Annotated in this window: 50 protein-coding genes (2 of these 50 only partly in view); 20 read left to right on the forward strand and 30 right to left on the reverse strand. The window is 65.4% G+C overall.

The features are described 5' to 3' along the window. Positions 1-184: the 3' portion of a DUF3551 domain-containing protein gene (locus ACQR1L_RS08165; protein ID WP_434857443.1), read on the forward strand. It extends 44 nt beyond the left edge of the window; only the last 184 of its 228 coding nucleotides appear in the window; its start codon lies beyond the left edge, outside the window; the stop codon is at positions 182-184. Between the two features lie 362 nt (positions 185-546). Here ACQR1L_RS08165 and ACQR1L_RS08170 read toward each other — a convergent pair whose 3' ends face one another. From ACQR1L_RS08170 to poxB, 7 genes are all read right to left on the reverse strand, one after another. After that, positions 547-1,215, reverse strand: coding sequence for a sensor histidine kinase (locus ACQR1L_RS08170; protein WP_434857444.1), 669 nt, complete (start codon positions 1,213-1,215; stop codon positions 547-549). A gap of 133 nt (positions 1,216-1,348) precedes the next feature. Next, on the reverse strand, positions 1,349-2,206 hold the full coding sequence (locus ACQR1L_RS08175) for a helix-turn-helix domain-containing protein (RefSeq protein WP_434857445.1): 858 nt from the start codon (positions 2,204-2,206) through the stop codon (positions 1,349-1,351). 94 nt (positions 2,207-2,300) lie between these two features. Next, positions 2,301-2,672, reverse strand: coding sequence for a hypothetical protein (locus ACQR1L_RS08180; protein WP_434857446.1), 372 nt, complete (start codon positions 2,670-2,672; stop codon positions 2,301-2,303). 174 nt (positions 2,673-2,846) lie between these two features. Next, positions 2,847-3,872 carry a cytochrome d ubiquinol oxidase subunit II gene (locus tag ACQR1L_RS08185; protein ID WP_434857447.1) on the reverse strand — a complete coding sequence of 342 codons (1,026 nt, stop codon included), beginning with the start codon at positions 3,870-3,872 and terminating at the stop codon, positions 2,847-2,849. Then, positions 3,869-5,266, reverse strand: coding sequence for a cytochrome ubiquinol oxidase subunit I (locus ACQR1L_RS08190; protein WP_434857448.1), 1,398 nt, complete (start codon positions 5,264-5,266; stop codon positions 3,869-3,871). The genes ACQR1L_RS08185 and ACQR1L_RS08190 overlap by 4 nt, the downstream gene beginning before the upstream one ends. Positions 5,267-5,323: 57 nt before the next feature. Next, a complete protein-coding gene (locus ACQR1L_RS08195) occupies positions 5,324-7,678 on the reverse strand; it encodes an FdhF/YdeP family oxidoreductase (protein ID WP_434857449.1) in 2,355 nt (784 codons plus the stop codon). A gap of 274 nt (positions 7,679-7,952) precedes the next feature. Further along, complete coding sequence (poxB, locus tag ACQR1L_RS08200) at positions 7,953-9,683, reverse strand: ubiquinone-dependent pyruvate dehydrogenase (protein ID WP_434857450.1); 1,731 nt, start codon at positions 9,681-9,683, stop codon at positions 7,953-7,955. A 271-nt stretch (positions 9,684-9,954) separates the two neighbouring features. Here poxB and ACQR1L_RS08205 point away from each other — a divergent pair, with 271 nt between their 5' ends. The 8 genes from ACQR1L_RS08205 to ACQR1L_RS08240 all read left to right on the forward strand — a co-directional run bounded on the left by ACQR1L_RS08205 (position 9,955) and on the right by ACQR1L_RS08240 (position 19,670). Beyond that, positions 9,955-11,130, forward strand: a complete 1,176-nt coding sequence (locus ACQR1L_RS08205; protein ID WP_434857451.1) for an efflux RND transporter periplasmic adaptor subunit — start codon at positions 9,955-9,957, stop codon at positions 11,128-11,130. Then, complete coding sequence (locus tag ACQR1L_RS08210) at positions 11,127-14,312, forward strand: efflux RND transporter permease subunit (protein ID WP_434857452.1); 3,186 nt, start codon at positions 11,127-11,129, stop codon at positions 14,310-14,312. Before ACQR1L_RS08205 ends, ACQR1L_RS08210 begins: the two co-directional genes overlap by 4 nt. A gap of 48 nt (positions 14,313-14,360) precedes the next feature. Next, positions 14,361-14,762, forward strand: a complete 402-nt coding sequence (gene crcB, locus ACQR1L_RS08215) for a fluoride efflux transporter CrcB (RefSeq protein WP_434857801.1) — start codon at positions 14,361-14,363, stop codon at positions 14,760-14,762. Positions 14,763-14,764: 2 nt separating this feature from the next. Next, positions 14,765-15,205 carry a fluoride efflux transporter FluC gene (locus ACQR1L_RS08220; RefSeq protein WP_434857453.1) on the forward strand — a complete coding sequence of 147 codons (441 nt, stop codon included), beginning with the start codon at positions 14,765-14,767 and terminating at the stop codon, positions 15,203-15,205. Between the two features lie 174 nt (positions 15,206-15,379). Further along, positions 15,380-16,516, forward strand: a complete 1,137-nt coding sequence (locus tag ACQR1L_RS08225; RefSeq protein WP_434857454.1) for an oxalate decarboxylase family bicupin — start codon at positions 15,380-15,382, stop codon at positions 16,514-16,516. Positions 16,517-16,759: 243 nt separating this feature from the next. Then, the gene (locus ACQR1L_RS08230) at positions 16,760-17,746 is read left to right on the forward strand and encodes an RNA polymerase factor sigma-32 (protein ID WP_434857455.1); all 987 of its coding nucleotides are present in this window, start codon (positions 16,760-16,762) and stop codon (positions 17,744-17,746) included. 37 nt (positions 17,747-17,783) lie between these two features. Continuing rightward, positions 17,784-18,692, forward strand: coding sequence for a helix-turn-helix domain-containing protein (locus ACQR1L_RS08235; protein WP_434857456.1), 909 nt, complete (start codon positions 17,784-17,786; stop codon positions 18,690-18,692). A 147-nt stretch (positions 18,693-18,839) separates the two neighbouring features. Next, entirely contained in the window at positions 18,840-19,670 is an 831-nt protein-coding gene (locus ACQR1L_RS08240; protein ID WP_434857457.1) for a sensor histidine kinase, read from the forward strand. Between the two features lie 44 nt (positions 19,671-19,714). Here the strand turns inward: ACQR1L_RS08240 and ACQR1L_RS08245 are convergent, their stop codons facing one another. The 3 genes from ACQR1L_RS08245 to ACQR1L_RS08255 all read right to left on the reverse strand — a co-directional run bounded on the left by ACQR1L_RS08245 (position 19,715) and on the right by ACQR1L_RS08255 (position 21,442). Next, a complete protein-coding gene (locus tag ACQR1L_RS08245) occupies positions 19,715-20,230 on the reverse strand; it encodes a Dps family protein (RefSeq protein WP_434857458.1) in 516 nt (171 codons plus the stop codon). A 154-nt stretch (positions 20,231-20,384) separates the two neighbouring features. After that, positions 20,385-21,032 carry a response regulator transcription factor gene (locus ACQR1L_RS08250; protein ID WP_434857459.1) on the reverse strand — a complete coding sequence of 216 codons (648 nt, stop codon included), beginning with the start codon at positions 21,030-21,032 and terminating at the stop codon, positions 20,385-20,387. Continuing rightward, entirely contained in the window at positions 21,029-21,442 is a 414-nt protein-coding gene (locus tag ACQR1L_RS08255; RefSeq protein ID WP_434857460.1) for a response regulator transcription factor, read from the reverse strand. The genes ACQR1L_RS08250 and ACQR1L_RS08255 overlap by 4 nt, the downstream gene beginning before the upstream one ends. 887 nt (positions 21,443-22,329) lie before the next feature. On the opposite strand from ACQR1L_RS08255, the gene ACQR1L_RS08260 reads away from it, so the two are divergent. Continuing rightward, a complete protein-coding gene (locus ACQR1L_RS08260; RefSeq protein WP_434857461.1) occupies positions 22,330-22,584 on the forward strand; it encodes a hypothetical protein in 255 nt (84 codons plus the stop codon). Between the two features lie 38 nt (positions 22,585-22,622). Here ACQR1L_RS08260 and ACQR1L_RS08265 read toward each other — a convergent pair whose 3' ends face one another. From ACQR1L_RS08265 to ACQR1L_RS08280, 4 genes are all read right to left on the reverse strand, one after another. After that, on the reverse strand, positions 22,623-27,197 hold the full coding sequence (locus ACQR1L_RS08265; RefSeq protein WP_434857462.1) for an autotransporter domain-containing protein: 4,575 nt from the start codon (positions 27,195-27,197) through the stop codon (positions 22,623-22,625). 1,334 nt (positions 27,198-28,531) lie between these two features. Next, positions 28,532-28,963: a type II toxin-antitoxin system VapC family toxin gene (locus ACQR1L_RS08270; RefSeq protein WP_434857463.1), complete on the reverse strand. Its 432-nt coding sequence runs from the start codon at positions 28,961-28,963 to the stop codon at positions 28,532-28,534. Between the two features lie 4 nt (positions 28,964-28,967). After that, positions 28,968-29,210 carry a type II toxin-antitoxin system Phd/YefM family antitoxin gene (locus ACQR1L_RS08275; RefSeq protein WP_434857464.1) on the reverse strand — a complete coding sequence of 81 codons (243 nt, stop codon included), beginning with the start codon at positions 29,208-29,210 and terminating at the stop codon, positions 28,968-28,970. A gap of 278 nt (positions 29,211-29,488) precedes the next feature. Continuing rightward, complete coding sequence (locus tag ACQR1L_RS08280; protein WP_434857465.1) at positions 29,489-30,409, reverse strand: LysR family transcriptional regulator; 921 nt, start codon at positions 30,407-30,409, stop codon at positions 29,489-29,491. Positions 30,410-30,522: 113 nt separating this feature from the next. Between ACQR1L_RS08280 and ACQR1L_RS08285 the strand changes: the two genes are divergently transcribed. Together ACQR1L_RS08285 and ACQR1L_RS08290 are read left to right on the forward strand one after the other, a co-directional pair. Beyond that, positions 30,523-31,074 (forward strand): carboxymuconolactone decarboxylase family protein, encoded by a 552-nt coding sequence (locus ACQR1L_RS08285; protein WP_434857466.1) that lies wholly within the window; start codon positions 30,523-30,525, stop codon positions 31,072-31,074. A gap of 87 nt (positions 31,075-31,161) precedes the next feature. After that, positions 31,162-32,013, forward strand: coding sequence for an alpha/beta fold hydrolase (locus ACQR1L_RS08290; protein WP_434857467.1), 852 nt, complete (start codon positions 31,162-31,164; stop codon positions 32,011-32,013). 116 nt (positions 32,014-32,129) lie between these two features. On the opposite strand, the gene ACQR1L_RS08295 is transcribed toward ACQR1L_RS08290, so the two are convergent. Next, a complete protein-coding gene (locus ACQR1L_RS08295) occupies positions 32,130-33,335 on the reverse strand; it encodes an MFS transporter (protein ID WP_434857802.1) in 1,206 nt (401 codons plus the stop codon). A 113-nt stretch (positions 33,336-33,448) separates the two neighbouring features. Continuing rightward, positions 33,449-33,931, reverse strand: a complete 483-nt coding sequence (locus ACQR1L_RS08300) for a cupin domain-containing protein (protein WP_434857468.1) — start codon at positions 33,929-33,931, stop codon at positions 33,449-33,451. Positions 33,932-34,226: 295 nt separating this feature from the next. Between ACQR1L_RS08300 and ACQR1L_RS08305 the strand changes: the two genes are divergently transcribed. Beyond that, on the forward strand, positions 34,227-34,934 hold the full coding sequence (locus ACQR1L_RS08305; protein ID WP_434857469.1) for a peroxiredoxin-like family protein: 708 nt from the start codon (positions 34,227-34,229) through the stop codon (positions 34,932-34,934). A 9-nt stretch (positions 34,935-34,943) separates the two neighbouring features. Here ACQR1L_RS08305 and ACQR1L_RS08310 read toward each other — a convergent pair whose 3' ends face one another. Next, positions 34,944-35,831: a LysR family transcriptional regulator gene (locus ACQR1L_RS08310; RefSeq protein WP_434857470.1), complete on the reverse strand. Its 888-nt coding sequence runs from the start codon at positions 35,829-35,831 to the stop codon at positions 34,944-34,946. A gap of 178 nt (positions 35,832-36,009) precedes the next feature. On the opposite strand from ACQR1L_RS08310, the gene ACQR1L_RS08315 reads away from it, so the two are divergent. Both ACQR1L_RS08315 and ACQR1L_RS08320 read left to right on the forward strand, forming a co-directional pair. Then, positions 36,010-36,834, forward strand: coding sequence for a 3-hydroxybutyrate dehydrogenase (locus tag ACQR1L_RS08315; protein ID WP_434857471.1), 825 nt, complete (start codon positions 36,010-36,012; stop codon positions 36,832-36,834). A 50-nt stretch (positions 36,835-36,884) separates the two neighbouring features. Beyond that, the gene (locus ACQR1L_RS08320; protein WP_434857472.1) at positions 36,885-38,027 is read left to right on the forward strand and encodes a patatin-like phospholipase family protein; all 1,143 of its coding nucleotides are present in this window, start codon (positions 36,885-36,887) and stop codon (positions 38,025-38,027) included. 51 nt (positions 38,028-38,078) lie between these two features. Here the strand turns inward: ACQR1L_RS08320 and ACQR1L_RS08325 are convergent, their stop codons facing one another. The 4 genes from ACQR1L_RS08325 to ACQR1L_RS08340 are packed head-to-tail and all read right to left on the reverse strand — an operon-like array spanning position 38,079 to position 40,597. Further along, positions 38,079-38,585: a DoxX family protein gene (locus ACQR1L_RS08325; RefSeq protein WP_434857803.1), complete on the reverse strand. Its 507-nt coding sequence runs from the start codon at positions 38,583-38,585 to the stop codon at positions 38,079-38,081. Beyond that, a complete protein-coding gene (locus ACQR1L_RS08330; RefSeq protein WP_434857473.1) occupies positions 38,585-39,364 on the reverse strand; it encodes an HvfC/BufC N-terminal domain-containing protein in 780 nt (259 codons plus the stop codon). Before ACQR1L_RS08330 ends, ACQR1L_RS08325 begins: the two co-directional genes overlap by 1 nt. After that, positions 39,354-40,259: an MNIO family bufferin maturase gene (gene bufB / locus ACQR1L_RS08335; protein WP_434857474.1), complete on the reverse strand. Its 906-nt coding sequence runs from the start codon at positions 40,257-40,259 to the stop codon at positions 39,354-39,356. Before bufB ends, ACQR1L_RS08330 begins: the two co-directional genes overlap by 11 nt. Before the next feature lie 32 nt (positions 40,260-40,291). Further along, complete coding sequence (locus tag ACQR1L_RS08340) at positions 40,292-40,597, reverse strand: BufA1 family periplasmic bufferin-type metallophore (protein WP_434831343.1); 306 nt, start codon at positions 40,595-40,597, stop codon at positions 40,292-40,294. Between the two features lie 391 nt (positions 40,598-40,988). Between ACQR1L_RS08340 and ACQR1L_RS08345 the strand changes: the two genes are divergently transcribed. Next, a complete protein-coding gene (locus tag ACQR1L_RS08345) occupies positions 40,989-43,010 on the forward strand; it encodes an adenylate/guanylate cyclase domain-containing protein (RefSeq protein ID WP_434857804.1) in 2,022 nt (673 codons plus the stop codon). 759 nt (positions 43,011-43,769) lie between these two features. On the opposite strand, the gene ACQR1L_RS08350 is transcribed toward ACQR1L_RS08345, so the two are convergent. Then, a complete protein-coding gene (locus ACQR1L_RS08350; RefSeq protein ID WP_434857475.1) occupies positions 43,770-44,081 on the reverse strand; it encodes a type II toxin-antitoxin system RelE/ParE family toxin in 312 nt (103 codons plus the stop codon). Next, positions 44,071-44,361, reverse strand: a complete 291-nt coding sequence (locus ACQR1L_RS08355) for a ribbon-helix-helix domain-containing protein (RefSeq protein WP_434857476.1) — start codon at positions 44,359-44,361, stop codon at positions 44,071-44,073. The genes ACQR1L_RS08350 and ACQR1L_RS08355 overlap by 11 nt, the downstream gene beginning before the upstream one ends. Before the next feature lie 112 nt (positions 44,362-44,473). Here ACQR1L_RS08355 and ACQR1L_RS08360 point away from each other — a divergent pair, with 112 nt between their 5' ends. Beyond that, positions 44,474-45,799 (forward strand): ParA family protein, encoded by a 1,326-nt coding sequence (locus ACQR1L_RS08360; RefSeq protein ID WP_434857477.1) that lies wholly within the window; start codon positions 44,474-44,476, stop codon positions 45,797-45,799. 10 nt (positions 45,800-45,809) lie between these two features. Then, on the forward strand, positions 45,810-46,712 hold the full coding sequence (locus tag ACQR1L_RS08365) for an SIR2 family protein (protein ID WP_434857478.1): 903 nt from the start codon (positions 45,810-45,812) through the stop codon (positions 46,710-46,712). A gap of 150 nt (positions 46,713-46,862) precedes the next feature. On the opposite strand, the gene guaA is transcribed toward ACQR1L_RS08365, so the two are convergent. From guaA to ACQR1L_RS08395, 6 genes are all read right to left on the reverse strand, one after another. Continuing rightward, the gene (guaA, locus tag ACQR1L_RS08370; protein WP_434857479.1) at positions 46,863-48,470 is read right to left on the reverse strand and encodes a glutamine-hydrolyzing GMP synthase; all 1,608 of its coding nucleotides are present in this window, start codon (positions 48,468-48,470) and stop codon (positions 46,863-46,865) included. A 454-nt stretch (positions 48,471-48,924) separates the two neighbouring features. After that, positions 48,925-50,223 (reverse strand): RsmB/NOP family class I SAM-dependent RNA methyltransferase, encoded by a 1,299-nt coding sequence (locus ACQR1L_RS08375; protein ID WP_434857480.1) that lies wholly within the window; start codon positions 50,221-50,223, stop codon positions 48,925-48,927. A gap of 13 nt (positions 50,224-50,236) precedes the next feature. Continuing rightward, positions 50,237-50,569 (reverse strand): MAPEG family protein, encoded by a 333-nt coding sequence (locus ACQR1L_RS08380; RefSeq protein WP_434857481.1) that lies wholly within the window; start codon positions 50,567-50,569, stop codon positions 50,237-50,239. Between the two features lie 155 nt (positions 50,570-50,724). Then, positions 50,725-51,747, reverse strand: coding sequence for an NADP-dependent oxidoreductase (locus ACQR1L_RS08385; RefSeq protein ID WP_434857482.1), 1,023 nt, complete (start codon positions 51,745-51,747; stop codon positions 50,725-50,727). 196 nt (positions 51,748-51,943) lie between these two features. Then, positions 51,944-53,431, reverse strand: coding sequence for an IMP dehydrogenase (guaB, locus tag ACQR1L_RS08390; protein WP_434857483.1), 1,488 nt, complete (start codon positions 53,429-53,431; stop codon positions 51,944-51,946). Between the two features lie 251 nt (positions 53,432-53,682). After that, a complete protein-coding gene (locus ACQR1L_RS08395; protein WP_009030401.1) occupies positions 53,683-53,931 on the reverse strand; it encodes a hypothetical protein in 249 nt (82 codons plus the stop codon). Positions 53,932-54,071: 140 nt separating this feature from the next. On the opposite strand from ACQR1L_RS08395, the gene ACQR1L_RS08400 reads away from it, so the two are divergent. Continuing rightward, a complete protein-coding gene (locus ACQR1L_RS08400; RefSeq protein WP_434857484.1) occupies positions 54,072-55,559 on the forward strand; it encodes a DHA2 family efflux MFS transporter permease subunit in 1,488 nt (495 codons plus the stop codon). 10 nt (positions 55,560-55,569) lie between these two features. Here ACQR1L_RS08400 and ACQR1L_RS08405 read toward each other — a convergent pair whose 3' ends face one another. Continuing rightward, entirely contained in the window at positions 55,570-56,742 is a 1,173-nt protein-coding gene (locus tag ACQR1L_RS08405) for a sialate O-acetylesterase (RefSeq protein ID WP_434857485.1), read from the reverse strand. Positions 56,743-57,044: 302 nt separating this feature from the next. Between ACQR1L_RS08405 and ACQR1L_RS08410 the strand changes: the two genes are divergently transcribed. After that, on the forward strand, positions 57,045-57,671 hold the 5' portion of the coding sequence (locus ACQR1L_RS08410; RefSeq protein WP_434857486.1) for an O-antigen ligase family protein. Its footprint extends 798 nt past the window's final position; 627 of the gene's 1,425 nt are visible here — the first part of the coding sequence; its start codon is at positions 57,045-57,047; the stop codon falls past the right edge of the window.

A 57,671-nucleotide genomic window follows, 5' to 3' on the forward strand; every position in this document is an offset into this window, starting at 1 on the left:
GACGGCGACTGCGGCCTCCGCTGCGTCCAACAAATGGTGCGTCGACTACGGTTCGGCGAACAGCCTCGAGTGCGAGTACCAGACGCTGGCGCAGTGCCGGGCGAGCGCGTCGGGCGCCGGTGGAGAATGCACCGCCAATCCGGATCTGCTGTTCACCAAGGCCCATCCGGCGACGGCGCACTGAGCCACTCGAGACGCATCCGGGACGCGCCGAGCTCATCGGCGCTCCCGCTTTCCTTGTATGCCCGAGCCCAATCCGGGCGATTGTCAAATCAGCCGAGCTGATCTCAGCAATGGCTCATTTGCCGCGGCGCCGAAGCCGTCTCGATTATTCCGGCGAGCCGCCAGACATGCGCAATGCCTGATCCTGGTTCAGCAACGTCGCTCGACTGCTTCCCGGCCTGCACTTTTGTTTTCCGAAGCAAACCTCGGCCTCAGCGCAGCGCCCGGGCCCGCACATCGACGCCGGTTCGCATATCTCCAAACACCTGCCTCTCGGACTGATCCGCCGCGCCGCGTCGTAGGGTCTCACCACCGCGGCGAAGGTCAGATGGGAGGATGAGCCGGAAACTGGACAACGAGCCGTGTTCCAGGCCGATTGTCCTCATAACAGATGCTGGCACCGATCCGCTCCGCCGCTAGGTCGATCACCCGGCCGCCAAAGCCGGAGGTCAACGCGCGAGCGCCGGCCGGCATGCCACGCCCAGTATCGCTGATCGACAAGCGGCCGTGATCGGCCGTCGCGCGGGTGACCTGAATCACGATATCGCCCCGTCGGCCGTCACTGTAGGCGTACTTGCAGGCATTCACGACAGCCTCGGCAACGATGAGGCCAAGGCTCGTCGCCGTTTCCGGTCTGACTGTCACGGGACGCAGATCGGCGACCAGCTTCCCCGAATTCAGAGACGGCAGACAGAGAGGCCCGAGCTCCTCGGTTAAGGACGTCAGGTAGCTGGCGAGGTCGAGGCAGTCGACTTCGGGGGCGGAATAGAGCCTGCGATGCACGCCTGCGATGGCCTGGATTCTCACGCCCGCCATCTTCAAGCTCTGCCGCGCCCGGTCATCATGGATCTGCGTGCTCTCCAGCGAGATCATGGACGCCACCAGCTGAAGACTGTTGGCGATGCGGTGATGACTTTCGGCGTTCGCTTCGGAAGCGAACAGAGGCATCGGGAGCTTCGACATGCAATTGTCGACCGGACGCTCGTAGATCATTTGCCTATCTCCACATGGGTGGCACGACTATGCCAATCCGATCCGGCGACCGACACTGTACTCTGGTGTTAAATCAGCCCCCTTCACTCGCACGCTGGCCGACGCCGCTTGCAGCTTGCCGGCAGAGACAGGCTCAGCTCCCCAAGCTGTTCTCAACAGGCGCAGCGACCCGCTCATCCCCCAAGCCATGCAGCGTCACGGCGTCCCGCCATTTTGCCGGTGTCGCGCCCGTGACCTTCTTGAACACGGTGGTGAAGTGCGCCTGCGTCTGGAAGCCGACTTGGATCGCGACCTGGACGATCGGCAGCTCTGTCTCCTTGAGAAGGTCCTTTGCCGCAGCAATGCGCCGCTGCAAGAGATATTGATGCGGTCGCATGCCGGTCGACTTGAGGAACAGCGCAGCGAAATGCATCCTGCTCAATCGCGCCGCAGCCGCCATGTCGGCCAATGTCACTTTCTCTCCGAGATGCGCGGTAATGTAGTCGCAGACCCGCCTGAGGCGCCATTTCGGAAGCCCGGCGCTCCCCGGCGGCCGCAGCTGCTGGATCGGCTCGACTTGCCCGTCGATGCTGAGGAGACGGACCATGGCGACGAGCCGAAGCGCGTCGGCATAGAGCGCAGAGAACTCCGAGGGGTCGCGCTCCGCGGCCGCGAGCGCCTCCGAGAGTCTGGTCACGACCGGATCTTGATCGGCGGAGACGCGGTGGCCGTCCTGGGAGGATCGATGCGCGACATCCGGAAAGCTCAAGAGAGTCTCTTGGCCGCCGTTCGCAGCACGGTGTCGCCATCCCTGCGGAGCCGCCGTGCCTGCGGCATCTACGCCGGTGACGATACTGATCGATGCGGCGATGCTCTTGAAATCGAACTTCTGAGACGGCGCGGATGCCCGCTCATGGTCCGGCTGATCAGGGGCTTCGGCTCGATGCTGGACGCAACCCGCCCTGCCGGGACCTGATTCGTCGGCGACCTGCCAAGACGGATACGACAACACTGACCTCCACATTGACGGTCACACGTCGCACGTGCGTATCCGTCCTATATGGAGAACAAGGCCGAGCCGACATCATACGCAGGTATGCGAAGGCTTACCGGCTCGAGCCCGCGGTCGGCATGTCGACATTGTGCCGCAGGGCTGCACTCACGCTCGCGATCTCGCGATTGCATCGATTGATGTCGCCGGCACGATCGGCATCGCGCGCGCGATTTAGCGCGCCGAGCGCCTGCACCAGTCCAGGATCGTCTTCTGCAACGGCCAGAGACCGTGGCGTCGGCTGATGGCCGCGCAGGGCCGACAGGCTCTCCGGTCGCCACGGCTGCGTCAGCGAGCGCGCCTCGATGGCCGCGTCGATGTTCGACTGCAGCATCGCAATCGAGCCGGCACATTGGCTGGCCGGCGCCGGACCAGATTCGGCGATGGACACGATCAGAATTGCAGCGATGGTCACTGTCCGGGTCACAGCGAGACTCCTTGTTTGGCTAAAGACGGGGCCGCGGCCGCTGGCCGGGTGCCTCCCTTGAGTGGGTGTTGGCACGGCCGTTCGCGCGTGTCGTGATCAAGACGATCAGTCAGTTCGACGAGAACCGACCGATCGTCTTCGGCGAACGTATTGAATTTCGACGTCAGCACGCTCTCAATTCTGCGGGAATTCCGGCGTCGGCTTGCTCTTGCCGCGGAACAGCCAATAACCGTAGCCGATATAGGCCAGGATGACCGGCAGGATCACGACGATGGCGCCCGCGACGATGTGTTGCGTCCGTTGCATCGATGACGCCTGCCAGATCGTCATCACGCCCGGGATGGCCTCCGGCCACACGCTGGCGCCGAGCCCGGCCAGCGAGGTGACGAACAGCAGCAGCGACAGCGCCAGCGGCGCCCATTCGCGCTCGCTCCAGCGCGTCAGCAGGACGCCGAACCAGGCAACCACCGCAATGATCGGCAGCGGCGCCAGCCACAAAAAGTCCGGCCACGCAAACCAGCGCTCGGCAATCTCTGGCTTCGCGAACGGCGTCCAGAGGCTGATGAGCAGAATGGCGGCGCCGGAGCCGACCAGCGTCGGCAGAATCAATTCCCGGCCGAAATTCTGCGTCGATCCGCCGGTCTTCCAGACCAGCCAGCAGGCGCCGAGCAGGCCGTAGGCAGCGACGACGCCCAGTCCGGTCGCGATCGAAAACAGCCCGAGCCAGTCGAACGGGCCGCCCGCGAACGCGCCATTCGACACCGTGATGCTGCGTCCGACGAAGGCGCCGAGCACGGCTCCCTGGCAGAACGCGGCGATGAACGAGCCGACCGCGAAGGTCGCCGACCAGACGACTTCCAGCCGGCCACCCTGAGAGCGGAATTCGAACGCGACGCCGCGGATCACCAGCCCGAACAGCATCAGGCACAGCGGCACGTAGAACGCCGGCAGCAGGATCGCGAACGCCAGGGGAAATGCAGCCAGCAGCACCATCCCGCCGAGCACCAGCCAGGTCTCGTTGCCGTCCCAGAACGGTTCGAGCGTCGACATCATCACGTCGCGATCGGAGGCGCGCGGCGCAAAGGGAAACAGGATGCCGACGCCGAGGTCGACGCCATCCAGCACCACGTAGAGGCCGATCACGACCGCTGCGCTGACCGCGAAGAACGCGGCAAAGTCGAAGTTGGAGAGCATGCTCATTTCGCACCTTCAGCGGTTCGAGGAATCTGTCCGAGCGCCGCGGCCACCGTCGCCAATGGCACGGCCGGATGTGTCGGCAGTCCGCTCATCGGGCCCCGCCAGGCCAGCCGGCCCGCGTACCAGAAGAAGCCGAGCAGCAGCAGGTTGTAGAGGACAAAGGCGATCGCCATCGAGCTTGCGACCGCGCCGGTCGCGATCGGCGACACCGCCTGTGCCGTGCGGAACTGCCCGTAGATCACATAGGGCTGCCGTCCGACCTCCGTGACCACCCAGCCCGCGAGCGTGGCGATGAAACCGAGCGGAATGCAGCCCATGCAGACATATTGGTACCAACGCGCGGTGAACAGCCGTCCGCGCCAGCGCAGATAGAGTCCGGTGAAGGCGACGGCGAGCAGCAGCATGCCGCAGCCGACCATGACCCGGAACGCGAGAAACACGGGAAGCACGGGCGGGCGCTCCGATGCCGGCACCTCCTTCAATCCCTTGACCTCGCCATCCAGCGAATGCGTCAGGATGAGACTACCGAGCAGCGGAATCTCGAGCGCGTATTCGTTGCGTTCGGCCTTCTCATCCGGCCAGGCGATGACGTTGATCGGGACGCGTCGCGCCGTCTCCCAGCGCGCCTCGATCGCGGCGAGCTTCATCGGCTGATACTTGCGGGTGTTCAGGCCGTGCTGGTCGCCGATCAGCATCTGCGCGGGAACGAGCACCGCCATCAGGCCGAGGCACACCGAAAAGGCCTTGCGAGCCGCCGGCTGATCGGCGGGACGCCCCCGCCAGAGCCAGAACGCGGATACGCCGACCACGACGAAACCGCCGGTAATGAAGCTTGCCGTCAGCATATGCGCCAGCCGGTAAGGCATCGACGGGTTCAGCACCACGCCCCAGAAGTCGGTCGCGACGAAGCGGCCGTCGGAGGCGATCGTGAAGGCGGTCGGCGTCTGCATCCAGGAATTGGCCGACACGATCCAGAATGCTGAAATCACCGTGCCGATCGCGACGATCAGGCAGGCCGCGAAGTGCAGCTTCTCCCCGACCTTCTCCTCGCCATAGAGCATCACGCCGATGAATCCGGCTTCGAGGAAGAAGGCCGTGAGCACCTCCAGCACGAACAGCGGCCCGATCACGTCGGCCGTCGCCCGCGCGTAGCCGGACCAGTTCAGCCCGAGCTGATAGGAGATGACGACGCCGGTGACCACGCCCATGCCGAAGGCGAGCGCGAACACCTTGGTCCAGAACCGCACCAGATGCCGATAGACGGGATTGTGCGTGCGCAGCCACAGCGCGCTCAAGACGACGATGAACCACGCGATCCCGATCGTAAAGGCCGGCCACAGGATGTGATAGCCGATCGTGAATGCGAACTGCAGCCGTGAGAGAAGCAACTGATCCATGTTTGATCCTGTTCAGTTCATGCGAGACGGAGGGGGTTGAGCGCGGGCGCCGCGCCCTCATGAGTTGGGAAGGCGGCCGACGATGCCGTCGCGCGTCACGGCGCGATCTCCTGCCAGCGGCGCCTGGGCCCTCATGATCTTGACGGGGATCGATTTGTAGGACGGCGTCAGGCAGTCGGGATCGCGGAATTCGAGCGCGACCAGTGGCTGGATCTCGGGGTAATAGGACGCGCAGCACCCGTCGGGCAGATTGTGGCTGACGAGGGTCAATCCCTGCACGATGCGATCGGACCGTGCGAAGTCGAGTGCGGTGACGACGTCGACCACATCGCCCTCCACAAAGCCGAGCCGCTCCAGTTCCCGCGGGTTCACCAACAGCACATCGCGACGGCCGAACACGCCGCGGTAGCGGTCGTTGAGGCCATAGATGGTCGTGTTGTACTGATCGTGCGCACGCAGCGAGGTGAGCCGCAGGACCTCGGGGTCCACGCTGGTCGGATCCTCCTCGACACCGGCGAAGATCGCGAAATTTGCCTTTCCGTTGGGCGTCTTCCAGATCCGCATCGCCGCTGCATTCGGCAGCTGAAATCCCCCAGGCCTGCGGATTCGGTCGTTGTAGGCCTCGAACTCCGGGAAGACCTGCTCGATCGCATCGCGGATCAGATCGTAGTTGCCGGCGAGCGCCTCCCAGTCGACGCGCGACCTGCCGGCGAGCGTTGCTTTGGCGATGCCGGCAAGGATCGCCGGTTCGGAGCGCACCTGGTCGCTGGGCGGCGTGAGAAAGCCGCGGGAGGCGTGGACCATCGACATCGAGTCCTCGACGGTGAGCGCCTGGCGGCCGGAGACCTGCACGTCGCTGTCGGTGCGGCCGAGCACCGGGAACAGATAGGTCGCCCTCGCGGCCAGCAGATGCGTGCGATTGAGCTTGGTCGCGAGGTGCACCGCGAGGTCGAGCTGACGGAATCCCTTGAAGCAGGCCTGCGGGTCGGATGCGGCCATTGCCAGATTACCCCCCAGACAGATCACCGCCTTGGCGCGGCCCTCGCGCATCGCGGCGATGCTGTCGACCACCGAATGGCCGAAGGCGCGCGGCGGCTCGAAGCCGAACACGTCCCGGAGGCGATCGAGGAATTCGGTCGAAGGCCGCTCGGTGATGCCGACGGTGCGATCGCCCTGGACGTTGGAATGTCCGCGCAGCGGACAGATCCCCGCACCCGGCTTGCCGATATTGCCCTTCAGCAGCAGCAGATTGGCGATCTGCTGCACGTTGGCAGTACCGGTGACGTGCTGGGTGATTCCCATGCCGTAGCAGACGATCGTGCTGTTCGAGGCGGCGTAGTCGTCCGCGATCGCCTCGAGATCGGCGCGTGACAATCCGCTGGCGCGCTCGATCGCGCCCCAGCTGCAACTTGCGAGATCGGCGGAGAACGCCTCGAACCTGGCGGTGTGGCCGGCGATGAACGGGTGATCGAGCAACGACGCCCGATCCGCGGCGCGTGCCGCCTCGTCCTTGGCGACCAGCGCCTTGCAAATCCCCTTCAGGGCAGCGGCGTCGCCTCCGACCTTGACTTGGAAATAGCGCGAGGCGATCGGCGTCGACGAGGTCGTTGCCATCTCGATCGGCGCCTGCGGCGCCTCGAAGCGCTCCAGCGCCCGTTCGCGCAACGGATTGAGTACGATGATCTTGGCGCCGCGACGCGACGCGTTACGCAGCGGCGTCATCATCCGCGGATGATTGGTGCCGGGATTGTGCCCGATCGAGATGATGAGCTCGGCCTTGTCGAAGTCGTCGAGGGTGACCGTGCCCTTGCCGACACCGATCGAGCGCGGAAGGCCGACCGAGGTCGGCTCATGGCACATGTTCGAACAATCCGGAAAGTTGTTGGTCCCGAACTGCCGGCCGAACAGCTGGAACAGGAAGGCCGCCTCGTTCGAGGCCCGCCCCGACGTATAGAGCTCGAGCTGGTCGGGATGGTCGAGCGAATTGAGCCTGCCGGCGATATCGTCGAACGCGGCCTGCCACGCGACCGGTTCGTAGCGATCCGTCGCGGCGTCGTAGCGCAGCGGATGCGTCAGCCGCCCCTGGTCCTCGAGCCAGAAGTCCGAGCGGGTCCACAGCGACGCAAGCGTATGCTGCGCAAAAAAGTCGGGGCCCGCGCGCTTGGGCGTGGACTCCCAGGTCACCGCCTTGGCGCCGTTCTCGCAGAACTCGAACGCAGAGGTGTGCTTCGGATCCGGCCAGGCACAGCCGGGACAGTCGAAGCCGCCCGGCTGGTTCTGCTTCAGGAGCGTCGGAATGCCCTCGACGAGAAGCTGCTGCTGCTTGAGAGCCGAGGCCAGCGCCTTCAGTGCGCCCCATCCTCCCGCGGGATCCTCGTAGTCGCGAATTCCATCCGGGCGCTGCTTCGTCATGGTCGGCCTCCGCACATTTGTCGACTGGCCGGCGAGCGCATGACGGCTGCGCCATCATTTCGTTCGCCGGACTGGATACCTCGCCATCGCGGGCGCTTCCACGCGTTGCCCGCCTCTCGTCAGATGGAGATCTCGCGGCGGATGCGTTTTCATTTCGCATGATGTCTTGCGAACCGCTTGTCCGAGCATCGCATCGGCCCGAGGCTCGAGCCCCGGACAGACGAAGACGCGCCGCTCGAACGATGGCGCGTCCTCCTCGTGCGGACGTAGCCGTCTAGCGGGGCAACAGGTTCTGCTTGGCGAGATCGATCACCTCGTCGCCGCGCCCGCTCATCACCGCACGGATCAGCCACAGGCTGAAGCCCTTGACCTGCTCGGCACCGATGGTCGGAGGCATCGACAGCTCCTGCTTCGCCGTGACGACGTCCAGGACCGCGGGACCGTCATGCGCAAGGACCTCGGCGAGACAGGCTGGCAGCTCGCCGGGATCCTCGACCCGCACGCCATGAATTCCCATCGCGCGCGCCATCGCCGCGAAGTCGGGATTTTCCAGATCCGTGCCGAGCTCGACGAAGCCCGCAGCCTTCATTTCCAGCGCGACGAAGCCGAGGACGCCGTTGTTGAAGATGATGACCTTCACCGGCAGCTTCATCTGCTTCAGCGTGATCAGGTCTCCCATCAGCATGGTGAAACCGCCGTCGCCGGACAGCGAGATCACCTGGCGATCCGGCTGAGCCGCCTGCACGCCGATCGCCTGCGGCAGCGCATTGGCCATCGAGCCATGCACGAGTGAGCCGACCAGGCGGCGGCGGGCATTCATCTTCAGGTAACGCGCCGCCCAGATCGTCGGCGTTCCCACGTCGAAGCTGAACACTGCATCCTCGGCGGCGGTGTCGCTGATCAGCTTCGCGAGATATTGCGGATGGATCGGCCTGCGGCCGGGTGTCCCCTTCGCCAACTCGTCGAGGCCTTTTCGGGAGGCAACGTAGTGGGCGACGCTATGGTCGAGGTGACCGCGGTCGGTCTTCGTCACCAGCTTCGGTAACAGGGCCTCGATGGTCTCGCGGACACCGCCGACCAGGCCGAGCTCCAGCTTGCAGCGACGGCCGAGGTTTTCGGCGCGGATGTCGACCTGCGCGATGCGCACGTGGCTCGGCAGGAACTGCTTGTAGGGAAAGTCCGTTCCCAGCATCAGCAGCACGTCGCAGGCATGCATCGCTTGATAGCCCGAGGGGAAGCCGATGAACCCGGTCATACCGACGTCGTAGGGGTTGTCGTATTCGACATAGTCCTTGCCGCCGAGCGCGTGCACGATCGGGCTCTTGAGGGCTTCGGCCAGCGCCATCAACGGAGCATGCGCGCCGGCGCAGCCGCGGCCGCAGAACAGCGTGACCTTGCCGGCGTCGTTCAGCAGCGTGGCGAGCGCGTCGAGCTCCTGCTCGGCGGGCGTCACCAGCGGCGCCGGCGGCAGCAGGCCCGCAGCCGGCGACACGCGCCGCTTGGACGCTTCACGCAACGCGACATCGCCCGGTATGACCACGACGGCGACGCCGCGGCGACCCACCGCCGCGCGGATCGCGTTCTCCATGACGTAGTCGAACTGCCCGGGGTCGGACACCAGCTCGCAGTACACGCTGCATTCGCGAAACAGGTTCTGCGGATGCGTCTCCTGGAAGTAGCCGCCGCCGATCTCCGCCGAAGGGATCTGCGCCGCGATGGCCAGCACCGGCGTCCGTGTCCGCTGCGCATCGTAGAGGCCGTTGATCAGGTGCAGATTCCCCGGGCCGCAGGAGCCCGCGCAGACGGCGAGCTCTCCGGTGACCTGGGATTCACCGGCCGCAGCGAAGGCCGCAACCTCTTCGTGGCGGACATGCACCCATTGGATTCCGCCGTGCTCGCGCAGCGCTTCCGTCAGCCCGTTGAGGCTGTCTCCGACCACGCCGAAGATGCGCCGGACTCCGGCCGTGTGAAGAGTTTCGACAATACGATCCGCAACATTGGGCATGCGCCCTGCTCCTTCGACTGGTCATGACGTGCTTGGCCTTCGGCGGCATCGCCTGGGGCCGAACCTGTCGGCAGGTGGAAAGTCCGTCGCGATTTCCCAAGCCCTCTTTCTCGGCGTTCGAACCGGCTGCACCTCTTCGAAGACCTGATCCCCCCTTCAACGTGCGATTTCGAAACGTCGCCTGACGCCCCCTCTTCACCTCTCGATCCAGCTCTCACGCATAGGAAAAGGCGGCGATAGCCGGCTTCTCGCTCGCAAGGACATCCTGACCATGCGCAACATGATCATCATCGCCGCGATGCTCGCCACCTCGGCAACGGCTGGAGGCCTGTGGTACGCGAGTTCCGGCGGTTCACTCGCTGCAGCCGCTGTTGTCGCCGTGCCACCCGCGCCGGTGCCGGTGATCGCAGCCAAGGTCGCCCGCAGCGACGTGCCGATCTATCTGAAGGGCATCGGGACCGTGGTCGCGGACAACACGGATGTGGTCCGCAGCCAGATCCAGGGCCAGCTCACCGAGATCAGCTTCACCGAGGGACAATTCGTCAAGGCCGGCGAGTTGCTGGCGCAGATCGATCCGCGTCCCTATCAGGCGGAGATCGCGCAGCTCAGCGCCAATCGCGACCGCGACACTGCGCAGCTCAGCAACGCCTTGGCCAATCTCAAGCGCGACACCCAGCTCGGCGACAAGGGCTTCGCCACGGCACAGCTGATCGAAAATCAACAGGCGCAGGTCACGCAGCTACAGGCGACGGTGAAGGCGGACCAGGCGCTCATCGACCAGGCCAGCATTCAGCTCGGCTATACGCGTCTGACATCGGCAATCCCCGGCATCACCGGCCTGCGGCAGATCGACGTCGGCAACATCATTCATCCAGCTGATCCCAACGGACTGGTCGTCGTGACCCAGATCGAGCCGATCTCGGTCACGTTCGCGCTGCCCGAGACTGATCTGCCGCAGATCCAGGATCAGATGGCCCAGGGTCCGCTGAAGGTCATCGCCTACAGCCAGGACGGCAAGACCAGGCTCGATGAGGGAAAGCTGCTCGTGGTGAACAACCAGATCGTGCAGGGGACCGGCACCGTGGAGCTGAAGGCGGAGTTTCCAAATGCGCAGCACCGGCTGTGGCCCGGCCAACTCATCACCGTCAATCTGCTGCTGACGACGCGGAAGAATGGCCTCACCGTCGCCGGCTCCGCCGTTCAGCAAGGTCCAAGCGGCTCCTACGTCTATGTCGTCACCCCCTCGGGCACGGCTCAATTGCGCCCCGTCACGGTCGCCCAGATCAGCCAGGGACAGGCGCTGGTCGACAGCGGCCTTTCCGGCGATGAGACGGTCGTCGTTGACGGCCAGTACCGTCTCAAGGACGGGAGCATGGTGCAGCCTTTGCACGGCAAGGCCGCACGGGAAGCCGAGTTGCAGAGCGCCGTCCAGGATGCCCTGCCATGAACCTCTCAGCCCCGTTCATCAGCCGGCCGATCGCGACCTCGCTGTTGATGCTGGGCCTGCTGCTGTGCGGGCTGGCGACCTACAGTCTGCTGCCGGTCGGCGCGCTGCCGAATGTCAACTACCCGACCATCCAGATCTCGGCGCAGCTCCCGGGCGCCGATCCGCAGACGATCGCCTCGTCGATCGCCACGCCGCTGGAGCAGCAACTCAGCCAGATCCCGGGCGTTGTTCAACTGACGTCGTCGAGCGCGCTCGGCGTGGCCCAGCTGATCGTGCAGTTCGACCTCTCGCGCACCGTGGACAGCGCCGCGGTGGACGTGCTGGCGGCCATCAATGCCGCAAGTCCATTCCTGCCGCAGAACATTCCCTACCCGCCCACGATCCGGAAGGTGAACCCGGCGGAGACGCCGGTCATGCTGCTCGCGCTGACGTCGGACTCGTTGCCGCTCACCACCATCGATGCCTATGCCGAGAACATCCTGCTGCCGAAGATCTCGCAAATCCCGGGCGTCGGTCTGGTCGGCATCGGTGGGCAGCAGAAGCCGGCCATCCGCATCCAGGTCAATCCGGAAGCGCTGGCGGCCCGCGGTATCGGCCTCGAAGACGTTCGCAGCGTTATCGCCGGCGCCAATGTCGACCTGCCGAAGGGCACCCTCAACAGCCCCCGCGTCTCCTATACGCTCAACACCAACGACCAGCTGCTCAAGCCGGAGCAGTATGACTCGCTGATCATCGCCTATCGCAACGGCGCGCCGGTGCGGATCCGCGACATCGGCCAGGCCGTCGCAGGGCCCGAGAACGATCTGCTGGCCGGCTGGTACAACAAGGACCGCGCGATCATCCTCGCCATTCAGCGCGTGCCGGGCGCCAACGTGATCGAGACCGTCGACCGGATAAAGGCGCTGTTGCCGCAGCTTCAGGCCTCGCTGCCTCCGGCCATCAAGGTCTCGGTCGCGGCCGACCGGACGCTGACGATCCGCGCGGCGGTCTCGGACGTGCAGCATACGCTGCTGCTGACCATCGGCCTCGTCGTCATGGTCATCTTCCTGTTCCTGCGCAACCTCTGGGCCACCGTCATTCCCGCGGTGACCGTGCCGCTGTCGTTGGTCGGCACGTTCGCGATCCTCTATGTGCTCGGCTACAGCCTCGACAATCTCTCGCTGATGGCACTATCGATCGCGGTGGGCTTCGTCGTGGACGATGCCGTCGTGGTCATCGAGAACATCGTCCGCCATATCGAGAACGGTCTTTCTCCGATGGAGGCGGCCGTCAAGGGATCGGGCGAAATCGGCTTCACCATCATCTCCATCACGCTGTCTCTGATCGCCGTTTTCATTCCGTTGTTTCTGATGGGCGGCTATGTCGGCAAGCTGTTCCAGGAGTTCGCCCTCACCATCACCGCCTCGCTGATCCTGTCGCTCGTCATCTCCCTGACGCTGACCCCGATGATGTGCGCGCGCCTGTTGAAGGATGAGAGCCGCACGCGGCACGGACGGCTCTATCTGCTGTCCGAGCGGGCGTTCGATTCTCTCCTGGCGCTGTACGCGCGCGGCTTGAATGTGGTGCTCCGGCATCGTCTCTCGACGCTGCTGGTGATGCTCTCGACCATCGCGCTGACTTTTTATCTCTACACCGCGATCCCGAAGGGCTTCTTTCCGCAGGAAGACACCGGACAGATCGTCGGCATCACCGAAGCTTCTCAGGACATCTCGTTTCCGGCCATGTCGGAGCGCCAGCAGGCGATCGCCGGCGTGCTGTTGAAGGATCCGGCGGTGCAATCGGTCGCGAGCTACATCGGTCCGGGAGGACCGACCGCAACCCTGAACCAGGGCCGCATCTTCGTGATCCTGAAACCGCGCGCCGAGCGCGGCGTCAGCGTCGACCAGATCATCGCCCGGCTCAAGCCGGAGCTCGCCCGCATCCAGGGCATCGCGCTCTACATGCAGTCGGCGCAGGACATCACCATCGGCGCGCGGCTCTCCAAGACGCAATATCAGTACACCCTCACCGATGCGGACTCGGCCGAGCTGGCCCATTGGGCGTCGATCTATCTCGACCGACTGAAGCAGATCCCGGGGATCACCGACGTCGCCAGCGATCAGGCCAATGCCGGGCCGCGTCTGGACATCACCGTCGACCGCGAGGTGGCGTCGAGCTACGGCATCCTGCCGTCGACGATCGACAACACCCTCAACGACGCTTTCGGCCAGCGTATCGTCTCGACCATGTTCACATCGCTGAACCAGTATCACGTGATCCTGGAGGTCGATCCGCGCTTCCAATATGGCCCAGACGCGCTGAATCAGATCTATCTGCCGTCGTCCGGCGGACAGCAGGTGCCGCTCGGCACCTTGGTCCAGAGCAAGATCGTGCCGTCTGCGATCCTCGTCAATCACCAGAGCATGTTCCCCTCGGTCACGCTTTCCTTCAATCTGAAACCGGGTGTGGCGCTCGGCGACGCGGTCGCGGCGATCAAGGCGTTCGAGCAGGCGTCGGGAAAGCCAAAGTCGCTGGCGACCTCATTCCAGGGCAATGCCCAGGCGTTTCAGACCTCGCTGTCCGGCACGCCGCTGCTGATCGGCGTCGCGCTGATCGTCATCTACATCATCCTCGGCGTGCTCTATGAGAGTCTGATTCACCCGATCACCATTCTCTCGACCTTGCCGTCGGCGGGCATCGGCGCGCTGCTGCTGCTGATGGCGGTGAAGATGGACCTCAGCGTGATCGCCTTGATCGGCATCATCCTGCTGATCGGAATCGTCAAGAAGAACGGCATCATGCTGGTCGACTTCGCGCTCGATGTCCGGCGCACCCAGGGACTGTCGGCACCGGACGCGATCTATCAGGCCTGCACCTTGCGCTTCCGGCCGATCCTGATGACGACGACGGCGGCGCTGCTCGGTGGCCTGCCCTTGATGCTCGGGACCGGGACCGGATCGGAGCTGCGTCAGCCGCTGGGCTATACCATCGTCGGCGGCCTCCTGCTGTCGCAGATCCTGACGCTGTACACGACGCCGGTGGTCTACCTTTATCTCGATGCCCTCGGCGATTGGCTAAGCCGGCTGCGCCCATCGACGCCAAGCCGGCCCGATGCCGGCGCAGAGTCTGCTCCGGCACAGGCAATCCCAGGGGGCGATGACACGCCGGAGCCTGGCAGGCTCAAGCAAGCCGTCGCGTCCTAGGGCCGTCAAAAAGTCGTCCCCAATCGAGGATCAACTCGCGTGCAGACAATCCCGATCGAGGCGTATCTTCTCGTCGGCCTCGGCGGCGCCATCGGCGGAGCCTCCCGTTTCATCGTGTCGGACGGCATAGCGCTGCGATGGGGCACGACGTTCCCCTGGGGCACGCTGGTCGTCAATGTCACCGGCGCCCTGCTCATCGGCATGGTCGTTGCATTGGCGCGCGTCCATGGGGGCGTGTTTGCCGGCGCCTCCACGCATGACCTGGTCATCACGGGCGTGCTCGGCGGGTACACCACCGTCTCGTCGTTCAGTCTTCAAACCGTCAATCTCGTTCTGGACCACCGCACCGGGCTTGCGGCGCTCAACGTGATTGCATCGACCGTGCTCTGTCTGGCCGCGGTGGCGGTCGGCTATTTCGGCACGGTTGCTGTCGCGGGTCTAGGAGCGTGACAATGTCGGCCTCGCGCCTCGTCCTCTGCATGGCCGTGGGCCTTGGAAGCGCGCTGGGTGCGCTGTCACGCTACGGCACGACGTCGCTCATGGCGGAGCTGTGGGGCGGCGACCTCCTGGCGACGGCCTTCGTCAACATCGCCGGCTCGTTCATCATCGCCCTGTATGCTGTGCTCACCGACTCGCGCGGCCCCTTTCCGATGGGCGAGGTCTCACGTCAGTTCGTCATGGCCGGGTTCTGCGGAGGCTACACGACACGCTCGCTGATGAGCTGGGAGACGTTCATGATCATTCTCGATCATCATGCGTGTCGTGGCGCCGCCTATGTGTCCGGCGTCGTCGCGATGTCGTTGCTGGCAGCCGCATGCGGATATCGACTTGGCCGACGATTTAGCCGCCCAACCCCGCCCGCTGCCGTCGAAGAGTGCCGCGCGCTGTCTTGATCGTCCGCCTGCGTCGAAAAGAGGTCCGCGTGCTTCGAGCGCCGTGAGCTTTCCAGGCTCGGGCGTGCAATCGGAAAACCGCGCTCCGCCGATTCTCATCATCTCGGTCATGCGCTTTCGAACGAGGGCGCGATGCACCTCGATCCCCGAGACGAACCGCAGCGGAGAATTTTAATGTCGACATCAGCCGATCTTCAACCCATTCGCGGCGCTTACGGCGCAAGCGATCCCGGTCCGCGCAATTTCGAGCTCGACCGGCAGAACCCGGATATTCTGCGTCCGCCGCCGACCGACAACGGCTCGATCCCGAATCTGAAATTCTCCTTCGGCCTGGCGCATAATCGTCTGGAAGCGGGTGGCTGGGCGCGCGAGGTCACGGTGCGCGAACTGCCGGCGGCCAAGGGCATGGCCGGCGTCGACATGCGGCTCGGCCCCGGCGTGGTCCGCGAACTGCATTGGCACAAGGAGGCCGAGTGGGGCTACGTGCTCGAAGGCCGCTGCCGCGTCACCGCCGTCGATCCCGACCGCGGGGTCTATGTCGACGATCTCGAGGCCGGCGACATCTGGCTGTTTCCCTCCGGCACGCCGCACTCCATTCAGGCGCTGGCGGAAGGCTGCGAATTCCTGCTGGTGTTCGACGACGGCAGTTTTTCAGAGAACGAGACGCTGCTCGTCACCGAGCTGATGGCGCATATGCCGATCGAGGTCGTCGCCAAGAACTTCGGCGTCGCCGCGCAGCATTTCTCCAACCTGCCGGCGAAGGAGAAGTACATCTTTCCACTGCCGGTGCCGCCGCCGCTCGACGACGTGCTCGCCAGGCTGCCGAAGACCCGTCCCGCGAAGCCGTTCACGATCCACCGCAGCGACGTCACGCCGACGCAGTGGGACGGCGGCCGCACGACAGTCATCGATGTCAGGAATTTTCCGGTCACCAACATGGCGGCGCTGATCATCGATCTCGAGCCCGGCGCGCTGCGCGAGATCCATTGGCATCCCGACGCGGACGAGTGGCAGTACTACATCCAGGGCGAAGCCCGCATGACGGTGTTCGACGCCACCTCCAAGGCGCGGACGTTCAACTATCGCGCCGGCGACGTCGGCTATGTGCCGAAGACGCTCGCGCACTACATCGAGAACATCGGCACGACGCCGGTCCGGGTGTTGAATGTCTTCAACACGCCGCGGTTCAAGGACGTCCCCCTAAACCAGTGGCTGGCGCTGACCCCGCCGGACCTGGTTCGCGGCCATCTCGAACTCGATGATGTCGCGATGGCCGCCCTCGATCCGAATCCCCGCGGCGTGGTGCGCTGACGTCCTCCGCCCGGCCCACCGCTTGCGTGCAGGCGACTGCGCGCAAGCGTCATCTCCGCACGGCTGTGCGAGGCAAGGCCGCACACAAAAGAGGCATTTGGCCCCTTGATGAGAAGCAAGCCGGCGCGATGCGCGCCACACCTTGTCACTCCGGCTGGCCGCCTAACACCTAGATTTAATGTTCTCTCGGGAAAGGCCTCGCTACCTCTACGACAGAGTACAACGCCACCCGTGGAGAGTCTCATGGCCTCATCACTTCCCTCCCCTGCTCCTGCCCCTGCACCGGCCTACACCAGCCTCGCGTCGTTCGACGAGCACGACTACATGCGCGCGATCCAGCGCTATCCCATGCTGGAGAAGGACGAGGAAGCCCGGCTGTGGCAGCGCTGGCTGACGCAGCGCGATCGTGCAGCGGCGGATGCGCTGGTCACGAGCCATCTCCGGCTGGCGGCGAAGCTGGCCCGTGACTACAGGCGCTACGGTTTCCCGCTTGGCGATCTGATCGCCGAAGCCAATGTCGGGCTGATGATGGCGCTCGACAAGTTCGATCCCGATCGTGGCGCGCGCTTTGCGACCTGCGCCGTCTGGTGGATCAAGTCGGCGATCTACGACTACGTCGTCCGGTCCTGGTCGCTGGTCCGCATCGGCCGCACGCCGGCGCAGAAGAAGCTGTTCTTCCGGCTGCGCGGTGAGCTTCGGCGCATCCGGCCCGAGCACCACGGCGCCCTGACGAAGGAGCTGGCGGAGGAGATCTCGACGACGCTCGAGGTCCCGCTGCGCGACGTGATGGAGATGGAGCAGCGCCTGTCCGGCGATCTGTCGCTGAATGCGCCGCTGTCCGATCTCGACGAGAGCGGCGAGTGGCAGGACCTGATCGCCGACGACACGCCCAACGCCGAGGCCATCCTCGCGGGCCACGACGAGCTCGATCGCCGGCGCGGCGCCTTGCAGGAGGCGCTGGTGCAGCTCGATGCGCGGGAGCGCTACATCTTCTCGGCGCGGCATCTCGGCGAGCGTCCGACGAGCTTCGAGGCCATCGGCGAGAAGCTGTTGATCTCGGCTGAGCGCGTGCGGCAAATCGAAGCACGGGCGTTTGCAAAGGTCGCCACTGCCGCCCGCCGGACCTGCGCTGCGCCGGCGGCCTTGCGTGACGGCCATCGATCGTTAAAGGCGTTCCCGGTGCCGCTCGGCCAGATGCCAGCGAGCGACGCGGCACACGCAACGATATGAGCTTGCCGCCCGAAGGCGAGCGGCAGAGAGGGTCGGGATGACCAACGCCGAACTGTACGGCACGCGATTGGACGAGCATTGGCGCGGCCAGAGCTCGGTGAGCTCGCTCCTGGTGAAGGGACGCTCGAACAACGACATCACGGTCGCCCGCGTGATCGCCGGGCCGGGCTTCGGATTCGTCGAGCATGTTCCTCCCGAGGAGGGCTATGCCTTCTCGCTGGAGCTGATCGACTACCAGAAGGGAGAGCTCTGGCTCGGCGGCCGTCACACGCCGCAGACGAACCTGCTGCGGAATCACAGCGTGTTCTTCGATCTCCGGAACGGCGTCGACGCCAAGCTGGAGGATCCGTTCGACTTCGTTCACTTTCATATTCCGCGACGCTATTTCGCCGACCTCGCCGCCGCCGGCGGCATGTCGGCGGCCGACGAATTGCGCGTCGAGAGCGGCCACGGCTTCTTCGATCCGGTCCTGATGCATCTGGGGCTGGCGATGCTGCCCGCGCTCGACCGGCCGGCGGAGGTCAACCAGCTGTTCCTCGATCACACCATGATCGCGCTGTGCAGCCACATCGCGGGCACCTATGGGGTCGCGATCGAGCCCCGGGCGATCGCCAAGGGACTTGCGGGATGGCGCCTGCGGCGGGCCAAGGATCTGATCGCGAGCCGCCTGAACGGCGACATCTCGATCGCGGAGATCGCGGCCGAGTGCGGACTGACGCCGAGCTATTTTGCGCGTCAGTTCGCCGAGGCGACCGGCACGACGCCGCATCGCTGGCTGCTCAAGATGCGGGTCGAGCAGGCCAAGCAGCTGATGGCCGAGGGGCGGCTGTCGCTGGCGGATGTGGCGATGGCCTGCGGCTTTGCCGACCAGAGCCATTTCACCCGCGTGTTCTCGCGCGAAACCGGCGCGACGCCGAGAGCCTGGCGGGATCAATTGCGGCGCTGACCCCGCCGGCGAAACCGCTCCGATTTCAGTCCAGCAATCGGCAATTCGTTCAAGACGCAAGGCCTCAGGGCGGGCCATCGTCATCGCCGAGGATGGGTGACCGGACGAGCCGGAGCCTCGCCCCTCAAGCAGAAAAGGAGCCCATGGATGCGAGACGCGCCCATTTCCGCCCGGCAGATGCCCAGCGGGCTGTCCGGGCGCTGGTCCGACGGCACGAACCCGCCCGGCCCATGCGCGCCGACGGCCGACCGCCGCTCCGATGATGCGCGCGACGGCGAGCGCCGGGCCGGTGCGACCGATGCGACCGCGGCCCTGCACCACTACGCCGCTCATATCTCGCGTGAGCTCCAGCATCCCCTGACCAGCCTGGTGTTCGACGCCGAGGCTGCGCTGCGCTGGCTCAGGCGTCCCCAGGCCGACATTGCCGAGGCGATCCGCGGCCTGGAACGCATCCGCGACTCCGCGCTGCGCGCGACGCGAATCGCCCGCTCGCTGCGAACGGTCGCCGCTCGCGAGAGTCCCGCACTGGCTGCCGTGCTGATCGAGGATGCGCTGGACGCGGTCTTGCGGAGCGTCGCCAAGGATCTCGCGCGGCACCGGATCGTGGTCGACCGCGGAGTCCCTGCGACGCCGAAACATGTGCGCGCCGATCGCGAGCAGTTGCAGCAGGTTCTGCTCAGCCTCGTCGCCAACGCCATCGACGCGATGGCCGATGCGGCCGGCGACCGGGTGCTCACGATCGCGATCTCCGACCTTGGCGACACCGTCCGCTGCAGCATCGCCGACAGCGGCGCGGGGACGGCCGCGGAGGTGCGCGATGCCGCGTTCGATCCGTTGTTTTCCACCCGGCCCGACCGGACCGGCCTCGGCCTGACGATCGCGCGCGCGATCGTCGAGGCGCATGGCGGACAGCTGATCGCGCAATCCGAGCCCGGGGGCGGCAGCACGCTGTCGTTCGAGCTCGGATCGGCGGATTGAACGGCTTGCCCGCAAGGCGTTGAAGGCAACGTGTTCGATCTCAGTCACCCCCGCGAATTGTGGCCGGTGCGGCCGGCTTCGTAGAGGAACCAGACGCGGCGCTCGGCGTCGTCGATCCAGTTCTCGATCAGGCTCGCGGTCGCGACGTCGCCATGCTCGTCGCAGAGCTCGTGCACGCGGCGCAGCTCGCGCGTCAGCTGCTGATTGTCGCTGCGCAGCTCGGCCAGCATGTCCAGCGGATCGACGTAATCGGCGTCATTGTCGGCGATGCGCTGGCTGCGGGCGATCTGTCCGATCGAGCGAAGCGCCATCCCGCCGAGCTTCCGCGCGCGCTCGGCGAGCGGATCGGTCATGGCGAAGATCTGGTCCGACTGCTCGTCGAGCATCAGATGATAGTCGCGGAAATGCGGACCGGACATGTGCCAGTGAAAATTCTTGGTCTTGAGGTAGATCGCGAAAACATCGGCCAGCAGCGCGCGCAGCGCCGCGGTGATGTCGCGCGTGGCATCGGACGACAGGTCGGTCGGGCTGGCGAGGTCGGGGCGGACGGGCGATGGCATGACTTCAGGTCCTTCATGATGGAGATCGGCGGGGCGGCACGCGCGGCGCTCCCGTCGATCTAGGCATGAGCACCGCGCGGCCGTATCCGATCCGCACGGCCGTTTGCGCAAACGCACGCCGGCAGCGTCGCAATCCACGATCGGCGCGATGGCCTCAGGCGTCGCGGCGCTCCGCGCGAACACCGAGCAGGTCCGCCATGCGCACCAGCTCGGCGAGCGACTTCGCCTGCATCTTGCGCATCATGTTGCCGCGGTGGATCTTGACGGTGATCTCGCTGAGCGACAGCTCCCAGGCCACCTGCTTGTTCATCAGCCCGGCGGTGACGAGCTGCATGACCTCGCGCTCGCGCGAGGTCAGCGAGTCCCAGCGCACGCGGACGCTGTTCTCGCGATCGGCCTCGCTGCGGCGCTCCCGCGCCCGCGAGACGGCCTCGCCGACGGAGTCCAGCAGCGCGGTGTCGTCGAACGGTTTCGGCAGGAAGTTGACCGCGCCCGCCTTCATCGCCCTGACGGTCATGGGAATGTCGCCATGCCCGGAGATCAGGATGATCGGGATCGCCGCGTCGCTGGCGACCAGCTCCTGCTGGAATTCGAGGCCATCGGCTTCACCGAGCCGGATATCGAGGATCAGGCAGGATGCGGCATCGCCGGCATCGGAGGCGAGAAATTCGGCCGGCCCGGCGAACACGCTCACCCGGTAGCCGGCCGAGCGCAGCAGGCTGCTGAGCGAATTGCGAACGTCTTCATCGTCGTCGACGACGCAGATCAGCGGCAGCTCCTGCCCGTTCGGCGGCCGCGTCATGACGCCGGGCCCGATGGATCCGGCCGGCCCGCGCCGGCCGTGGCCCGCCGCAGGATCGCCTCGACATCCTGCAGCAGGAGTTCGGGATCGACCGGCTTCTCGACGAACCCGGCCGCGCCAAGATGATCGGCTTCCGCGCGGGCCTCCGGCGTCGAATAGGCCGTCATCACGATCACCGGCATCCGGATGCCGCGGCGCAACAGCTCGCGATGCAGCCCCAGCCCGGTCATCCCGGGCATGTGCAGATCCGTGATCAGGCAGGCAGCGTCAGCGATGGTCGCGGACGACAGGAACATCTCGGCATTGGCAAAACCGGCGACCCGCAGCCCGACCGAGCGGAGGAAGCTCGAGATGCTTTCCCGCACGTCATCATCGTCGTCCACGATGCAGATGGTCATTGCCTGCGCCAATCTTGTCTCCTGCCGCATCCGCGTGCCCAGCCCATCATGGTATGACGGCTTCCCCCGCCGGAGCCCATCATATCAAGATATGGGTCGCAATCGCCGCGCGCCCTCTTGCCACCCTTGCGCGGCAAGCCGAACGCCCAGCGTAGCGCCGGGCCCGTCGTGATCGAAGCCCGGGTTCCCGGCGCTGTGGCCTTCGATGATGGTGCGGCAGATCGACGATCCCAACCCCCTCCCTTCCAACGAGGTCGACTTTATGGGCCGAGCCCCTGCTCAATTCAGCGATGAATGCGCTTGCAAACGAGCTTCGGATTGTTCGGGTTCGTACGCGACGGCTGCGACGGGATCGAACCGCCGTGCGCCATCTGTTGCGGATGTCGTCGCAGCGCTCCGGCGAGGAGCGAAGGCACGGCTGTTATATCGCTCCCGTCTGCCCCGCGGCCTTCTCAATCGGAGCGCCCGCGATCCTCTCGCGCTCCCTCCCGCCGCATGTCTCCACGTGTCAAACAGCAGGCATGGTTTCGCCGTCTCGCGGCGAGATCCGCCCGAGCTTTGTCATCGATCGACCTCTTGCTCCAACGAAGAGGCGCAGGGAAGACCGGGTATCGACTGATACCCGCGGTCCGCGTGCAGCAGATAAGCACGCGGCAGAACCACAGGTTCAGCCCAATATCCGGCCTTCCCTGCGCGACGGTTTTGCGGGTTATAGGCGCTCTCCCCGGGGACCGGCTGTCTTGCCCCCGTCGCCAGCGGATCATCACCACCGGCTTGGTCTCAGCGTCGGGAGACCAGGACCACACCACTTCGCCGTCGCCTCGCTCCGTTCGTCGGCACGGGCTTTTGACACCCGGCTGCAGAGCAACGCGCCCGTCGCCTCTCCGGCTCGACGCTTCATGACGATCGCGAAACGTCCCTCTTCAGCGAGCCGGGATGCGCGAGAATGTGCAGGTGATTTGCCCGACGTGACAAGTGATAAGTGCGCGACAAACTGGCACGACGGGCAGTTGGCGCATGCGGGGCATGCCGGACATGCGCGCGTTGCCCGTCGGCCGCTGACCGATACCGAGATCAAGCTGAACCGACGCGTGCTGTCCGCCTGCGCTGCGCGGGGCGACGGTCAGCACCTCGATGGAGATTCGTTTGATTGACGCCGAACATTTCAACAGCCCGCGCACCCTTCATCCGACTAGAACTTCAGATTGAGCCCGGCGCGGAACGACTGGTCGCGGAGAGACTGCGACACCTGTGTGGTGTAGGAGAGATTGACCGTCGCCTGCGCCGATATCCGCGCGTCGAGCCCGGCCTCGACCACGGCGGTGTTGCGGGCAAGCGGCGTTCCAGTGATGGCGACGGGAACGGCGTCCCCGAAACTGACCATCGTGATTGGTGCGACGGTGCCGAACGCGTGGCGCCATCCGACGGTCACACGGGCCGTGGTGGAGACGCCGGCGAAATCGAAGCCGGTCGCGGCATGCGTGCCGAGTGTGGTGAATGTCGTCTGTGCCGTTGGATTATGTCCAGTCAGCGCAGCAGCGCCGCCCGCCTCGCGAAAGGCATCGCTCGCGATATTGACGTAGGCAGCGCCGGCGAACGGTTCGAGATCGAAGCGACCCATCTGCATGCGATAGCCCAGCTCACCAAACACCTGCGTGGTCCAGGTGCCGTACGAAGAGGTCAGCCGATCGGCGAAATTGGGCAGCGCGATGGTCCGGCTCGCAGCCAGGTTCTGCCAGCTGCTAGCCACGCCCGCGCGGAGCGCCAGTGCGCTCCATTCGGTCCCCGCATAGAGACCGACATGGGCGTTGTCGCTCGTGCCCGAGGCTCCGAGCGCTGTCACGTCAAGTCGCGTCTGGCTGTAGCCTCCGACGAATCCGACGCGCCAGTCGCTGTCGCCGACGCGGGCATCGGCGCCCGCGAGCACGCCGCCGGTGGAGCGGCTCACGCGCGAGGCATTGCCGTCACTGTGGAGATGACCCCACGCGCCGAGCGCCTGGCCCCAGACCACGACGTCGTGAGTGGGCGTACCCGCCGGCTGCGCGGCGTCGGCAGCCGCATAGGCCATCATCGGCAGGGACGGTGCGCCTGCGGTCGCGAACGCGCTGCGCAGGCGGTCCATCACTCCGTCGCGCACGATGTGGCTGTCCTGCAGGAGCACGGCGCGGTTCGAGGCATGGATCTCGCCGGACAACTGGTCGAAGGCGTGACGCGCTGTGGCTTCGTCCGTCTGCAGCACGGCGCTCCATACGGCGTTGCCGCTGCCGAGGTGGTCGATGGCCGCGCCGATGGCGCGCTGGTTCGGCGTGTCTCCGACAGCAGCAAAATCCGTGCTGTTGCGGGTCAGCGTCAGGGTCACGCTCTGCGGATCGTAGCTGAGGCTCGGCGTCAGGAAGGCCAAGTTGGAGCTGACATCCGCGAAGGTGCCGGAGAGCCCGCCCGCTGCGGTGAGGATCGTGTAGTTGGTGCGCAGCCCGTAATTGCCGCTTCCGGCGAGGACGTTGACGTGGGCGCCGGACAAGGTCGCCAGTCCGCTCGCCACGATGGTGTCGTGTTGTCCACCGGCGTTGACCTCGACCTCGTAGATCGAACCGGGCGAAAAGACGAGACTGCCTGCGGCATTGAGCGTACCGATCGAGTTGCCCGGCGCAATGGTTGCACCCGCGGCGAGCGTCACGGGTCCGATCGTGCCATTGCCTTGCAGCCGCGCCCCGGCGTCCACCGCGAGCGTGCCGCCGAGCACGCCATTCACCGCCAGCGTGCCGGCGGTAACCGTGGTCGCGCCGCTGAACCCGCTGCCGTCGCCGCCGAGTGTGAGCTTTCCGTCGCCGCTCTTGGTGAACGAGCCGCTGCCACTGATCACGCCGTCGAACCCGACGACCGTGCCGGCTGCGGTGTCGATCGCGCCTGCGCCCGTGAAAGCCAGGCCGCGCGCGCTGGTGAAGCTGCTCAGCGTGCTCAGCGTGCCGCCGCCGAAGCTGATGGCGCTGCCGGCGGCGCCGAGATTGGTGTCCGCGGAGACCCGCAGCACGCCACCGTTGATGGTCGTGCCGCCCTGATAAGTATTGGCGCCCGCGAGCACCAGCGTGCCTGCGCCGGATTTCGTCAGGCCGCCGGCCCCGGAGAGCGCCTCGTTGAGCATGAACGTGTTCGCCACGTCGGCGATGTCGAACCCGCCGCCGCCGGCTGCGAGCGTGATCGCACGGGAGGTCCCCGAAAACGACGTTCCGGTGACCTGCAAGGTTCCGCCGCTGAATGTCAGTGCGCCGCTGGCAAGGCCCAGATTGGTGTCCGACGAGACCGACACGGTGCCGCCGGTGAGAAACGTACCGCCGCTGTAGCTGTTGCTGCCGGTGAGCACCAGCGTGCCGCCACCGGCCTTGCTCAACGCGGTGCCGCTGCCATCGACGACCGTCGATGCGATCGTGGCGGAGATGTTGTTGTCGACATTGAAGACGCTGGCATTGCCGCTGGCGGGCGCGATTGCCAGCGAGCCGCCGCTCAGCGTGTAGCCGTTGGTGGAGAATTGCAGCGTGTCGAAGCTCTGAGTGCCGGCGACCGTCACCAAGCCGCCAGCCGCGCCGGCGAACACGCCGACCGATCCGCCCCAGAGGCCGTTGATCGCCGCCTGTCCGGGACTGCCGGTCCAGTTGGTGCCGGCGGCGCTCCAGCTGCCCGCACCGCCGTTGACGGTGCCATTGCCGGTGCTGTCGGCGCCGTCCCAGAACTGCAGGTTCTGTCCGGTGCCGAGCACTGACAGATTGACCTGGCCGGGAATCGTGGTCTCAAGCTGCGCGGTGGCGATCGTGAAGCCTGAGGTGGTCGACGTGAGCACCTTGGCCGCGAAATCGCCAGACAGCGTGCCGCCATAGGTGAACAGGCGATAGAAGCCGGCGGCGGCAATCCGTGCGTCGAGGGTGCCGCCGAGCGTGAGGTTGTTGCTCACATTGACGAGGTCGTTGCCGGTCGCTGGATTGCTGCCACCGACCACGCCTGGCGTGTTCAGCTCGAAGATCGAGGTCGCTCCCGAATGAAGCGTGAGATCTCCCGCGACGCTCGGCGTGCCCGGCGAGTTGCCGGCCGACAGCGTCCCGTTCACCACGGTCGACGACACCGTTCCGGAGCCGCCAAGCAGTGCGCCCGCGGCGACAGTAACGCCCGAGGAATTGGCGATTGAACCGTTGACATACAGCGAGCCCGCGCTGACGGTGGTCGCACCGGTGTAGCTGTTGCTCCCGGAAAGCGTGAGTGCGCCGGTGCCGACCTTGGTCAGCGCGCCGTTACCGTCGATCTCGCCGGCGAATACGCCGCTGCCATTGTTGGTCCCCGTGGTCAGGCTTCCTGAACTCAGATGAACGAAGGATCCGGCGCCCCCGGCCAGGGACCCGATGGTCTGATCGACGCCGAGCGCAAGACTCGAGCCGGCATCATGCAGCGTGATCCCGACAGAGTTCGACAGCCCATTGGCGGTGCCGAGGCTGAAGGTGCCGCTGTTGTAGACGTCGATCGTCGGCGTATTCAGCAGGGTGCCGTTACTGGTGACGCGCAGAACGCCCCCGTCCACGACAGTTGCGCCGGAATAGCTGTTGATGCCGTAGAGATCCTGGACGCCCGTCCCTGTCTTGACCAGGCCGCCGCTGCCGCTGATGTTGCCGAAATAGCCAGTGTTGTTGTTGGCCCCTCCGAGCGTCAGCGTCGCCGTACCCAGGGCAACGGTGGTCCCGCCGTTGCCGTTGATGCCGCCGACACTCTGGTCGAAATTATTCAGATCGTACGTGCCGCCCCAAACGATGATCGCGCGCGTCGCGGCGATGGCGTTCGCCGTGCCCATCCGCAGCGTGCCGCCGTTCAGCGTCGTATCGCCGCTGTAGCTATTGGTGCCGCTCAGGGTGAGGGTGCCGGTGCCATTCTTGGTCAGGCCGCCCGCGCCGTCTATGACGCCGGAAAAGGCGGTGCTGGTGTTGTCGTCGCCCGCGGTCAGCGTCTGCCCAGCGGCGATCACCAAATTGCCCGCCCCCGCAAGCGAGCCGACCGTTTCGCTGGTGTTCAGATTATATGTTCCGTCGACTGTCAGCGGAGCCGTGGCGCTCATCGTCGCGCCGCCCGACGTTGTCAGTGTTGCGCCGCTGTCGACCAGATAGGCCTGGATGGAACCTGCCGTCCCCGTCCAAGTGGTGGTGTGCAGAAATGTGAGCAGGCTTGCGCCCGTGATGCTGCCGGCATAGTTGCCGCCGTCCACGGTGATCGGGGCGCCGAGGTTGCCGATGTTGCCGCTCCCTTGCAGGTTGCGGACCTGACCTGCATTGCCATTGAAGTCGAGCGAGGCGGTTGCGGCCACCGTGGTGCTCGCGAAGCCGCCGAGCGCAACGGCGAATTGCCATCCGGACAGCACATAGCCCCCGTCAATATGCACCGTGGGCTGCCCGTAGTTGGATATGGAGTTGACGACGATCGTGCCTTGCTCGCTCGCGGAGCCCAAGTGAAACGAGGCGTTAGTGCCCAGCCGTCCCAGAAAGACGGTCACGGAGCCGCCGTTCTGGACGGAAAGCGTGCCGGACTGGTTGTCGTCGACGCTGATATAGGCTGCAATGCTCGAGAGCGAGGAGACCGCGCTCAGCTGTCCGCCCTGCAGGTAGATCGGTGAACCAAACTGGTTGGGGCTGGAGATCGTCTGATAGTTGGTGATGTAGGTCTGCGCGTAGCCGGCGCTGGTGTCGATGATGAGCCAGCTTGCGCTCGCCAGCAGCGCGGCGCGCCACGAAGGCACACATCGTCGCTCGTGAAAACAGAAATCGCGGGACGTTGATGGGCCCGTCGCTGGCATTCGCGCCATGTTGTCAACCACGTCTTGCAAAGGTCCACGATCGCGGCGATCGCGCTCGACTCGAAATGCTTGTAAATTGCACGTCGTGTACCAGGCAACGGAAGATCAGAAGCATGCAGTTTTTGTTCGGTGTCTTCGCGGGAACCCGACGATTCTCCCCGGGGTGGAACCCGTGCGGAGCTGTTCCGGAGCGAAGCAGCGCCGTTGAACAGTGCGGCATGACTGACCTTCGCCCACGCCGCGGAGAGGCTTCAGATCACCTGTGCGATGGCCCGCCTCGCAGGCGAGATCGCACGGATGCGCGTTATACGTTTCAAACGGCAGGCATGGCTCAGCACTCCCGCGGCGAGATGCGCCCGAGCTTTGCGATCGATGGACCTCTCCTTCCGAAGAAGAGGCGCAGGGAAGACCGGGTATCGACTGACACCCGCGGTCCGCGTGCAGCAAACAAGCACGCAGTAGAACCACAGGTTCAGCCCAATATCCGGTCTTCCCTGCGCGACGGTTTTGCGGGTTATAGGCGCTCTCCCCGGGGACCGGCTGTCTTGCCCCCGTCGCCAGCGGATCATCATCACCACCGGCTTGGTCTCAGCGTCGGGAGACCAGGACCACACCATTTCGCCGTCGCCTCGCTCCGTTCGTCGGCCCGGGCTTTTGACACCCGGCTGCAGAGCAACGCGCCCGTCGCCTCTCCGACTCGACGCTTCATGACGATCGCGAAACGTCCCTCTTCAGCGAGCCGAGATGCGCAAGAATGTGGAGGTGATTTGCCCGACGTGACAGGGGAGAAGTGCGCGACAAACTGGCACGACGGGCAGTTGGTGCATGTGGGCTATGCGAGGATTGCCCGTCGGGTGGATGATTAGTCAGCCGATCAGCGACACCACCCGACGTCAACGCAGCGCTACCTGGCGTTCGCTCTCTCCATGAACACGCTGCTCGGGGCCCACGTGCTGCGTAGATTTCGGTACTCTCCCCTCATGGTGAGGAGCGCCGTTCTCCGCAGCCTGCCCCGCGACGATTGCTCGTGGCGGCGCGTATCGAACCATGAGGCCACAGCCGGGGCCTCGCCCTTCGAGACGCCCGCCTGCGGCGTGCTCCTCAGGGTGAGGGTTGAAAGTCGTCCGGGCGGTCAGGAACGCACCAAATGCGTCCGTTATCTCGCGCGAAAGACGCAGCAATGACCTCACGCGAGTCCTGAACTGCCGACGTCCGGACATGCGGGTCGAGGAGCAAGTTACGTGCACTGTTGTAGCAACGACCTCATCCCGCCACGTTCACGGCAACGCCGCGAACGGATCGCGCACAGCGACACCCAGCGGCTCGAAATGGCGGAGGTTGCGGGATAGGATGGTCAGTTGATGCCGGCGCGCGGTCGCGGCGATGATGATGTCGGCAAAGCCCGGCGCATGACCGAGCCCCCGCGCCCGATCCGTCAAGGCGCCGGCGATCCGGGCAGCCTCGATGTCGAAGGGGAGAATGCGGTCGGCGTAGAGATGCACGACCGTCTCCAACCACGCGGCGATGTCGGCACTCTTGCGCGTGGCGCCGTCCCGCCGCAGCTTCGCGATCCCGTCCTCGATCTCCGCGACCGTCACGACCGATATGAATAGCGACGTCGATTGCGCATCCATCCAATCGACCAGCGCGGCAGGGACAGGGCGTCCTGGCGCCGCCGCCGAAATGACGTTGGTATCGACGAGATACACGACGTCAGAAATCGGCGGTTCGTACCGGAGACGGATTGCGCTCCGGCCCATCAACCGCTGCCAGCGGCGCCGCCATCAACAGCCGTCCAAAGCTCGGCACGTGAGATAGGCGTTCCCACTCCTCATAGCTCAAAACGACTGCTTCGCGCTTGCCGTGACGCGTGATGACCGACGGCTTGCCCTCCATCGCCTGATCGACCACGGCGGAGAGGTTGGCCTTGGCATCCCGAAGCTGAATCTCGCGCATGGTTCTCCCACTTTTAGATATGACTACAGTAGTCATTGTAGGGCGGAAGACCCGCCGCGGCAAGCCGTTGGGCGCCTAGGCGCCTGCCCGGAAGACCATGAGCTCCTCGCGGCCCTTGCAGCCAAGACCGACGAATTCCTTTGGTCTTGATTCCACAGGAATATTCAGCGGGGTCATGCCGAGCTTCGGCTTATCAACTATCGGCTGCTATTGCCGGCACTGCAACAAATCGTTTGTTAGTTCCATATAGACCATCACACAGCAGCGCCTCTTTCGGCTCATGCCTTCACGAGAGATTCTTCGATCTTCTCCAGCGCAAGGCTCAGCCTCGGCGCAACATAGTCCAGGAAGGCCCGGCGCTTGAGCGGTTGGACCGGCTGCGGCTGGTGCACGAGGTTGACCGGCGTCGGGCGATCGTCCTGACGGTGCAGGATCTGCACCAGCCGGCCGTCGGCGATCGCCGGAGCGACCTGGTAGGACATCAGGCGCGCGACACCGAGGCCGGCTGCCGCCGCCTCCACCACGGCGTCGGCCGTGTTGACCGAAAACCGCGGCTTGATCGGCACCGTGCGTTCGCTGGCGCCACTGCCGAACGTCCAGCTCCGGTAGGTCTGCAATCCTTCGAAGGCGATGCAATCATGATCGCGCAGCGCCTCGAGGGTCGCGGGCTCGCCGCGGCGGGCGAGGTAATCCGGACTGGCGCTGAGGATCCAGCGCACACGGCCGACCTGGCGGCTGATGAGTTGGCTGTCGGGCATGCGTCCGATGCGGACCGCGACGTCGACATGCGCGTCGACGAGATCGATGACGTGGTCCGACAGGATCAGCCGCACGCTGACCGGCGGATAGGCGGCGAGGAACGCATGGACGAGCGGCGCGACATGAAGCTTGCCGAACATGATCGGCGCCGTCACCAGCAACTCGCCGCGCGGTTCGCGATACTCGCCGCTGGCCGCGCGCTCCGCCTCGGCCAGGTCGTCGAGCAGGCGCCGCGCCACAGCCGCGAAGGCTTCGCCGGCCTCGGTCAGGATCAGCTTGCGGCTGGTCCGCACCAGGAGCCGCGCGCCGAGATGCGCCTCCAGTTCGGACATCCAGCGACTGACCGTCGGCAGCGGCACGCCGAGCGCGCGGGATGCCGCCGAGAGGCTGCCGCCATCCACCGCCGCCACCAGCGTCCGCATCGCTTCGAAGCGGTCCATCATTCTTCCAATAATTGAAACCTTGGCTCTCGAAATTATCGTCTACTGCTCAAAAATGGAAGAACGTAGATGGGGGTCATCAGCCAATACGGCTGCCACGAAAGGACCCTCCCATGACCCGCATCCCGCCCCCCGCCACCATCGCCGACGCGCCCGAAGCCTCGCGTCCTCTGCTTGAAGGCGTCGCCAAGCAGCTCGGCAGCACGCCGAACATGTTCCGCGCCATCGCGCTCAGCCCGCAGGCGCTCTCAGGCTATCTCGCTTGGTCCGGCGCGCGCGGCAAGGGCTCGCTGCCCGCCGCGACGCGTGAGCGGATCGCCCTGGCGGTGGCCGAAATCAATGGCTGCAGCTACTGCCTCTCGGCCCACACCTATCTCGGCCGCAACCTCGCCGGACTGGACGACGCGGAGATCACCGCCAACCGCAACGGCGCGTCCAACGATCCGCCGGCCGACGCCGCCGTTCGCTTCGCCGCCCTGGTCGCGCACAATCGTGGTCATGTCACCGACGCCGATTTCGCTGCCGTCAAGCTTGCCGGCTACACCGACGCTGAGGTCATCGAGATCGTGCAGCACGTCGCTCTCAACAGCTGGACCAACTTCTTCAACGAAGTGTTCAAGACCGAGATCGACTTCCCGGTCGTCGAAGCGAGCAAGGCCGCCTGACCCCCAAGGGCCCCCCAGAGGCGTGAGGATGGTCCCGGCTGTCCTCACGCGCCAAGCGCCTGTCACCCCTTCATCGGAGCTTCCCCCGTGACTCTCTACAAGTTCGCCACCGTCCATGATCGCCAAATGTTCTATCGCGAAGCCGGCGATCCGACACATCCGACCATCCTCCTGCTGCACGGCTTTCCCACCAGCAGCTTCATGTTCCGAGACCTGATCCCGCTGCTGGCGGACCGGTTTCACGTGATCGCTCCCGACTACATCGGCTTCGGCCAGTCGGATGCGCCATCCGTTGCCGCGTTCGACTACAGCTTCGAGAATTTGACCGCACATGTCGCCGGGCTGATCGAGCAGCTCGGACTGAGCTCCTACATCCTCTACATGCAGGACTATGGCGGCCCCGTCGGCTTCCGGCTGTTCACGCGCAACCCCAAGGCCGTCACCGGCTTCGTGATCCAGAACACCAATGCCTATATGGCCGGTGTGGGCGAGATGCCAGCGCAAGTCTTCCTGCCGCTGTGGGAGAAGCGCGATGCGGCCAGCGAGGCCCCCGCCCGCAGGCTGCTTGCCGCCGAGACGACGAAGTACCAGTATCAGGTCGGCGCCCGCAATGTGGAGGCCATCAGCCCCGACAATTGGACGCATGATCAGGCGCTGCTCGATCGCCCCGGCCATGATGCGGCGCATCTGGACCTGCTCGAGGACTACAAGACCAACGTCGCGCTGTACGAGAGCTGGCACCAGGCCTTCCGCACCCATCGCCCGAAGACGTTGATCGTCTGGGGCAAGAACGATCCGTTCTTCGTTCCCGCCGGCGCGGAGGCCTATCTCGCCGACCTGCCAGACGCCCGCCTCGTCTGGCTAGATGCCGGCCATTTCGTCCTCGACGAGAACGCCGCCACCGTCGCCGCGGAAATCAAGACGAGCTTCGCCGGCTGAGATCATCCGCGCCAAGTCAGCGCGATCCGAACGCCTGGACCCCCGCTTCTGCCCGAGCGACACAGGATGCGAGGCGAGGGTCCTCACCCGGCAATAGCTTGGGATCGCAGGTCCAGCTACTCCTTGAGCCAAGACACCAGCGCGGCGGCAAGCCCGAGCGCAAGCGCTATTCCGGCGACGCAGGCGGTCCAGCCGTGCCGGTCGAACAGCTGGCCGAGCAGCGCGCTACCCGCGAGGCCACCGAAGAAATAGCAGGCGAGATAGCTGCCGCTGGCGATGCCGCGATTCTCGCTCGCTGCTCGCCCGACGAAGCCGGTCACGGTCGCCTGCGCGAAGAAGGTGCCGGCAGCCACCAGCACCATGCCGCCCAGCACGAGGGCGAGGTGCGCGGTCAGCAGCAGCGGCAGGCCGGACGCGGCCAGGGCCAGCGCCGCCCAAAGCGTGACGCGGGTGCCGAGCCGGGTCGCGACCGGGCCCGCCAGCAGTGTCGTGACCACCGAGGGCGCGAACACGAAGTAGACGACACCGAGCGTCATCATGCCGAGCGCGAGCGGCGGCTGCACCAAGACGAAGTTGACAAAGGTGAATGTGCCGATGAACGCAAACAGGATGCAGAAGCCGATCGCGAACGCCGCGCGCAGGCGCGGATGGCGCCAATGTGCAGCGAGAGCCCTCCAGGGGCTTTCGCCGGGCTTGGCCTCGCTGATCGGCGCAACGCCGTGGATCGTCGCAGACACCAGCACGGCGCCGGCCAGGTTGAGGGCGGCGAACAGCAGGAAGTTCCAGGCCAGCCCGAGGTGATCGACCGCCGCCGCAGCAATCAGGCGCCCGACGAGATTGCTCGCGACGTTGCCGGTGATGTAGGCCGCGAAGGCGCTGCCCGCATCGGCTGTGCTGCATTGCTCGCCGAGATGGGCCAGCGTCAGCGCAAAGGCGGAGGCCATGCACAGACCCTGCATGACACGGAGCGCCGTGAAGGTCATCAGACCCGGAGCTACCGCCAGCAGGCTGGTCGGCACGGCAAGCAGGATGAGGCTGAGCAGAATGCCGGCGCGGCGATTGATCCACGGACTGAAGAGGCCGACGACGAAACTCGCGATGGCCATGCCGATCGTGCAGGCGTTGACGGCGAAGCCCATGGCCGCAGGCGTCACGCCGTAATGGCGCGTCAGCACCGGCAGGATCGCCTGGGTCGCGAACAGATCGACCACGGTGAGAAAGGCGGTCAGTCCAATGATGAGCGAGCGCCGTACAGCGTTGGGCGGATGACCGACCACAGCTCGTGCGGCTCGCGTCATCGATGCCGCGGACATGTCCGTCATCATGGGAGGCGCTCCTGAACGAAGGGGACAATGTGACGCCCCGCACGCGGTGCCGGGACGTCACATCGGGCAACGAGGCCGTTCGCCGAGACGAACGCGTTGCATCCTGGTCGTCACATGTTGTGATCGTGCGGATCGCGGCGCACGTCGCCGACATAGAGAATGACGGTCTCCGTGCCAAGGTTCTTCCACCAGTGCGAAATGCCATGCACTTCGGGACGGATGTCGCCGGCCTTGTGCACGATCGGATCGACGCAGTTGGAGGCGTATTCGACGATCTCGCCCTGCTGCACGAAGATGAGTGCCGGCCGATCGTCATGGCTGTGCCAGGGCACGATACCGCCGGGCTCAATGGTCAGCTTGCGGAAACGCAGTTCGCGGCCCTTGATTTTGGCGGGCTGCTTCTCCAGATCGATCGATCCCAGCGTCACGTCGGTTACGCCGACGGGCTTATCATCGACCATGGTGCGCGCATTCGGCTTCATCTTGTCCGCCGGACATTCGCCGGCCAACGTGGGCTGCGCGATCAGGACGGCCGCGCCGAAGACGGCGAGGCCGAGCGACAATGCGCGCGTAAGGGGGACGTGCTGGAACATCGGGAGTCTCCTCGGTTGATGGTGCCTGGAAGGCAGTGATGGCATTGTCATCGCGGGCCGAGGTTTCCTGAAATGCCGAGTGTCTTTCGGGACGATAGCGTGGAGCTATCCGTATCGGGACGAACGCGTCGCTCCGAGCTTCGATCGCGATTGGCAGCGGCTATCGAACTGATTGGACATCGGCATTTCTGACCGCCGAAGTCGATCGCTAGCGTGGTTTGCCGCACGGAGCGCGTCGGCGCCCTTTCAGGAACGGCGCGGCCGCCCTATTCTGCAGCTCTTGCCGGAGCCGACCATGACCGCTCTCTCTCCCGCCGATGCCGAACGGCTCAAACTCGCGTTTGAGCGCTGCCGCGAGATGGATGGCCCTCTGAACGAACAGCTGCGCGCCTATGCCGACGCAGGGCGGGAGATCTTTCCGGCCTATGCCGCCGCCGTGGACCGGCTGGTCGAGCGGCTCGGGGAGAACGGCGGCGGCGCCAATGCGCCGAGGCCCGGCGAAGCGATGCCGCCTTTCATCCTGCCCGACGAGCACGGACGCCTCGTGGCGCTCTCATCCCTGCTGGCCCAGGGCCCGGTGGCGGTGATGTTCTTCCGCGGCCATTGGTGTCCGTATTGCCGGCTCAACGTCCGCGCCGTGATCGAGGCCCAGCCACGGATCGAAGCCATGGGCGCGCAGCTGGTCGCCATCATGCCGGAGACCCAGGAGTACACGGTCAGGTTCAAGTCCGATTGCGGCGCGGGCTTTCCGGTGCTGACCGATCTCGACAACGGCTATGCGCTGTCGCTGAACCTCGCGATCTGGCTCGGCCACGAGATCCAGCAGTTGCTGTCGCACCAGGATCTCGCGAGGTTTCACGGCAATGATGGCTGGATGCTCCCGATCCCCGCCGTGTTCGTGGTCGGCCGCGACGGCGTGGTGGCGTCGCGCTTCGTCGATCCCGATTTCCGCCGGCGCATGGACGTCGAGGACCTCGTCGCGGCGCTGAGCCGGGCGAGCTGAGCGCTCGTCTCAGCCCGCAATGCTGCGCCAGTCGGCGCCGCGAAGCATCCGCATCACGGCCGAGGCCACGGCCGTGCGCTGGCGGCCGGCGACGCCGTAGAGATTCACGGTCCGCCGTGCATCGAGACCGGCGATCGCGGTGCGCTTCAGCGTATCGGGCACCTGCGAGGTCTGGGGCATCATCGCAACGCCGATGTCGGCCTGGACGAGCTCGATGAGGTCGCGCTCCGAGCTGATCTCATGGCTGCGGTCGATGTCGAGGCCGTGCTCGCGCAGACTGTCGGAAATCCGGTTGCGGTGCTCGCAATAGGTCCGGCTCAACAGCTGCTCGGCTCGCAAATCATCGATCTCGACCGGGTTGCGGCCGGCGAGAGGATGATCCGTCCGAACGACGAGTTCGAAATGCTCGGTGAACAGCGGCCAGACATCGAGCCGATCCCAGCTCTCGTCGATCTCGGCAGCAAGACCGAGTTCGGCCTCGCCCTTCTTCAGATAGTCCGCGACCTCGCGGCTGTCGCCGCGAAGGAAGCGAAACTCCAGCCGGTTGAACTGCCGCTTGATCTGTTCGAGATGCGGGATCAGCAACGCCAGATCGATCGAATGCGTGAGCGCGATCCGCAGCGCCCCGACCTCGCCGCTCTTGAACGAGGACGCCAGCGACCGGGCGCCGAGCGCGGCCTCATAGCACTGTTGCAGCAGCGGGTGCATGCGCTGGCCGAGCTCGGTCAGCTGGGCGCACGGGCGTTCGCGCCGGAACAGATCGCCGCCGAGCTCCGCCTCAAGCTGCTTGATCGCGCGCGTCAGCGACGGCTGCGTGACGTTGCACTCCTCGGCGGCCCGCGTGAAGTTGAGCAGCCGTGCGACGGCGAGGAAGTAGCGGACCTGGTGCATTTCCATCGATCGCCTCCCTGCTCCTGTATCTCGTGACTGAATAGCAAAAACCGGGCTGAAGGGCATCCGGGCCGCAATAGCGCTCGCCTATCGTTTCGGAAGCCATGCAGCATTTCCATCTCATCCGCCGGCCCCTCAGACTGTGAGCGACATCGGATACCCCGACATCTACGAGGGATCGGCCATGAACGTTACTGCGCAAATGCCGTCACCGGTTACCACCGGCACCCTGGCCGGCAGGGTGGCGCTGGTCACCGGCTCGACCAGCGGCATCGGGCTCGGCATCGCACGCGCGCTGGCCGGGGCCGGCTCCGACATCGTGCTGAACGGCTTTGGCGATGCGACGGAGATCGAAACGTCCCGGGAGCAGATCGCGTTCGCATGCGGAGTCGAAGTGACCTACTCCGCGGCCGACATGACGAGCCCGGACTCCATCGCCGAGATGATCGAAACGACGATCGCTCGCTCCGGCCGGCTGGACATTCTCGTCAACAATGCCGGCATCCAGCATGTCGCGCCGCTCGAACAGTTTCCGCCGCAGAAATGGGATCAGATCCTCGCGATCAACCTGTCGTCGGCGTTTCACACCACGCGCCTTGCGCTGCCGGCGATGCGCCGGAACGGCTTCGGACGGATCATCAACGTCGCCTCGGCCCATGGCCTGGTCGGCTCGCCGTTCAAGGCCGCCTATGTCGCGGCCAAGCACGGCATCCTCGGCCTGACCAAGGTGACGGCGCTCGAGACGGCCGAAGCGGGCATCACCTGCAATGCGATCTGTCCCGGCTATGTCTCCACGCCGCTGGTCGAAGCGCAGATCGACGGACAGGCCAGGGCCCACGGCATCTCGCGCGACCAGGTGATCCGCGACGTGCTGCTGGCCCAGCAGCCGAACAAGCGCTTCGCGACGGTCGATGAAATCGGCAGCGTCGCCGTGTTTCTGTCGAGCGCGGCCGCGGCCTCGATCACGGGAATAGCGTTGCCGGTCGACGGCGGATGGACGGCGCATTGAGACGTCCCATGGCCTCAGAACCTAAATCAGACATGGCGAGGGAGCTGCACATGAAAGCCGTACACGCTGCAAACGCGGTCAACGACGAGCCGAGCCAGACCGTACTGGTTCTGCAGGGCGGCGGTGCCCTCGGCTCGTATCAGGCCGGCGTCTACCAGGCGCTGCATGAAGCAGGCATCGAGCCGGACTGGATCATCGGCACCTCGATCGGCGCCATCAATGCCAGCCTGATCGCCGGCAATGCGCCGGACAAACGGCTGTCGCGGCTGCGTGAATTCTGGAAGCGAATGGAGCAAAATCCTGTCTGGACTCTGCGTTCCGCTTTTCCGGGGTTCAACGAACGCCTGTCCTACTGGTCGACGATCACCAGCGGCATTCCCGGCTTCTTTCGTCCCAACCCGCTCGCCCATGCCGGCTTCTCCTATCCGCTCGGCGCCGACAATGCCGGCTTCTATTCGACGGCCCCGCTGGAGACGACATTGACCGATCTGGTCGATGTCGAGCTGCTGAATCGCTGCGCGCCTCGCCTGACCGTCGGCGCGGCGCATGTCCGCAGCAGCCAGATGCGCTATTTCGACAGCCGCGACGGCGAGCTCACGGTGAAGCACATCATGGCCTCGGGCGCGTTGCCGCCGGCATTCCCCGCCATCCGCATCGACGGCGAACTGTATTGGGACGGTGGCATTCTTTCGAACACGCCGACCGAAGCCGTGTTCGACGACAATCCGCGCCGGAACTCGTTGATCTTCGCCGTCCATCTCTGGAATCCGGTCGGCGCCGAGCCGACGACGATGGCCGAGGTGCTGAACCGGCACAAGGACGTGCAATACTCCAGCCGCATCGTCAGCCAGATTGCGCGGCAGCAACAAGCGCATCGCCTCCGCCATGTCATCAATCAGCTCGCGGCGCGTCTGCCGGAGAGCGAACGCAACGATCCGGCTGTCCGGGAGCTCGTGAGCTACGGCTGTTCGACGCGGATGCATGTGGTCCGCCTGCTCGCGCCGCAGCTCGACCACGAGACCCATACCAAGGACATCGACTTCAATCCCTCCGGCATCATGCAGCGCTGGGACGCCGGCTATGCCGATACCAGATCCGTCCTGCAGCGGAAGCCGTGGGTCGGCGAGTTCGACGCGCTCTCGGGCGTGATCCTGCACGAGCAGATGGACGAGATGCCGATCGCGGCGGAGTAATGACTCCACCGCGCGCCGTCGCGACGCCACCCTGCTCGGGTCCGGCGACGATCAGGATCGGCTGCGCCACGCGCAGATGAGATGATCGAGCGAGACCCGCCCGCCGCCATGGGCCATGAGCGCAAGCGCCATGGCCGCCCAGGTGATGTGCAGCGGCCAGCCGTCGGGCACGGTGAGCTCGACGATCGCGGTCATGAACAGCAGGCCCAGTGCCGCGAACCGCGTCCCCAGACCGAGCACGAGCAGCACCGGAAACGTGACCTCGCCGCAGCCGGACATGAAGGCCATCACGCCTGGCGCCGGAAAATGATAGGGACCGCCGGGCAGATGCAGCATGAACTCGTCGGTGAACAGGGTCACGGCGGTGTCGCTCAGCTTGAGGAAACCGTCCCATTTCAGAATTCCCGATCGCCAGAACGGCACCGCCAGCGCGACCCGCAGCACCAGTTGCGCCACCGAAGGCGGCGCGATCATCTGCACGAGCTGCTTCGCTCGGTCGGCGAGCGCGCCGAGTGACGGAAGGCTGGAACCGGCTGCAAACCGCTGCTCTGTGGTCATCATGACTGTTCCGATGTGACTGAGGTGAAGGCGCCGGCCTCGATCAGGCCTGCGATGTTGGCGGCGAGGTCGAACCGCGGATCGGCGTCGAAAGCGTGCGCAGCAGCCTCGCCGAGCGGCCGGCCGTCGATCAGGCCGGCGACGAAGATTGCGCCGCCGGGCGGCAACCGCCGCACCTCGACGTCGAATTCCGGACGGACGACGAGAGCGTCCTCGGCACTCGACGCATCGATGCGCTCTGTCGGCTCGGCCGTCCTGTTCGCGGCAAAGATCGTGACGGCGGCAAAGGTCGAGCGGACGAGCCGCGTGGAAGGATGCGGAATGAAGACGGCGTCGGCGAGTTGGTCCGGCGGGATCATCGACAGCGCTGCGGGCGCCAGCGGCGCGGCGTCGGCGGCATGATAGGCGTCCAGCCAGGCGCGCTCGATCCGCGCAACGTCGGCGAGCCACGGCAGCTCCGCCGTATGCGGATATGTCTCGATGAAGCGCGGAAAGTCGCGGCCATACGCGAACAGCAGCGGTGATGTCGGCGGGGTCTGCCGCAGATGACTGCGCGCCATCTCGCGAAAGAACGCCTCGCCCGTGATCCGCTGCACCGCCGGATAGATCGCGGCCAGCGCATTGATCAAACTTACGGTGACGTTGTTGCGGTACACGTCATAGCGGCGGCCCGCCGGCCTGCCGCCAGGCCCGGTGGCGCCGGCCGGCGCCGCCGCGCCCGGCGCGAGCAGGCCGGCGGCAAACGCCGCTGCGTAGTCGAACGATGCGTCAGGCTGCATGGCGCGTGCCCTCGGCGGCTCGATCGAGAATGCGCTGCGCTGCGGCCGCCTCGGCCTTGAGCACCTGCCATTCCGGGATGTTGCTGTCCCACTCGACCAGGGTCGGCAGCGGCCCGCTCCGGGCGATCACGAGCTCGAACAGCTTCCAGACGGCGTCGGCCACCGGTCCGTCATGGCTGTCGATCAGCAGCACATCGCCGTCGTCGTCGCGCTGCTCGGCATGGCCGGCCAGGTGGATCTCGCCGACCATCGCGAGCGGAAAATCATTCAGGTACTCAATCGCCGCAAAGCCGTGATTGGTCGCGGACACGAAGACATTGTTGACGTCGAGCAGCAGGCCGCAGCCGGTGCGTTGCGAAACGCTGCGAAGGAAATCGGTTTCGCTGATCGTGGAGTCAGCGAAGGTGACGTAGGTGGCGGGATTCTCCAGCAGGATCGGTCGCCGGATCGTCTCCTGGACTTCGTCGACATGGTCGCAGACCCGCGCCAGCGTTGCCGCGGTGTAGGGCAGCGGCAGCAGGTCGTTGAAGAAGCTCGTGGCATGCGTCGACCATGCCAGGTGCTCGGAGACGAGCGTCGGCTGGTAGCGCGCGACGAGCGCGCGAAACCGGGCGAGATGGTCGCGGTCGATGGGCGAAGGACCGCCGATCGACATGCAGACACCGTGCAGCGACAGCGCATGATCGCGGCGAACACGCTCCAGCGCACGATGCGGCGGGCCGCCGGCGCCCATGTAGTTCTCGGCATGGACCTCGAAGAAGCCGCGCTGCGGCGGCTCTTCGAGGATGGCGGCGAGATGCTCATGCTTGAAGCAGGTCCCTGCCACACCCCCGAGCGGCGGAGGGAAGCACAGGGGCATGGGGATAGATTCCCGCAACGCGACCGCATCTGTCATGCTGTTCTCCCCTGCCCCTGTTGGTCGCCAGCTCAGATCGGCTTCAGCGATCCGCGCTTGCCGTTGGGCAGCTCGATATTGGCGCAGGTGCCGCCGGCGACGAACTTCCAGGCGTTGCCCTGATAGTCGGTCGTGGAGGTGCCCTGGCAGGTCGTGCCCGGGCCGGCGGCGCAGTCGTTCTGGCCCTTCAAGGCGACGCCGAAACACTTCTCCTTCTTCGCGGCGACGGCGGCGTCGACCTCAGCCTTCGTCAGCGGCCCGGCGGCGGCGAGCGTGGCGAGTGCGGTCGAGACCGCGCCCGCCAGCGCGAGCGAGGTGATGGTGGTCTTGGTGGACATTCAAGTCTCCTCTCGGTTTGCTTCGCCCGGACCGGCGAATTGCACTGTCTCCTTCGGAGCGATCGGACCGCTGTTAGCAGCAGTCCCGATCACAGGTCCGTGAGACACTCGACATGCGCCCGCATCGTGCTGCGCCGGCACGGATTAGTCCGGAGCCGATGGCCGCGCGCCAATGCATTGTGTCTATGGCCGCGTGAGCCAATGCGCATTGGCCTGCTCGGCGCAGACCGTGCAAAGACCTGACGTAACGAGCGGAGCCGTCGGGACGTAAGGCGATCAAGGCATGTCGGCCGGGCATGGAGGATGGACGATGGCTCCGCACACGTCGCATCGGAACGCTCGGTCCACCGCCTACGGAGTTACCGTCAGCATTCGCGTGGTGGTCTCGGCGATGGTGCTGGCCGCCATCCTGCTCACCGCGGTCGCCTGCAGCCTGGTGTGGTGGCGGACGGCCGACGCGACCAGCCGCCAGCTGGCCTCGACCATCAACGACCAGATCGTCGCCGCCGTCCGCAAGGAGGTCGCATCGATCGTCGACCAGGCGCACGCGGCGCACACCGCGATCCGCACCCTGTTTCTGCAGAACGTGCTTGAGACACGCGAGGCCGACAAGCGCGAGTTCGTGTTTCTCTCGCAGCTGCAGTCGCATCCGACGATCTCCTGGGCGGCGTTCGGCTGGCCCGACGGCTCTTTCTTTGCCGCGCACAAGCTCGGGGATCGCCGGCTGGAGATGATGGAGATCTCGTTGACCGATCATGCGGGCGAGCGCCGCATCGATGAGTATGATGTCGTGCCCGGCGACATCGAATTCGCCAGCCGCCGCTTCGTACCGACCGGCTTCCGCGTTACGGACCAGGCCTGGTTCAAGGCCGCGATCGCAGCCGATGGTCCAACATGGTTCAAGGTTGCGGAGCATCCGACCGGCGAGCGTCCGGCAATCGCGTTCGCCGGGCCGATCGACGTGTACCAGGAACGGCAGGGCGTACTGGCGATCATCATCGAGTATACGCGGCTGTCGCGCTTCCTTTCTCAGCTGGAGGTCGGCCGTACCGGAGCCGCCTTCATCTTCGACGGCAGCGGTGCGCTGGTGGCGTCGCCCGACGCGCATGCTGACGAGATCAACCCCGCGCAGGCTGAGCCGCCGGCGCTGCTGCCGTTGGCACGTCAGGCGGTCGGCATGGCCATCGCGCGGAAGATGGACGAGGCCTGGCGCAGCCGTCTCGTCGATGCCGCCGAGGCCTATGAGACCACGGTGACGCCGCTGCCGTTCCCGGGCTGGCGGCTGGTGACGGTGCTCCCCGAAGCCGAGTTTCTCGGACCCGTGCAGGCCACCCTGCACCGGCTGATCCTCATGCTGGTGGCGGGCGCCGGGCTCGCGGCCATCGCCTCGGCGATCCTGGTGCGCTCCATGATCGCCGTCCCGCTCGCGCGCGTCGTCGGCGAATTGCGCCACGTCGAGGCGTTCGCGCTCGAAGCGGTGCGCCGCCATCCGTCGCGGCTACGCGAGATCGGCAGCCTGTCCGGCGCCATCGCCGAAATGGCGTCGGGCCTGTCGGCGTTTCGCAAGTTCATCCCGACCGATCTGGTGCGCGGACTGCTGCGCCAGGGCGTCGAGGCGAAGCCCGGCGGAACGCTGCAGGAGCTCACCGTGATGTTCATCGACATCGCCGGATTCACCGGAATGTCGGAGCGCATGGGCGACGGCATCGTCGGGCTGCTGTCGCGCTATCTCGACCTGGTGTCCGAGGTCGTCGTCGCGCATGGCGGCACTATCGACAAGTTCATCGGCGACGCCGTGATGGCGTTCTGGGGCGCGCCACAGCCGCAGTCCGATCACGCCCTGCGATGCTGTCTCGCGGCGCTCGCCTGCCAGCGCGCCATCGCCGAGGCCGGCCTCGTCGACGATCTCGGACAGCAGTTGCGGATCCGGATCGGCATCAACACCGGCCGGATGCTGGTCGGCAATATCGGCTCCGAGCTGCGGCTGAACTACACCGTGATCGGCGACGCCGTGAATGTTGCGAGCCGGCTGGAAGGCGCCAACAAGGCCTACGGCACGACGGCGCTGATGGGAGAATCCACCGCGAACAGCGTCGGCCGATCGATCATCGTCCGCGAGGTCGACCGCATCGGAGTCTATGGCCGCGAGCAGGGATTGGCGGCTTATGAGCTGGTCGCGCCCGCAGCCGATGCACCGGCCGGCCTGCGTCCGCCCTGGATCGTCACCTATGAGCGCGCTCTGGCGCGCTATCGCGTTCGCGACTTCGCCGGCGCCGTGGCCGGATTTGCGCAGGTGCTGATGGACCGTCCCCACGACGGCCCCGCGACCGTGATGCTGGAGCGCAGCAGGCGCATGCTCGCCGATACCGGCGACACCGCCTGGCAGCCGGTCGCGGCCTTGAGCGAGAAATGACGTCAGCTTCCCTCGAACACGACCAGAGCTCATCAGCGTTGGCCCCCGGCTCGACAATTCTCGCTAGCGACTAACGGTCGCGCCTTGCCGCGGGAGCCTTCCGGCGTTTCCCTCGGAGCAAGATGGCCTCGTCATCGCCATTCGGCGCTCTCGTGCAACGCCGGCACGGGGCATCGTCACGGACAGCTTTCTCCACGTGTCATACAGCAGGCATGGCTGAGCCGCCTCGCGGCCGCATGCGCCCGAGTTGTGCGATCGATCGACCTCTCCTCTTGAAAGAAGAGGCGCAGGGAAGACCGGGTATCGGCTGATACCCGCGGTCCGCGTGCAGCAGATAAGCACGCGGCAGAACCACAGGTTCAGCCCAATATCCGGCCTTCCCTGCGCGACGGTTTTGCGGCTTATAGGCGCTCTCCCCGGGGACCGGCTGTCTTGCCCCCGTCACCAGCAGATCATCATCACCACCGGCTTGATCTCAGCGTCGGGAGACCAGGACCACACCACTTCGCCGTCGCCTCGCTCCGTTCGTCGGCACGGGCTTTCACACCCGGCTGCAGAGCAACGCGCCCGTCGCCTCCCCAGCTCGACGCTTCATGACGATCGCGAAACGTCCCTCTTCAGCGAGCCGGGATGCGCGAGAATGTGGAGGTGATTTGCCCGACGTGACAAGGGACAAGTGCGCGACAAACTGGCACGACGGGCAGTTGGTGCATGTTGGGTGTGCGAGGATTGCCCGTCGGGCGGTTCGCTGCGGCTGGCTTAAACAATACCGTGGAGATTGCGGCGACCGTCGATCACGCGGATGACCTCGACCGCGTCGATGGGACCCTCGTCCGTATCCGGCACCGTCCGATAAAGCAGCAAATACGGCGTCTCGACCAGCATGCGCATGGACGGCCTGATATCCGAGCGCCGAACGCCCATCCGCGGCTGCGATCTCAAAAGCTCGAGTTTGGCTTCGATCCGATCGAGATATCGTTCAGCAGCGGCCGGCTGCTCGACACCGATCAGCAGATAAATGTCGATCAGATCGGCTTGCGCCTGATTGGACCAGATCAGCTCAATCGCCACGGCCGGATGCTTTCGTCGCACCCTTCAGCCGGTCCCGCGCCTGCTTGCGCAGCCGCTTCATATCGACCTTGCCGGCCGAGCCGCTGGCAATCCCCTCATCCCAGGCCTGCCGCAAACGCCGAATGTCCTCCTGGCGCAACTCCCGCTTCATCTGCCAGTCGCGCACCGCCTCCCGGACGATCTCGCTGGTTGTGGCGTATTCGCCGGACTCAACCGCCGTCTTCAGGGCCGAGACCTGTTCGGTGGTGAGCGCGATGCTCAGCTTTTCGACAGATGCCATTGGGACCGCTCCACCAATCTGGTGGCATAAATTACCACTTTTTGCCTCCGCTGCCAACGCTGCTCGTTCGTCCCCGGCCCGACGGATTTTGACCCCTTAGGGGTGCCTTTGAATGCACCAGATGATCCCCAAGGTCCAGCACCGGGCGCGGTTGGGTTGGATTGGCCATAACTCGTTGCAGATCACAAAAACGTCTTGGCACAGACTGGTAAAGCAGTATGAATATCTTGATTCCAAGGGGGAACGGCCTGTGGCAAAACTAAAGAGAAAGCGATCAACTGGCCGCGCATCCTCGAGTATTTCTACAACAAGAGCCACCTCGAACAACCCGCGTCTGAAAGCCAAAAGAAAACGGCCGATAAGCGCCGGCATCCCGCTCGACCCTACCCACAAGGCAGACCTCGATTCGCTGCGTGGCCGCGGCGCACAGGCTACCTGCTTTTTCAACAACAAGGGAGGCGTTGGCAAGACAACACTGGTCGCCAACCTAGGCGCAGAGTTCGCTCTAAACTTTGGCGCACGGGTGTTAGTAGTCGACGCCGATCCCCAGTGCAATCTCACTCAATATGTTCTTGGCGGGGAGGAATCTCTTGAAATCTACGAGAGCCCCGACCCACAAAGTGTATTCAGTGTGATCAGGCCACTGTCTCTCGGAAAAGGATACAGCACCTCTTTACCTGTGCGAAAGTCCGAAAATTTTGGGTTCGACATCATCGTCGGTGACCCTCGATTGGCTATTCAGGAAGATTTGCTGGCCAACGATTGGCGCGACGCCAAGGGCGGCGGAATGCGAGGAATTCGCACAACTTTCGTGTTCTCCGACTTGGTCGGGAAAGCGAAAGACCTCGGCTACGATTTAGTTTTTTTTGACATGGGGCCCTCGCTAGGAGCGATCAACCGATCAATTCTGCTGGCGATGGATTACTTCGTAGTTCCAATGTCTATCGACATCTTCTCATCGTGGGCAATCAAGAACATTGGCACTGCGGTGACCACATGGCAGAAGGAACTTCGAACCGGGATCAGCCTCGCTGAGGACCCGGCTGAAATTCCTCATAGCTACCAGAGTAAGGCGCTGCGTTTTCTTGGCTACGTTACCCAGCAACATCGGGAACGAAACGTTGAAGACGCAATTGAGCGCAGCGAAGAATTAGATGAAGGCCGCAAGCGGCGAATCGTCCAAGCCTATCAAGATATCAGCGCGGCCTTTCCTCAGCAGATTGCAGACAGCCTCGGCGCTTTCTTCGATGCCGATTCGATCGAGCCGGACCTCGGAACCGTGAAACATATGGGTAGCATTGCTCCGAAATCCCAAAGTCAGCACACTCCAATGATCTCAGTGCGCGGCGCCGGCCGCTTTGTACAATCACGCAAGGAAGCCAGGGAGATCTATCGGGATATTGCGGTCAAATTTATTCGCAACCTAACGCTCTCTTAGGCAAAAAGCCGTGTTTAACGCCGATTTGCTGGACGACCTAGCTCGCGAGAAAGCGGTGCTATTCCTCGGCGCAGGAGTATCTGCTAGCGCCAAAACATCAACTGGCGGCAAAATAGCTGACTGGAACACATTTCTTGCAGCGCTCTGCAATGATGTACCTGAGCCAATAGCAAGCCAAGTTCGAGCGCTGATTCAGGCTAAGGACTATCTATTAGCTGGCGAAATTCTTCAGAGCGCCCTGGCAGACGGCTGGGAGAGCAAGATCACCGAGCATTTCGGACAAAAGGCCACGCCATCCGCTTTGCACGCATCGCTAATCGCGCTTAGCCAGAGAATAATTCTAACGACAAATTTTGATAAACTTCTTGAGGTCGCTTTCGAAAAAATGGATATCCGAGATACACACTACCCCACAGTAATCAATAAGGTAGAGGACGACGTCTTCCGGGCACTGAAAGATCACAATCGAAAATACATAGTGAAAATTCACGGGACGGTCGACGACCCATCATCGCGCGTACTCTCAAGATCCGAATACATTCGACTGGCATTTGGAAACTCATACTACTCAAGCTTTCTTGAGAATTTGCTTCTAAACTACACATTTCTCTTCGTTGGCTTTTCGATGGATGATCCAGCAATAATGTCACTAATGGAGATGTACTCGCTACGATATCCAAAGGCGAGACCTCACTATATTTTTGCAGGCGGGCCTATTCCCGAGAATATTATCGAGATCAACAAGCGACTTAGAAAGCTCATCTATATCGTCTATGACTCAACCGACAATCACGCCGCACTGCCGGGACTAATAACTGATATTGCTATCGCCTCAGACGCGCGGCGACGAGAGATCTTTGCAGAACACCAAGCAACCGCATCTCCTAAGGAGGGGACAACCGAAGGCCTCTGACGAGGCGAGCGTGTGAGGAGGCGAGCGCGACACCGCGCCAGCTGCACTACAACGACCAGTATTCTTTTTTGCAAGGACCTGTATCCATGCATGGTAGCAAGCTGCACGTCGCAATAACCAAGAACCTAGATCGTTACAGCGCGACTACTGTCACTCCCACTCAATCGTCCCCGGCGGCTTGCTCGTCACGTCGTACACCACCCGGTTCACGCCCTTCACCTCGTTGATGATGCGCGTCGCGGTGTTGCCCAGGAACTTCATGTCGAACGGATAGAAATCCGCCGTCATCCCATCCGTCGACGTGACGGCGCGCAGGCCGACGACGTAGTCGTAGGTGCGGCCGTCGCCCATGACGCCGACGGTCTTGACGGGGAGCAGCACCGCAAAAGCCTGCCAGATGGTGTCGTAGAGGCCGGCTTTGCGGATCTCGTCGATGTAGATGGCGTCGGCCTTGCGCAGGATGTCGAGCTTGTCGACGGTGATCTCGCCGGGGCAGCGGATGGCGAGGCCCGGGCCCGGGAACGGGTGGCGGCCGACGAACACGTCGGGCAGGCCGAGCTCGCGGCCGAGCACGCGGACCTCGTCCTTGAACAGCTCGCGCAACGGCTCGACCAGCTTCATGTTCATGCGCGCCGGGAGGCCGCCGACATTGTGGTGCGACTTGATCGTCACCGAGGGGCCGCCGGTGAAGGAGACGCTCTCGATCACGTCGGGATAAAGCGTGCCCTGCGCCAGGAAATCGGCGCCGCCGATCTTCTTGGCCTCGGCCTCGAACACGTCGATGAACAGCTTTCCGATGGTCTTGCGCTTCTGTTCGGGGTCGGTGACGCCGGCGAGCTCGCCGAGGAAGAGTTGTGAGGCGTCCACATGCACCAGCGGGATGTTGTAGTGGTGGCGGAAGAGATCGACGACGGTCTCGGCCTCGTTCAGGCGGAGCAGGCCGTGATCGACGAACACGCAGGTGAGCTGGTCGCCGATCGCCTCATGGATCAGCACCGCAGCGACGGCGGAATCGACGCCGCCGGAAAGGCCGCAGATCACCTTGCCTTTGCCGACCTGCGCGCGGATCTTCTTGATCTCCTCCTCGCGGAAGGCGTGCATGGTCCAGTCGCCGCCGAGGCCGGCGATGTTGCGGACGAAGTTGCGGATCAGTTTTGCGCCGTCGGGCGTGTGCACCACTTCGGGGTGGAACATCAGGCCGTAGTACTTGCGGGTCTCGTCCTGGATCACGGCGAAGGGCGCGTTCGGCGAGACGCCGGCGACCGAGAAACCCGGCGGCATCTGCGTGATGCGGTCGCCATGGCTCATCCACACCTGGTGCTGCTCGCCCGGCTGCCAGACGCCGTCGAACAGAAGGCTCGAGGTCTTCACCTCGACATCGGCGCGGCCGAACTCGCGGTGGTGGCCGCCCTCGACGGTGCCGCCGAGCTGGGCGGCCATCGTCATCTGGCCGTAGCAGATGCCCATCACCGGGACGCCTGAATCGAAGATCAGTTGCGGGGCGCGCGGCGAGCCCTCTTCGTGGACGGATTCGGGGCCGCCGGAGAGGATCACGGCCTTCGGGTTCATCTGCCGGAAGGCGGCCTCCGCCTTCTGGAACGGCACGATCTCGCAATACACGCCGTCCTCGCGCACCCGGCGCGCGATCAGCTGCGTGACCTGGCTGCCGAAATCGACGATCAGGATCTTGTCGTGGAGCGCGGCCACGGAGGTGTCGGTGGCGGCGGCGGTCGGGGTGTTGTTGGCTGGGGCTGTCATGGCAAGGAATTACGCCGAGAGCACGAGTCCCGCAACCCTTGGAGGGGGCGTGTGAGGCCGTGATTCCCAGGGAATGACGACGTCCTTGGCAGCGGGCGGCAACGCCATTGCGCCGGGCGCAGTAGGCTCCCCTGCCCCCGCGCGAAGCGAAGCTTCGCTAGGCGGGGAGGGGTTGGGGGTGGGGGTCCCCGGCGGCAGTCTTTCCTGGGTACCCCCCCCCTCCCCACCCTCCCCCACAAGGGGGGAGGGAGCGCAGTGTGCGTGGGGCGCCCGCTCGGCTCAGACGCGGATCAGATTCAGCGGCGCCGCGGTGGGGGCACGGTCGCCCTCCCCGTCATTGCGAGCGAAGCGAAGCAATCCAGAATCCCACCCGAGCCCCTGGATTGCTTCGCTTCGCTCGCAATGACGGCGGAGAGAGCTTGACCGCGGAGGGACCGGCGGACGGCGGATGGGCTTAGGCCTTCTTCAGCACCGACACGAAAAACCCGTCCGTGCCCGTGCGGCGGGGGGTCATGAGCCAGCCTTCCGGGGTCTGCAACGCGGCCTCGGCGAACGCCTCGGCCTTGTCCCAGAGGACGGTGGCGGTCTGGTCGGGGGGCTGAACCGCGAATTCCGGATGGCCCGCCACGAACGCCCGCACCTGGTCACCGTTTTCCGGCTGCAGCACCGAGCAAGTGATGTAGGCGATGCGGCCGCCCGGCTTGACCAGGCCTGCGGCCCGCTCCAGCACCTCGGCCTGGTCCTTCAGGCGGATCTCCAGCGCGCCGGGGCGCATGCGCCATTTGGCGTCGGGGTTGCGGCGCCAGGTGCCGGTGCCCGTGCAGGGGGCGTCGATGACGATCAGATCAGCGGAGGCCTTGATGTCGGCGAGCGGGTCGGCGTCGCCCTTCGGCGTGCGGATCTCGGCGTTGTGGACGCCGGCGCGCGACAGCCGCTCGTGGATGGGGGCGAGCTGGCGCTTGTCGGCGTCGGTGGCGATCAGGCGGCCCTTGCCGCCCATCATTGCCGCGAGCGCCAAGGTCTTGCCGCCGGCGCCGGCGCAGAGGTCGATGACCTGCTCGCCGGGCTTGGCCGCAGTGAAGAGTGCTGCGAGCTGCGAGCCCTCGTCCTGGACCTCGATGGCGCCCTTGATGAAATCCTCCTCGGCATGAACGCCGGGATTGCGCGCGTCGGCTGAAAGCGTGATGCGCAGGCCGAGCGGCGACCACGGCGTCGGCTGGGCGCCGAGATGCTTCAGCGAGGCCTGCACCTTCTCGCGCTTGGCTTTCAGCGTGTTGACGCGCAGATCGAGTGGCGCCCGGTTGGCCATCGCCATGGCCTCAGCCACGCGGTCGTCGCCGAACACGGCTGCAAGATACGGGTCGAGCCAGTCGGGATAGTCGCCGGCGACCGGCGGCGGCGCGCCCTCGGTGGTGCGCGAGGCCAGCGCCTTCTCCTCGGCGGCGGTGAGAGGCGGCGGCGCGAAGCGGCTGCCGTCGCACATCGCGGCGATGGTCGGCACGTCCAGCCCGCGCTCGAGCTTGAGCATGCCGAGCACCCGCGCCCGCGCGGTGTCGTCCTCCATCACGTAAGCGCTGGAGGCGCGGCGGCGGAGCACGTCCCAGACCAGCCCGGCGATGGCGGCGCGGTCGCCGGAGCCGGCGAAGCGGTGGCTGGTGCCCCAATCCTTCAGCGCCTTGGTCGCCGGCGCCCGCTGGGCCTCGATGGACTCGATGATGTCGATGGCGGCGGACAGCCGGGCGGCGGGGGTCATTACGGTATTCCGTTCAGATCAGGAGAAGCATCTTCAGGGCGAAATACAGCCACATCGCCAGCAGCACCAGCGCCGAGGCGGTCCAGGCGAGCCCGCGCTTGTCTGCCCCGCTGACAAAGCCGGCGTTGACGAAGCGGGTGACCACGAACACCCAGGACAGCAGCACGATCACCAGATCGGCATGGCGCAGCGGCAGCGCAATCGCGATCAGGGCATAGAACAGGGTCGGCAGGCCGAATTCGTCGGCGGCGTCCGTGGCTTGGCCGCGCCTCTTATTCCAGAACAAGAGCGCAAACGTCAGCGCGACCTCGACGAAGACGGGCAGCAGCACCATGGGCAGCGACATCGAAAATCCCCCTTGAGGAAAAGCGAAGGCCCGGCGTGGTGCCGGGCCCTCCTGGATGAACCGGTTCCCTCAGGACTCCCGATAAGCCCTCGTGGTTCCCGTGATTTTACGGTCGCGCTGAACTTTCACATCAAGTGTGGCTCAGGCTTTGGCCTTTAGGCCTTGTCCGCCCCGACCCGCACCAGCTGCTTGCCGAAATTGGCGCCCTTGAGCAGGCCCATGAACGCCTCCGGCGCGTTCTCCAGGCCCTCGGTGACGTGCTCCTTGTACTTGACCTTGCCGTCGCGGACCCAGGCCGACATGTCCTTGAGGAAGTCGCCGTGGCGGGAGGCGAAGTCGGAGACGATGAAGCCGCGGATCAGCAGCCGCTTGGTCAGCACGTTGCGCATCAGCGCGCCGGCCCATTTCGGCGAGGCCGACTGGGTGTCGTTGTAATGCGCGATCAGGCCGCAGACGGGCATGCGGGCAAAGGCGTTGAACAGCGGGAACACCGCCTCGAACACCGGGCCGCCGACATTCTCGAAATAGACGTCGATGCCCTTGGGGCACGCCTCTTTCAGCTTGGCGGCGAGATCGGGGTCGCGATGGTCGAGGCAGTCGTCGAAGCCGAATTCCTTTTTCACGTAGTCGCATTTGTCCTTGCCGCCGGCGATGCCGATGGCGCGGGCGCCCTTGATCTTGGCGATCTGGCCCACGGCCGAGCCGACCGCGCCGGAGGCGGCGGCAACGACGACGGTCTCACCCGCCTTGGGCTGGCCGATGTCCAGGAGGCCCGTGTAGGCGGTCATGCCGGGCATGCCAAGCACGCCCACGGCGGTCGAGATCGGCGCGAGGCTCGGGTCGACCTTGGCGAGACCGCGGCCGTCGGAGATCGCGTGCGTCTGCCAGCCGGCGCGGGCCAGCACGATGTCGCCGGGCTTGAAGCCGGGATTGTTGGAGGCCGCCACCTCGCACACGGTCCCCGCCTCCATCACGCCGCCGACCGGCACCGGCTGGGCATAGGACGGCCCGTCGCTCATGCGCCCGCGCATATAGGGATCGAGCGACAGCCAGATCGTGCGCAGCAGCACCTCGCCCGCGCCGGGCGTCGGCACGGCGTAATCCTCGAGGCGGAAATCGCTGGGCTTGGGCTCGCCGACGGGACGCGCGGCGAGCACGATGCGCTTGGCTTGGGACATGGTGTTTCCTCCTGATGTTCTTATGGATGCGGACGGGGCGATGCTCTCTCCTCCGTCATTCCGGGGCGCGCGTCAGCGCGAACCCGGAATCCAGAGGTGAGGTGCGCAAGTGGTGGTGCAAGACAATATCGGGCTTCCGGGTTCAGCACGCCGCGCGTTGCGCGTCGCGCTGCCCCGGAATGACGTTCCACGTGGCTTACGCCCCGCCCGGATAGTTCGGGCTCTCGCGCGTGATGGTCACGTCGTGGACGTGGCTTTCGCGCAGGCCGGCGCCGGTGATGCGGACGAATTCGGCCTTGCTGTGGAACTCGGCGAGGTCCTTGGCGCCGACATAGCCCATGGCGGCGCGCAGGCCGCCGGCGAGCTGGTGCATGACGTTCCCGACCGGGCCCTTGTACGGCACCTGGCCCTCGATGCCCTCCGGCACGAGCTTCAAGGTGTCCTTGATGTCCTGCTGGAAGTAGCGGTCGGCCGAGCCGCGCGCCATCGCGCCGACCGAGCCCATGCCGCGATAGGCCTTGTAGGAGCGGCCCTGCCACAGGAACACTTCGCCGGGCGTCTCGTCGGTGCCGGCCAGCAGCGAGCCGACCATGGCGACGTCGGCGCCGGCGGCGAGCGCCTTGGCGAGGTCGCCGGAGAACTTGATGCCGCCGTCGGCGATGACCGGCACGTCGGCCTTCTTGGCCGCTTCCACCGCATCCATGATCGCGGTGAGCTGCGGCACGCCGACGCCGGCGACGATGCGGGTGGTGCAGATCGAGCCCGGGCCGATGCCGACCTTGACGGCGTCAGCGCCGGCATCGATCAGCGCCTGGGCGCCGTCGCGGGTGGCGATGTTGCCGGCGATCACCTGCACCGCGTTGGAGATGCGCTTGATGCGGTTGACCGCCTCCAGCACGCGCGAGGAATGGCCATGCGCGGTGTCGACCACGACGAGGTCGACGCCGGCCTCGATCAGCTTCTCGGTGCGCTCGAAGCCGCCCTCGCCCACGGTGGTCGCGGCGGCGACGCGCAAGCGCCCCTGCGCGTCCTTGCAGGCGAGCGGATGCGCGACCGCCTTCTCCATGTCCTTGACAGTGATCAGGCCGACGCAGCGGTACTGATCGTCGACCACGAGCAGCTTCTCGATGCGGTGCTTGTGCAGGATCTTCTTGGCCTCGTCCTGGCCGACGCCCTCGCGCACGGTGACGAGGTTCTCATGCGTCATCAGCTCCGAGATCTTCTGCCGCGGATCGGTGGCGAAGCGGACGTCGCGGTTGGTGAGGATGCCGACCAGCTTGCCGGGGATGCCCTTGGACCCGCCGGTCACGACGGGAATGCCGGAGAAGCCGTAATCCTTCATCAGCGCCAGCGCATCGGCGAGCGTCGCGTCCGGGGAGATGGTCAGCGGGTTCACCACCATGCCGGATTCGAACTTCTTGACCTGGCGGACCTGGGCGGCCTGGCCTTCGGGATCGAAATTACGGTGGATCACCCCGACACCGCCGGCCTGCGCCATCGCGATGGCCATGCGCGCCTCGGTGACGGTATCCATCGCGGACGCCATGATCGGAATGTTCAGCGGGATCTCGCGCGTCACGCGCGAGCGGATGTCGACCTCGGAGGGAAGCACATCGGAGAGGCCCGGCTTCAAGAGCACGTCGTCGAAGGTAAAGGCTTCGCGAAGTGTCTGCACGGTCGCCATCGTCAACTCCTTGTCTGCGGCCGTAACGGCCGCGATGGGATCTAAGGATGAGCGGCGCCGCCGTCGAGACCATGCCTCGCCGTCGAATCGGAGCCCATCGGTGGGGTTGACGCGGGTCGATAGCATGGGCCTGTGACGAATCAAAGGGCCGATCCGCCCTCCTCCCGCGATTGCGAAAGACGGCCCGGATCGGCCCCAGATGCGCAACAAAAGGTCGCCAAAGCCCCGATTCCGGGGCAGAAGTTCCGCCGTTAGCGCCAGGCGCCCGGCGGCGGCCCGTAGCGGCGGATGGCGTCGACCACCTCGCGATGGCGCCGGTCCTCCCGCCGCATGTGGACGGCGATCAGAGCGTGCGCCGAGGGCACCAGCAGCAGCACGTGGAAGAACAGGCCGAGCACCAGGCAGACCACGCAGAGCAGCAGGTTGAAGATGGCCGCGAACGGCTGCCCGTTGAGCAGCAGACCCAGCGGCGGCACCAAAGCGGCGAGCAGGTAGATCATCGGCACATCTCCCAAAAACACAGGACGCGACAGCGTCGCGCTGCATTTGGGGGGCCATGCCAGCAGCGCAATGGCCCCGTTCGTCGCAGGGTGTTAAAGCCCCGGCGCCGGCTCCGCCTCCTTGCCCTCTCCAGGATTCGATGAACAAGCAACGAATCATTCCGCTGATCGTCGCCACCGCCCTGTTCATGGAGAACATGGACTCCACGGTCATCGCGACCTCGCTGCCGGCGATCGCCAGGGATATCGGCACCAGCCCGCTGACCTTGAAGCTCGCGATCACCTCCTATCTGCTGTCGCTCGCGGTGTTCATCCCGGCGAGCGGCTGGACCGCCGACCGGTTCGGTGCGCGGCGCGTGTTCTCCAGCGCGGTCGCGGTGTTCATGATCGGCTCGATCGGCTGCGCGCTCGCCAATTCCGTCGAGAATTTTGTGTTCGCGCGCATCCTGCAGGGCATGGGCGGCGCGATGATGACCCCGGTCGGCCGTCTCGTCCTGCTGCGCTCCGTCGACAAGAGCGCGCTGGTCGGCGCGATGGCGTGGGTGACGATCCCCGCGCTGATCGGGCCCGTGATCGGGCCGCCGGTCGGCGGCTTCATCACCACCTATTTCTCCTGGCACTGGATCTTCCTGATCAACATCCCGATCGGAATCGTCGGCATCATCATGGCGCTGCGCTTCATCGATCCGATCAAGAGCGACAATCCAGAGCCGTTCGATCTCTACGGCATGGTGCTCGCCGGCATTGGCCTGGCCGGCCTCGCCTTCGGCCTGTCGGTCGCGGGACTCAACCTGCTGCCGTGGTCGGTGGTCGGCAGTCTCGTCGCGATCGGCGCGATCTCGATGACGCTCTATGTCCGGCACTCCTGGCGCACCAATTCGCCGGTGCTCGACTTCTCGCTGCTGCGGCTACCGACGTTGCGGGCCTCGATCGTCGGCGGCTTCATGTTCCGGCTCGGCATCGGCGCCCTGCCCTTCCTGCTGCCGCTCCTGATGCAGCTCGGCTTTGGCCTGTCGCCGTTCCAGTCCGGCCTCGTGACGTTCGGCTCCTCGGCCGGCGCGATGGGCATGAAGGCGCTGGCGGCGCGGCTGATCAAGGCCTTCGGCTTCCGCCATTTGATGACCGTCAACGCCGTCGTCAGCTCGGTCTTCCTCGCCGCCTGCGCGCTGTTCACGCCGGCGACGCCGCTGCTTCTGATCGTCATCATCCTGTTCGTCGGCGGCTTCTTCCGCTCGCTGCAGTTCACCGCGATCAACACGGTGGCCTATGCCGAGGTCGAGACCGCGCAGATGAGCCGCGCCACCACGCTCACCAGCGTCAACCAGCAGCTCGCAATCTCCGCCGGCGTTGCGGTCGGGGCGTTCTCGGTGGAGACCACGATGTGGGCGCATGGCGCGAGCGAGCTCACCGCCACCTCCTTCGCCCCGGCCTTCATCGTCGTTGCCATCACCTCGGCGCTGTCGTCATTCTTCTTCTGGCAGATGCCGGATGATGCCGGCAGCGAGATCTCGGGCCGCAAGGTCGCGGCGATCGCGAGTCGCAAGGGCGCAGAGAAAGGCGCCGAGAAGGCCGCAACGAAATCGGCCAGCGAAACCACGCACGACGCGCGGGATCAGAAGCTCGGCTGAGTGCCGCGGCTCAGGGCTTCCGCGGCGCGGACTTCCAGTAGTCGGCCAGGCGATCGGCCCACATCTTTGCGTGCTGCTCGGTGCCGGCGCGGCTCATGTGACAGCGGTCGTGGCGCAGCGGCAGCCCGATCTGGTCGGTGTCCGGACCGGGATAGACCCCGAGCGAGGGGTTCGGCACGGCGGCCTGCGCGGACCGGATGATCTCGTCAGGAATGGTGCCGCAGAGCGTCGCCTTGGCCACGAAGATCGGCGCGGTCACGTCGGCGGCGCGCAGGCCCGCAATGATCTCGAGATCATTGCGCAGGTAGGACAGCCGTGCCGCCTCCTTCATCTTCGCGGTCACCTGCAAGTGCGTGCCGTCCTCCGCCCCGTTGGTCGCGAACGCAAAGGCATTACCTTCGCCCTGATGCCAGAGCACCGCGCTCGGCTCGAGACCCACGTCGCGCAGCCCTGCAAGGGTCGACAGCAGCACCTCGAAATATTTGCCGCCGCGGGCGCGCCATTCCTCCACATAGGTGCCGCCGATCGCGGCAGGCGCAATCACGACGGTCTTCGCAAGCCCGCGGTCAATCAGTTCGTCCCCGAGCCGGGTGGCGACGTTCTCTCCGTCGCTCGTGGTCCCGAGCAACGGGTTGCGCGCCACGTAGCAGCGGCCGTCGAAGCGGTCGAAATTATAGAACCGGTGACGCGGCTGATAGAGCTTGCCGCTCCGATCCGGCGCACCGTTGTTGGCGATGTTCGATTGCCCTGCGGTCAGCAGCACCACCAGCCCGTCGCGCGGAATGGATTCGCAGGGAACCGGCGTGGCCTGGCTGCGCGCCTCCTCATTGTCCGGCAGCAGACAGCGCGATGCATTTCCGCCCGCGATGAAATCCGCGTCCGACCCGTAGAGCACCTGCGCGAGATTGCGCCCCTTCAGCAGGTTCTGCACCTCGGGATCGTCGCTCGCACCGTCGATCCGGCGATCGATGTCGTCGAAGACTGCGGCACGCGCACGCACCTGCGCCACCAGGGCCTGAAAGCTCGGTCGTGTCGAGATCGCGCCCACGGCGCAGGATACGCAGTTGCCGTCGCGCGACTTGGCCGAGGTGGTCGGCAGGCAGAGATCGCGCGGCGGCAGCACTTCCGCGGCGTCGGCTGGGACGGCCCAGCAGAGCAACCACAGACCGGCAACGATTGACATCGATACGCTTCGCATCGGCTCCAGCCCATCAACGAGGAGAGTTTGGCTCTGTAACAAGGAATTGGACGATCACGTCGTCCACCATCGTTCCGGGGCAATTCTCAATGCGCAGCCGCGACGCGGCTGCGCGTTGAGGATTGAACCGGGAATCTCGACATGGTGGACGCAAGACAATCTCGAGATTTCGGGTTCAAGGCCGGCGGCCTTGCCCCGGAATGACGGGGGTTGTGACGCAGGACCATTGGACGCGCTCGCTCGCGGAGACAGGTCGCAAACAGGCTTTTCCATTATAGTCCGCTGCCATGAAGGAAAGCCGAATCGACGCGCGGCCGCTCGCCGCCATGGCAATGGATTGCTGGCCGACCGCGCTTCTGCTGGCGGGAACGATCCTCGCTGTCCCTGCCCTCGGCGGATTGGTGCGACCGGTCTTCATCCTCGGCTGCGCCCTCACGGGTTGGTTTGCATGGCGCCGCAACGCCGCGGCTCACGTCCAGTCGGCGATCCTCATGTTTGCCTTCGCCCCGTTCGTGCGTCGCCTGGTCGACGTCTCCGCGGGCTTCGACTCCTCGGGCATCATGCTGAGCGGTCCCCTGCTGTTCATCCTCGCGCCGATCCCGAGCCTCGTCCTCTCGCCGGCGGACAAGGCCGCTTCGCGCAATCCGTGGCTGGTGCCGCCGCTCATCATCCTGGCCTGCATCCTCTACGGCGGCGCGCTGTCGATGTTCCAGAACGACTGGTTCAACGCCGCCAATGGCGGAATGAAATGGGCCGCGCCGGTGCTCTATGCGATCGCGCTGCAGCAGCAGGCAAGATCCGACACCGTCCTGATCGACGCGATCACGCGCGCGTTCATGCTGGTCCTGCCGCTCACCGGACTCTACGGCATCTGGCAGTATGTCGATCCGCAGGACTGGGACCGGTTCTGGATG

This window comes from Bradyrhizobium sp. HKCCYLR20261 (genome assembly GCF_051168435.1).
GTDB lineage: Bacteria > Pseudomonadota > Alphaproteobacteria > Rhizobiales > Xanthobacteraceae > Bradyrhizobium.

Bases quoted from the DNA above. Each gene is read 5' to 3' on its own strand.
- ACQR1L_RS08245 (WP_434857458.1), bottom strand. From the start codon at position 20,230: ATGCCATCGCCCGTCCGCCCCGACCTCGCCAGCCCGACCGACCTGTCG.
- ACQR1L_RS08330 (WP_434857473.1), bottom strand. From the start codon at position 39,364: ATGCAGCCTGACGCATCGTTCGACTACGCAGCGGCGTTTGCCGCCGGC.
- ACQR1L_RS08285 (WP_434857466.1), top strand. From the start codon at position 30,523: ATGACCCGCATCCCGCCCCCCGCCACCATCGCCGACGCGCCCGAAGCC.
- ACQR1L_RS08320 (WP_434857472.1), top strand. From the start codon at position 36,885: ATGAAAGCCGTACACGCTGCAAACGCGGTCAACGACGAGCCGAGCCAG.
- ACQR1L_RS08375 (WP_434857480.1), bottom strand. From the start codon at position 50,223: ATGACCCCCGCCGCCCGGCTGTCCGCCGCCATCGACATCATCGAGTCC.
- ACQR1L_RS08170 (WP_434857444.1), bottom strand. From the start codon at position 1,215: ATGATCTACGAGCGTCCGGTCGACAATTGCATGTCGAAGCTCCCGATG.
- guaA (WP_434857479.1), bottom strand. From the start codon at position 48,470: ATGACAGCCCCAGCCAACAACACCCCGACCGCCGCCGCCACCGACACC.
- ACQR1L_RS08240 (WP_434857457.1), top strand. From the start codon at position 18,840: ATGCGAGACGCGCCCATTTCCGCCCGGCAGATGCCCAGCGGGCTGTCC.
- ACQR1L_RS08380 (WP_434857481.1), bottom strand. From the start codon at position 50,569: ATGTCGCTGCCCATGGTGCTGCTGCCCGTCTTCGTCGAGGTCGCGCTG.
- ACQR1L_RS08190 (WP_434857448.1), bottom strand. From the start codon at position 5,266: ATGGATCAGTTGCTTCTCTCACGGCTGCAGTTCGCATTCACGATCGGC.
- ACQR1L_RS08355 (WP_434857476.1), bottom strand. From the start codon at position 44,361: ATGGCATCTGTCGAAAAGCTGAGCATCGCGCTCACCACCGAACAGGTC.
- ACQR1L_RS08195 (WP_434857449.1), bottom strand. From the start codon at position 7,678: ATGACGAAGCAGCGCCCGGATGGAATTCGCGACTACGAGGATCCCGCG.
- ACQR1L_RS08210 (WP_434857452.1), top strand. From the start codon at position 11,127: ATGAACCTCTCAGCCCCGTTCATCAGCCGGCCGATCGCGACCTCGCTG.
- ACQR1L_RS08305 (WP_434857469.1), top strand. From the start codon at position 34,227: ATGACCGCTCTCTCTCCCGCCGATGCCGAACGGCTCAAACTCGCGTTT.
- ACQR1L_RS08400 (WP_434857484.1), top strand. From the start codon at position 54,072: ATGAACAAGCAACGAATCATTCCGCTGATCGTCGCCACCGCCCTGTTC.
- poxB (WP_434857450.1), bottom strand. From the start codon at position 9,683: ATGCCCAATGTTGCGGATCGTATTGTCGAAACTCTTCACACGGCCGGA.
- ACQR1L_RS08340 (WP_434831343.1), bottom strand. From the start codon at position 40,597: ATGTCCACCAAGACCACCATCACCTCGCTCGCGCTGGCGGGCGCGGTC.
- ACQR1L_RS08275 (WP_434857464.1), bottom strand. From the start codon at position 29,210: ATGCGCGAGATTCAGCTTCGGGATGCCAAGGCCAACCTCTCCGCCGTG.
- ACQR1L_RS08325 (WP_434857803.1), bottom strand. From the start codon at position 38,585: ATGACCACAGAGCAGCGGTTTGCAGCCGGTTCCAGCCTTCCGTCACTC.
- ACQR1L_RS08345 (WP_434857804.1), top strand. From the start codon at position 40,989: ATGGTGCTGGCCGCCATCCTGCTCACCGCGGTCGCCTGCAGCCTGGTG.
- ACQR1L_RS08310 (WP_434857470.1), bottom strand. From the start codon at position 35,831: ATGGAAATGCACCAGGTCCGCTACTTCCTCGCCGTCGCACGGCTGCTC.
- ACQR1L_RS08235 (WP_434857456.1), top strand. From the start codon at position 17,784: ATGACCAACGCCGAACTGTACGGCACGCGATTGGACGAGCATTGGCGC.
- ACQR1L_RS08395 (WP_009030401.1), bottom strand. From the start codon at position 53,931: ATGATCTACCTGCTCGCCGCTTTGGTGCCGCCGCTGGGTCTGCTGCTC.
- guaB (WP_434857483.1), bottom strand. From the start codon at position 53,431: ATGGCGACCGTGCAGACACTTCGCGAAGCCTTTACCTTCGACGACGTG.
- ACQR1L_RS08225 (WP_434857454.1), top strand. From the start codon at position 15,380: ATGTCGACATCAGCCGATCTTCAACCCATTCGCGGCGCTTACGGCGCA.
- ACQR1L_RS08300 (WP_434857468.1), bottom strand. From the start codon at position 33,931: ATGTTCCAGCACGTCCCCCTTACGCGCGCATTGTCGCTCGGCCTCGCC.
- ACQR1L_RS08250 (WP_434857459.1), bottom strand. From the start codon at position 21,032: ATGACGCGGCCGCCGAACGGGCAGGAGCTGCCGCTGATCTGCGTCGTC.
- ACQR1L_RS08185 (WP_434857447.1), bottom strand. From the start codon at position 3,872: ATGAGCATGCTCTCCAACTTCGACTTTGCCGCGTTCTTCGCGGTCAGC.
- ACQR1L_RS08260 (WP_434857461.1), top strand. From the start codon at position 22,330: ATGACGATCGCGAAACGTCCCTCTTCAGCGAGCCGGGATGCGCGAGAA.
- ACQR1L_RS08385 (WP_434857482.1), bottom strand. From the start codon at position 51,747: ATGTCCCAAGCCAAGCGCATCGTGCTCGCCGCGCGTCCCGTCGGCGAG.
- ACQR1L_RS08230 (WP_434857455.1), top strand. From the start codon at position 16,760: ATGGCCTCATCACTTCCCTCCCCTGCTCCTGCCCCTGCACCGGCCTAC.
- ACQR1L_RS08315 (WP_434857471.1), top strand. From the start codon at position 36,010: ATGAACGTTACTGCGCAAATGCCGTCACCGGTTACCACCGGCACCCTG.
- ACQR1L_RS08205 (WP_434857451.1), top strand. From the start codon at position 9,955: ATGCGCAACATGATCATCATCGCCGCGATGCTCGCCACCTCGGCAACG.
- ACQR1L_RS08280 (WP_434857465.1), bottom strand. From the start codon at position 30,409: ATGGACCGCTTCGAAGCGATGCGGACGCTGGTGGCGGCGGTGGATGGC.
- ACQR1L_RS08220 (WP_434857453.1), top strand. From the start codon at position 14,765: ATGTCGGCCTCGCGCCTCGTCCTCTGCATGGCCGTGGGCCTTGGAAGC.
- ACQR1L_RS08295 (WP_434857802.1), bottom strand. From the start codon at position 33,335: ATGACGGACATGTCCGCGGCATCGATGACGCGAGCCGCACGAGCTGTG.
- bufB (WP_434857474.1), bottom strand. From the start codon at position 40,259: ATGACAGATGCGGTCGCGTTGCGGGAATCTATCCCCATGCCCCTGTGC.
- ACQR1L_RS08360 (WP_434857477.1), top strand. From the start codon at position 44,474: ATGCACCAGATGATCCCCAAGGTCCAGCACCGGGCGCGGTTGGGTTGG.
- ACQR1L_RS08405 (WP_434857485.1), bottom strand. From the start codon at position 56,742: ATGTCAATCGTTGCCGGTCTGTGGTTGCTCTGCTGGGCCGTCCCAGCC.